Consider the following 54,898-nt stretch of genomic DNA (forward strand, 5'->3'; position numbering starts at 1 on the left):
TCTGGGCCGCTCGCACCGTATGCGAAGGCTTGTCAAGCCTCGCCGGGTGCGGATGGGCTGCGGTCGAAGCGTCCATATTTCCACCCTTCGACGCATCTAATTGATATTCAATATACTTCTCTACCCGCGTCGCCGCGAGGCGACGGGATGAGGGATCTGATGCAGCTTCACTATGCAAAAGAGCAGGCGCCCAAATAGTCTGAGACGCGGTCAAATATTACACGAAAAGCAAATATAGCGCCAGAGCATTCTGCATCGGCCGATGCCAGAAGCTCCCCGGCCCCGGTCGCCGAAGGGCTGCCGGCAAAGCCGCTTTCGGTTGACCGCCGGCGTCCCCTGCATGGTATCGGTTGCGAAGCCGCAATGAGACCGAGATTTCATGCTGCGCCGTTGCCTGCTTCTTCTGGCCGTCTGGTTCGTCGCCGGCTGCGCGGCGCAGACCGTGCCGCCGGCCGCCAAATCGTCGATCCGGAACGTCGCCGTGATCTCGCTGATCGGCGACACGGTGAGCTTCGAGAAGTTCGGCCTCACCATCTTCAACAACTCATACAAGGAGGCGGTGCTGGAGCTGGGGCTCGACCGGCTGGCGACGGAGGCGGTGCAGAGCGCGCTGCGCCGGCGCAATCCCGCGATCAGCCTTGTCGCCCTCGCCTACGACCGGGCAGCGTTGAACCCGGTCTACCTGCAGAAGACGGTCAATCTCGCCTTTGAGGACTATGTGGATCCGGCGAGGATCGCCGCGCCGCTGCGCCAGCTTACGGCGGGGACAGCGGTCGACACGCTGATCCTGATCACCCGCGCGCGGCTCCAGCACGCTCTCGATGCCCCCGGCACGCATGAAGGGCCGGGCGTGATGATGACCAGCGCGGCGGTGGGCCCGCCGATGCGCGTCCTGCCCTATGCCGTGCTGCGGATCTATGTGCTCGACGCCCGCAGCCTGCAGCCGATCGCGCAGCACACCGACGTCGCCAAGGAGACCCGCTACTACGAAGGCTCCATCTTCAACCTGCCGCCGCCGACCCCGATCACCAAGGAAGTCTCCGTGCCGCTCGCGCCGGCCGAGGAAGCTTTCGTGCGCGCGGAGCTGCAGCGCATCATCCCGGCGACGCTGGACGGCATGGTGGTCAGGATCGGATTGTAGAGGCTGCCGCACGGCATCTATCGCGGGGCACGGGGGCGCGGCGTAAGATGGCAGCCTGACCGTCATGAAGGAATCCAGCGTCCATACACCGACCCATGCCGGCACCGTGGTGTTCCGGAAGGCAGAGCATGGCCTGGAATTTCTGCTGGTCCGGCCCAAGCGCGGCGGCGCGGAATGGGTGCTGCCGAAAGGACATATCGAAGCGGGCGAAGGCCCGGAGCAGGCTGCGCTGCGCGAGACCGCGGAGGAGACCGGCTTCGCGGTCGCGCTGGTGACCGCTCTTGGCCGCGCGTGCTTCTCCGTGGGGGGCACGCAGGTGCGCGCCGATTTCTTCCTGGCCCGAGCGACCGGCGCGGCGACCGGCGAGGACGACCGCGCCAAGACATGGCTGCCGGTCGAAGCCGCGATCGCCACCGCCTCGCATCCCGAAAGCCGCGATCTGTTGCAACGGGCGGCGGCATGGCTCAACGCCGGGAGCCGCACCGGGTAAACCTGCTCCGGCGAGCGAGGGGGGAGCCGCGATGAACACGACCGCTCTCTATGTCGAGCCGCTCTTTATCGGTGCCTTGTTTCTGCTTGTGCTCGGCCTGCCGTTCGCACCCGAGGTGATCCAGCTGATGCCGAGGCCTGAGGCGACTCCGCCCTGGCTCGCCGTCGGCACCGTGCTGGCCGGCATCGCCTACTTCGCGGGCATCCTGTTCGACCGTTATCTGGATTCCTGCCTGGCACCGCTCGAAGGACATATCCGTCTGAGCTTTGCCCGCGGCACATTCGAGCGCTGGCAGAAGCGGAAGCGGTCCGGCTGGCGGGATCCGTTTCCCGAGGATGTTTTCCGCACCGCCGTGATGACCGGCAATGACAAGGCCGCCGAATTTCTCGACTACGTGCGAACCCGTCTGCGACTCATGCGGGCACTTGCCTTCGCCCTTCCCTTGATCGCCTTCGGCGGCGTGGTCGGCTGGCAACGTCTCGCGTGTCGGGAGCCAACTTGCTTTGTCGCCATCGACCCACCCGCCTGGTGCGCTGCCGCCTGGGTGCCCAGCGCCCTCGGCTGGGCCTGCTTCCTTGTTCCGGCTCTGCTGATCGTCCAGCTTCTTGCCCTGGAAGCATCGGGACGGTGGTCCCCGTTCTGCCGCGATGCCTGGAAACCGGCCGACACCCGTAAAGCGGCCGAGACGACAGCCTATTTCCAGATACGGGCGAAGGGCGCTGCCTGGAGGCGAAACTGCCGCTCGGCCCGAGACGTGCTGGTGCAGCCCTGCGTGCTGATCGCCATCGCCCTCTTCCTGCTGGCGTCAGCGTTCGCCTGTCAATCACCCTCACCCGCTTCCGATTGGCTGCTCGCCGGCGTGCTCGCCGGCAATGTACTGGCGATCGGTGCCGGCTGGGCGTGGTGGCGGATCACCTGCACCTTCCTGCGCTATCTCAAGCTGTACGGAGGCGGCCCCGATTGGGGTAAGGACGACATCGGGCCGCACCGATCGTGACGACGGCGCGCGCCCGGCTCATAATGCGCGGCGTGACAGACTGGGACCCGGCTGCATGCTGTTCATGGTGATCGAGCGCTTCCGCGACCGCGATGCCAAGGCGGTGTACCGCCGGTTCCGCGACCAGGGCCGCGGCGCGCCGGACGGGCTCAACTATGTCGGGAGCTGGATCGAGGCGAATTTCGACCGCTGCTTCCAGCTGATGGAATGCGACGACGCCCGCCTGCTGCAGCAATGGGTGGCGTTCTGGGGCGACCTCGTCGAATTCGAGATCGTGCCGGTGGTGCCCTCGGCCGAGACGCGCGAAACCATCGAGCCGCTGCTGTGAGGCCGCCATGCGTGTGACCTTGAGCTTCGACAACGGCCCGACGCCGGGCATCACCGAGCGCGTGCTCGACGAGCTGAAGGCGCGCGGCATCAAGGCGACGTTCTTCACCGTCGGCGCGCGCCTGCTCTCGGCCGAAGGCCAGGCGCTGGCCAGGCGCGCCAAGGCGGAAGGCCACCGCATAGGCAACCACACCTACAGCCACACCGTGCCGCTCGGCCGCTGCGTCTCCGGCGAAGCCGCGGTGAACGAGATCCGCATGACCGAGGCGCTGATCGGCGATCTCGCCGAGCCGGTGCCGCTGTTCCGCCCGTTCGGCGGCGGCGGCAACATTACGCCGGACCTGCTGCACCGCGACGCCGCCGGCCATCTGGCCGAGACGGGCTATAGCTGCGTGCTGTGGAACTCGATCCCGCGCGACTTCAACGATCCGCAAGGCTGGGTCGAGCGCGGCCTGGACCAGTGCCGGGGGCAGGACTGGACCTTGACCGTGCTGCACGATCTGCCGGTCGGCTGCGCCGACCGCCTGGGCGAGTTCCTCGACCGCCTGGGCGCCGAAGGCGCCGAGTTCGTGCAGGATTTCCCGCCGAATTGCCTGCCGCTGCAGCGCGGCAAGGCGCAGCCGATGTTTGCCGCTATCGTGCGCAACGGAGACCTGGGGGACAGGCCATGCCGCAGGCCCTGAGCGAAGCGCAGATCGCCGCGTTCCGCCGTGACGGCTATCTGATGGCGGAGGGCGCGGTCACACCTGGCGAGCTCGCCGCGCTGCGCGCCGAGATGGCAGCGTGGATCGCCGAGAGCGCGCGGCACGAAGCGAGCTTCGGCGCCGAGGACACCCTCGACGGCATGCCGCGCTTCGATGTCGAGCGCGGCCACAGCCGCGACGATCCGAGGCTGCGCCGGGTCAACAACCCCGCGGAGATCGGGCCGGCGCATAAGCAGGTCGCCTTCGCCAGCCGGATGTGCGCCATGGTGGTCGACCTGATCGGCCCGGACGTGAAGTTCCATCACGGCAAGATCAACATCAAGCTGCCGCGCACCGAGAGCCGCGTCGGCTATCACCAGGACTTCTCCTACACGCCGCATACCAACGACGACCTGGTGACCGCGCTGCTGCTGGTCGACGACATGACGGAGGCCAACGGCCCGCTGCGCGTGGTGCCGGGCTCGCATCGCGAGGGGCAGAATACGCTCTGGCATGACGGCAGCTTCACCGGCCAGGTGGCGGAGGAGGTGGTGCAGGCGGCCTCCAACCGGCTGGTCACCCTGACCGGCAAGGCCGGCAGCGTCTGCCTCATGCACACCTCGCTGCTGCACGGCTCGGAGCCGAACCGCTCCGGCGAGCGCCGCGCGCTCTATATCTCCGTCTATGCCGCGGCGGACGCCTTCATGCTGTCGCCCTCGCCGCTGCCGAACCGGTTCGAGAGCCGCGTGGTGGCGGGACAGCCGACCCGCCGCGCGCGCCTCACCGTCGGCGAAGTCGAGCTTCCCTCGCTTGCGCACAAGGGCAGCTTCTTCAACCTTGCCGGCCAGGGCACGAATCAGGGAGCCGGCGCCCGGCCGCCAAGCGACTGAGCCGCCATCCGGCGGCCTCGAAGGCCGGCCTCTTGCCCGACGGTCAGTAGTCGGCCAAGCGCTTCGGCTTGTTCCAGAAGCGATCGACGTCGAGGAAGCGTTTCCAGGCGGCGGCGAAGTTCGCGAGCTCGACGTGTTCGACCGCGGCGAACCAACCTTCCACCGCGCCCTCGGCGCGGGCGCGCCGCGTGCTGCGGCGTGACAGCCCGCCGAGCTTTTCCCATGCCTCGGCGACGCGGGTGCGGCCGACCGCGCCGTCGTTGATGGCGCCGAGGCAATCCTGCACCGCGGCCAGCGCCGCGATATAGCGCCGCACCTTCTTCTTGGCATAGAGCGAGCGGAAGAAATCGGCGGCATAACGCAGCTTCTTGGCGGCGATGCGGAGCTCGTGCAGCTCCTCGACCGTCATCGTCGCATGGCCGTTGCCGATGCGGCGCAGCTGCTTGTGCCGCTTGCGCAAGCTGCGGTCGGCATAGCTTTCCACGGGCGCGGCCCAGGGCGGCGCATTGCGCGTCGGGTCGATCCACGGCGTCAGCAGCCGGTCCTCGTCGTGATCCGCCCAGTCGCCCGAGAGCGTTTCCAGCAGCGTGAGCTTGAGCTCGGTATAGGCGGCGGAGAGCAGCATCTCGCGCAGGTGCCGATGGCCGTCGGCGCGCGCCGCATCGGCGATGCGGCGCAGCCGCTTCAGGCCGGGATCGTCGCTGACCCGCTGGCGCAGCGGGTCCAGCGTCTCGGTCAGCAGCACGTCCCATTCGCGCGCCGGCCCGAACGCGGCCATCGCGTCGCGCAGCTGCGGTTTCAGCCGCGCCACCATGTCCGGCGGCAGCGCGCGGCCGAACAGGCTGAGCGCCGAGCGCAGCCGGCGGATGCCGACGCGCAGCTGGTGCACGCCTTCGGGGTCGCGCCCGGCCAGCGCCGGCACCTCGTTCGCCGCCATCTGGGCGAAGCAGGAGGCGACGACGCGCTTGAACGCCTGCTCGATCGAGAGCTCGCTGTCGAGCTCGACCCAGCCCGCCTTCTGCGGGCGCGGCTCGCCGTCCAGCAGGGCGAAGCCGCGGGCCGATTTGGAGCGGTGCTCCACGCGGAGCGGCATCTCGGCCATCAGGGCGCGGACGAAGTCGAGCAGGCGCAGCGGGTCGCCGGATTTTAGCTCGAGCTCCACCTCGGCCACCGGGACCGAGCGGTCGCCGGCGGCGATGCGGCCGCGATCGACCGCCATCTCGATGCTGCTGCCGTCGATCGCCAACGCGAAGATCTTGCGGTTGATCGCCACCGAGAGTTGCGGTTCAAGCAAATCCGGCGAGATCTCGGCCTCGGCCAGCAGCGCCGGGACCGGCGAGGCATCGGCCGCGGCGAGGTCGGGCCGCTCGCCGGTCACCTCCGCCTCCCACTCGCCGCGCGACAGGGGATTGCCGTTGGCACCGGCTTCCGACTTGATCGTTTGCACGAGCCGCGCACCTTCGCGCCGCAGCCTCAGGGTCAGCCCCGCCTGGCGCAGATGCCCGTCCGGCGTGTCGAAATAAGTTGCGACCAGACGGCGGCGCCGGGGGCGCCCAACCGCGGCACGGCCGACGAGGTCGAGTGTCGCGAGCCTGCTGAGCGACTTTCCGTCGGTCAGCAGCTTGATTTCGGTCTCGATGCTCATCCCCGGGCGTGCGGCCTTCAGCTCCTCTCGAGCAGCGGCCATAGCACGGTCACCACGTTGTCATCTATCGCGCGCACCCGGAATTCGCGGCGGCGCGTAGTGGGGTAAACTGGACCGTCATTTGCGAGGGAACATGCGCATTGCGGTGATGGGGGCCGGCGCCGTCGGCTGCTATTTCGGGGCCTTTCTGCAGAGGGCCGGATACCAGGTGAGCTTTGTCGGCCGGGGCGCGCATCTCAGCGCCATGCGCGAGCGCGGGCTCACGCTGACCGGGCCGCGCGGCGACATCGCGCTCGAGCCCGTCGAGGCGAGCGACGACCCGCGCGCCGTTGCGCCGGCCGATATCGTGCTGCTGGCGGTGAAGCTCTACGACGCCGAAGCGGCCGCGGAAGCGCTGCGGCCGATGCTGAAGCCGGAGGGCATCTGCATCAGCCTGCTGAACGGCGTCGACGGGCCGGAGCGCATCGCGCCGATCCTCGGCCCCGCGCGCGTGATGGGCGGCGCCGCCTTCGTCTCCGCCGTGATCGCCGAGCCCGGCGTGGTCCGCTACACCTCGGCGATGTCGAGCATCGAGTTCGGGCCCTATCAGGGCGCGCCGTCGCCGCTCGCCGAGGCCTTCGTCGAAGCGGCAACGAAATCCGGCTTCGCCGCGCGGCTCGGCGACATGCGGGGCCTGCTCTGGCACAAGTTCGTCGGGCTTGCGACCAACGCGGCGCTGACCTCGATCATCCGCCTGCCCGCCGGCCATCTATACAGCGACGCCGATATCCGCAGCGTGTCGCAGGGCATGATGCGCGAGGTGATGGCGGTTGCCGCCGCTGCCGGCGTGTCGCTGCCCGACGATGTGTTCGATGTGCATGTGAAGCGGCTCGACAGCTTTCCGCCCAGCATGTACGCCTCGATGTATTTCGACCTGGCCAAGGGGCGGCGCATCGAGGCCGAGCATCTTTCCGGCTATGTGGTGCGCAAGGGCCGGGAGCTCGGCGTGCCGACGCCCTTGCACGGCTTCGCCTATGCCTGCCTCAAGCCCTATCTTCAGGGCATGCCGAAGGAGATCGCGTCATGAGCGCCGTGACCAGGCTCAGGAACGACAGCAAGCCCGCCGGCATGTCGGACAGCGAGTGGGAGGCGCGGCAGGAGCTCGCCTGCGCCTACCGGCTGTTCGACCATCTCGGCTGGCACGAGCTGATCTACAACCACATCTCGCTCCGCGTGCCGGAGGAGGACGGCCACTTCCTGATCAACCCGTTCGGGTTGATGTACCGCGAGGTCAAGGCCTCGAACCTGGTCAAGATCGACATCGCCGGCAACGTTATTGGTGACAGCCGTCACCCGGTGAACCCGGCCGGCTTCGTGGTGCATTCGGCGGTGCACGCCAACCGGCCGGACGCGCATTGCGTGATGCACACCCACACGACAGCGGGCATGGCCGTCGCCTGCCAGGAAGACGGCCTCCTGTTCAACAACTTCACCGCGGTCTTCTTCTACGGCCACCTCGCCTATCACGATTACGAGGGCATCACCTTGGAGACCGAGGAATGCGAGCGGCTGGCCGCCGATCTCGGCCCCCACAATGTGATGATCCTGCGCAATCACGGCCTGCTCGCCTGCGGGCCGACGGTGGCGCACGCCTTCACCCAGCTCTACATGCTGCAGCGTGCCTGCGAGGTGCAGATCGCCTCGCAGGCCGGCGGCGCCAGGCCGCGGCTGGTACCGGCGGAAATCGCCGCCAAGGCGGCGCGGCAGTCGCATGAGCAGCACATCAAGGGCGGCGACAGCGAGATGCTGTTCGCCGCCATGCGGCGCTGGATGCTGGACAAGGATCCGAGCTTCCTGGAGTGATCGCCGCCACATTGTGATCAACTTCGCCGTCGGCGTGACGGCGTTCACATCGCGCGGTGATCCAGGGCGCCATAGAAGCATCTCGAACTTGGATCGGGATGCGTTTCGATGATCTTCCATGCCTCCATCCCCGCCGACGACCCGGAACGCGTCGCCGGCGTGATCGCCGAACTCTGGTGCGGCCGCCATGTGCCGTTCCCGCCGTTTCCCGGCAGCTGGATGGCGCTCGCCTTCGATGCCCGCGGCAGCGAGATCGAGGTGACGCCGCGCCGCCTGCACCAGATTCCGGGCAACCTGGAGGTGGAGACGCGCGAAGTGGCGGAGGCGAGCCCCTATGGGGCGACGCATCTCGCCATCGCGAGCCCGCTGACGGCGGAGCAGATCCTGGAAATCGGCCGCCGCGAAGGGTGGCTGGTCCGCCAATGCCGCCGCGGCGAGCCGGGCGAGATGGGCTTCGACCTGATCGAGCTGTGGCTCGAGAACGCCTTCCTGGTCGAGGTGCTGACCCCCGAGATGCAGGGCCAATACCTTGATTTCATGACTGGAACGCCGGCCCGGCGGATGTTCGGCCTGGAACTGGCGGCTTAAGGCCCGGGCGGAGATTGACGGCGGCGGGAGCCGCCACTACATCGCTGGCCCATGGCCGATATTGAAACCGAGATCGGCCGGCGCCGGACGTTTGCGATCATCTCGCATCCCGACGCCGGCAAGACGACCTTGACCGAAAAGCTGCTGCTGTTCGGCGGCGCCATCCAGCTCGCCGGCGCGGTGAAGGCGCGCGGCGAGCGCCGGCGCGCCCGCTCCGACTGGATGGAGATCGAGAAGCAGCGCGGCATCTCGGTCACCGCCTCGGTGATGAGCTTCGAGAACGCGGGCATCGCCTACAACCTGCTGGATACGCCGGGCCACGAGGATTTCAGTGAGGACACCTACCGCACCCTGACCGCGGTGGAATCTGCCGTCATGGTGCTGGATGCCGCCAAGGGCATCGAGACGCAGACGCGCAAGCTGTTCGAGGTGTGCCGCCTGCGCGACCTGCCGATCATCACCTTCGTCAACAAGCTCGACCGCGAGGCGAAGGAGCCGTTCGCCCTGCTCGACGAGATCGAGAAGACGCTCGCGCTCGACGTGGCGCCGGCGACTTGGCCGATCGGCTCCGGCTCGGATTTCAAGGGCGTCTACGACCTGCTGCACGACCGGCTGTTCCTGTTCGAGACCGCTTTGCGCGACCGTCTCGGCCCGATGCTGCAGGTCGAAGGCCTCGCCGACCCGAAGCTCGACGAACATCTGCCGGCGCATCTGCTCGCCAAGCTGCGCGAGGAGGTCGAGCTGGTGCGGGCCGCCTGCAAACCGTTCGACCTCGAGAGCTACCGCGAGGGGCATCTCTCGCCGGTCTTCTTCGGCAGTGCGCTGCGCAATTTCGGCGTCGCCGAGCTGCTCGCGGCGATCGGCGAATATGCGCCCTCGCCCCGCCCGCAGCCGGCCGAGCCGCGCACCATCGATCCGATGGAGGAGAAGGTCGCCGGCTTTGTGTTCAAGGTCCAGGCCAATATGGACCCGAACCACCGCGACCGCATCGCCTTCTACCGCCTCTGCTCCGGCCGGTTCCGGCGCGGCATGAAGCTCTATCATCCACGCAGCCAGAAATGGATCACGGTGTCGAGCCCGATGCTGTTCCTGGCGCAGGACAGGAACGTCGCCGACGAGGCCTTTCCCGGCGACATCATCGGCATCCCGAATCACGGCCAGCTCCGCATCGGCGATGCGCTGACCGAGGGCGAGAAGCTGCGCTTCACCGGCATCCCGAGCTTCGCGCCGGAAGTGCTACGCCGGGCCCGGCTCGACGACCCGCTGCGCGCCAAGCAGCTGCGCAAGGCGCTGCTCGACCTCGGCGAGGAAGGCGTCAGCCAGGTGTTCCGGCCGCTCAACGGCTCGAACTGGATCGTCGGCGTGGTCGGGCCGCTGCAGTTCGACGTGCTGACCTCGCGCATCGGCGCCGAGTACAACGTGCAGGCCGGCTTCGAGGCGGCGCCCTACGAGACCGCGCGCTGGGTCAATGCGCCGGACAAGGCGACGCTCGACCGCTTCACCGAATCCCGCCGCAACGACCTGGCGGAAGACGGCGACGGCCGCCTCGTCTTCCTCGCCCGCAACAACTGGGAGCTCACCCGCACCCAGCAGGATTTCCCGGAGATCCGCTTCACCGCCACGCGCGAGTTCGCCGAGGCGCAGGCGGCCTGAACCTCAATCCGCCAACTCGCCGAGATAGGCGCGGCAGCGATCGTTCTGCGTCAGCGTCGCGAAGCTCGGCGCTGCGGCGACGCGGCCGTCGGCGACGAACAGGTAGCGGTCGCAGATCTCGCGCAGGAGATCGATGTGGTAGCGCGCGGTCGGGTGCAGGCAGACGAAGACCAGCCGGCCCTCAGCCCGCAGCCGGCGGAAGAAATCCAGCATGAAGCCGATATAGCCATCCTGGGTGTTGAATTGCGGCTCGTCGAACAGATGCACCATCGGATAGTCGCTCCCGGCCCGCTCCAGCAGGAAGGACGGCACGCGGCGGCGGAAGCGGCGCACCTGATAGGATTGGTGGTAGTGGATGGCGAGGCGGTCGCGCTCGTCGTAGCGCACCCGATGGATATCGCGGCCGAGGCAGAGCACGCGCCCGTCGCTTGGCTGGTTCGAGCCGGTCATCAGCTCGAACAGGGTGGTCTTGCCGGCGCCGTTCGGGCCCATCATGCCGATGATGGCGGGCTGGTCGAAGGCAAGGTCGGCCTCGATGCGGAAGGTGACGCGGCGCTTCGGCCAGCCCCGCGTATAGACCTTGCTGACGTTTTCGAGGGCGAGCAGCGCGGCGGCCATCGGCGTCAGGCCCCGAGCAGGTTGCGGCGGAGCTCGGCATCGCCAAGCAAGGTGGCCGCCGGGCCGTCCCAGGCGACGCGGCCACGGTCCAGCACATAGACGCGGTCGGCGACGGACAGCGCGGTCTCGGCATTCTGCTCGACGATCACCGCGGCGATGCCCTCCGCCTTCAGCCTCCGGATGGTGGCCAGCACATCCTGCACGATGCGGGGCGCCAGGCCCTGGCTCGGCTCGTCGAACAGCACCAGGCCCGGGCATCCAAGCAGGGCGCGGGCGATCGCCACCATCTGCATCTCGCCGCCCGACAGGTTCTCCGCCTCGCGGTCGAGCAGGTACTCGAGCGCCGAGAAGATGCAGAACATCTCCTTCAGCGACCAGGAACGGAAGCGGGTCTGCTTCATCGCGATCGACAGGTTGCGGGCCACCGTCAGGGTCGGGCAGATGCGGCGGTCGTCCGGCACCCAGCCGATGCCGGCCCGCGCGATCTCGTGCGTGGCGCGCCGCGTCACGTCGCGCCCCTCGAAGCGGATGGCGCCGCGGCGCGGCCGGGTCAGGCCGAGGATCGAACGCAGCATGGTGGTCTTGCCGGCACCGTTCGGCCCGAGCAGGGCGACCGCCTCGCCGGCGCCGACGGTGAGCGAGACGCCGAACAGCGCCTGCGTCTCGCCGTAGAAGGTGTCGATGCCGTCGACCTGCAGCATCACTTGAGGCGCCCCAGATTGGAGTTGCGGACCCAGGGATCGGCGCGCAGCGCGTCCGGCGTGCCGTGCCGAATCACCTGGCCCCAATGGATCACCGCGATGGTATCGGCGAGCCCGAACAGGAATTCCATGTCGTGCTCGATGGCGACGATGGTGACCTCGCCTTTCAACCGGCGCACCAGCTCGGCAAGGCGGCCGATCGCATCGGCGCCAAGGCCGGAGGTCGGCTCGTCCAGAAACAGCACCGCCGGATCGGCCGCGAGCGCCACGCCGATCTCCAGCGCCCGGCGATCGCCGTAAGGGAGCTGGCGCGCCGGGATGCCGCCCTTGGCCCCCAGGCCGACGCGGTCGAGCACCGCCGCCGCGCGGTCGCGCAAGCTGCGGTCGGCCATCACGTCGCGCGCCATGTTCATGCCGTGATCGCGCAAGCCCGGCAGCGCGACCAGCACGTTCTCCTCCGCGGTGAAATCGTTGAACAGGTTGAGCAGCTGGAACGACCGCGACACGCCCAGACGGGCGATCCGGTGCGGCGAGAGACCGGTGATGTCCTGCCCGCGGAACAGGACCTGGCCGCGGGTCGGCCGGTAGCGGCCGGTCAGCACATTGAAGCAGGTGGTCTTGCCGGCGCCGTTCGGGCCCATGATGCCGCTGAGCTGGCCCTCCGGGAATGCCAGGCTGACATTCTCCAGCACCACGCGGTCGCCGAACCGCATGTGCAGGCCCCGGGCCTCGAACAGCGCCGTGGCGTTCATCGCCGGAGCCAGGCCCAGCCGGCGGCGGGCGCGCGCGGCAGGCCGCGCCACTTGCGCAGGGCGTCCTGGCCGATGCCGGCGAGGCCTTCCGGCTTGAACATCACGACGGCCATGAACATCAGGCCGAACCACAGCAGCCAGGCCTCGGTATAGGCGCCGAGCAGGTCGCGGGCGACGAAGTAGAGCACGGTGCCGAGCACCGGGCCCCAGAAGCTGACGAAGCCGCCGCCGATCAGCACCATCAGCACGATGACGCCGGACCATTGCAGGTTCATCACCTGGACGAAGGCGCCGCCCTGGGCCATGGCGAACAGTGCGCCGGCGAAGCCGGCGACGGCGCAGGACAGGATGAAGGCGACCGCCTTGTAGAGCGCCACGCGATAGCCGAGGAAGGCCATGCGCGCCTCGTTCTGCTTGATCGCCTGCACCACCTTGCCGAACGGCGAATTGACCAGCCGCCAGAGCGCCACGACGCAGACGACGAAGCAGGCGAAGACGAACCAGTAGAAATCTGCATTGCCGCGGATCGGATAGTTCCAGAAACCGAGCTCGACCGGCAGCCGGGCGATGTTGAGCAGGCCGTCCTCGCCGTTGGTGACCGAGGTCCACTTGCTGGCGATGAAGAAGAACATCTGCCCGAAGGCGATGGTCATCAGCGCGAAGTAGATGCCGCGGCGATGCGATATGAAGGCGGCGACCACGGCGCCGAACACCGCTGCGGCGACCACGCCCGCCGCCAGGCAGAACCAGAGATTGGCCCAGAGCTCGAACTGCGCCAGGCCGCAGGCATAGGCGCCGATGCCGAAATAGGCGCCGTGGCCGAAGGACGGCAGGCCGGCATAGCCCATCAGCAGGTTGAAGCCGAGCGCGTAGATGCACCAGATCAGGATCTCGACACCGAGATAGCGGTAGAGGCCGATCTCGGTGATCCAGAACGGCAGGGTGCCGAAGATCGCAAAGGCGACCAGCATCGACGGCGTGACGAGACGCGCACCGTGCATCGTCATGCCTCGAGGATGCTTTTCTTGCCGAACAATCCGCGGCCGCGGAAGGTGACCACCAGGATCAGCAGGATGTACATCGAGATCAACGACCAGTCGGTGGCGAAGGCGCCGGTCAGGCCGACCACCATGCCGACCATCAACCCGGCCAGCACGGCGCCCCAGAAGCTGCCGACGCCGCCGAGCACGATGACGACGAAGGCAGGCACCACGGCATCGACGCCGACATGCGGCCGGATGCCCCAGATCGGCGCCATCACGATGCCGGCGATGGCGGCCAGCGCGGTGCCGAAGCCGAAGACGAGCGTGCGCAGCCTGGGCAGGTTGACGCCGAGCGCCCGCACCATCTCGCTGTCATGCGCGCCGGCCTTGATCAGCGCGCCGTAGCGCGTCTTCTCCAGGAACAGCCAGAGCAGGCCGATCATCAGGATCGAGAAGCCGGAGGCGAAGAACCGGTACTTGGAATAGATCAGCTCGCCGATGGCGACGCCGCCGGTGATCGCCGCCGGCACCGGCAGGAAGCGCTCGCTCGGCCCCCAGGCGAGACGGATCAGCTCCTCGATCACCAGCGCCGCGCCGAAGGTAAGCAGCAGGCCGTAGAGCGGGTCCTTGCCGTAGGTGCGGCGCAGGCAGATCTCGAGCCCCATGCCGACCACAGCCACGGCGAGCGGCGCCAGCACCAGCGCCAGCGCGTAGCGGAGCACATTCGGCAGCTGCAGGAACCAGCCGAGCAGCTCCGGCCGCGGCCCGCCCTCGCCCGCGAGCAGCGCCAGCGCCGCATAGGCGCCGAGCGCGAACAACGAGCCATGCGCGAGGTTGATCACCTCCATCACGCCGATGATCAGCATGAAGCCGAGCGCGATCAGCGCGAACAAAAGTCCGAGTGCAATGCCGTTGAGGAGATGCGGCAGGAGATAGCCGACGAGATCCATCCGACCGGCCCCTGCCGCGCCCCGCTCCCCCTCACATCTCGTAGGTCGGCGTCTTGTCGTAGGGCTGCAGCTTGCAGTTCGCCGCCTCGTTGGGATCCTTGGCCTTGTCGGGCTCGACCTGGCTCAGGATCTTGAAGTAGTCGGTCTTGTCGACCGGCTTGTCGTTGCCGCTGGCCAGATAGATCGTCTGCTGCACGTGGTGCGACACCGGGTCGATATAGGCGTCGAAATGCTGCATCCGGTCGCGTGCGGCCATCTTGTGGCCTTCCAGCGCCTTGATGACCTTGATGTTGTTGGTGCTGCCGGCGCGTTCGATGGCCTTGGCGAGCTCGTGCATCGCCATGTAGCCGTTGTAGAACACGTTGCCCGGCACATCGATGCGCGTCTCCGGCCAGCGCGCCTGGTAGCGCTTCACCAGGTCGGCGACGCCGGGCAGGTCGAGCTTGTGGTACCAGGTGGTGCCGAACACGCCGAACACCGATTCGACGCCGAGGCCGTAGACATCCGGCCAGTCGAGCTGGTTCTGCAGCCAGGCCGGCTGGCGGGCCAGCTTCATGTCGACCACCTGCTTCTGCATCACCTTGAGGTCGTCGCCGCCGACCGCCGCCGCCACCACGTCCGGCTTGATCTGCTGCACCTTGAGCAGGATCGGCGAGAAGTCGCGGGTGCCGACCGGCACCAGGATCTCGTCCGCCATTTCGGCGCCGAACTTGCTGGCGGTCTGGCGCGTCGCCTTCGAGGTGTTGTGGCCCCAGACGTAGTCGTTGGTGAGCAAGAGCCATTTCTTGCCGAAGGTGTTGACGACGTTCGCCGCATTGGCATTGGCGAAATTGGCGCCGGTGCCGTCCCACACGAACTTGACCCGCTGGCAGTCCTTGCCCGCCTCGGTCGGCGAGGAGGAATTGGTGTTGAAGTAGACGACGCCGTATTTCTGCGCGACCTGGCCGATCGCGTTGGCGACGCCCGACTGGATGGCGCCGACGATGAAGGCGACTTCGTTGCGGTTGATCATGCGCTCGGCGACGCGCGTCGCGGTCGCCGGCGTCGTCTCGGTATCGGCGGTGATGTAGCTGAGCTTGCGGCCGAGCACGCCGCCCTTGGCGTTGATCTCCTCGATCGCCATCACGGTGCCGCGCTGCTCGTCCTGGCCCGAATTGGCGAACTGTCCGCTCGCGTCATGGGTCAGGCCGATCAGGATCGGCTTGGCGGATTTCTGTGCCCAGACGCGGTTGTGGCGCCAGGGGCCGTTGAACAGGGTCACGCCGGCCGCGCCCGCGGCCAGCATCGAACGCCGAGAAATCGTGGTCATTGCTGCCTCCCCGTTGTTGCCTATCGCCGGCGCCCAAGCCGGCCGCGTCAGGGTGCGACGCTCACGGTCTCGAAATCGGCCGGCACCGTGATCTCGATGACGGTGTAGTCGTCGGAATATTCGAGCACGCGATGGCGGATGCGCGGCTCCTGGTACATGCAGGAGCCGGGTTCGAACCGGACTTCGCCGATGCCCTCGAAATGCACCCGCGCCCAGCCCTTCAGCACGTAGACCATCTGGAATTCGAGCGCGTGGTAGTGCAGATCGCCCGGCTTGTCGCAAGGCTTGGACGGCCGGATCACATGCGCGCGCAGGCGGCCGCCGGTGCGCTCGACCATGCCGAGATCGCGATACTCGAAGTATTCGCGCAGGCCCCCGTCCCAGAAGGCGTCGGCGGCGTGGCTGACATGGAACCGCCCGGTCTTGAATCCGGCAGGACTCCGCGCCCTGGCGATCGCCGCCGCAGGTCGAATTGCCGGGCGCTTGGCCGGCGATGCCTTGCGCGCCGCGCTCGCCTTGGCGTTGGTCCTGCTCCTGGCCTTCTTTGTCTTGACCGCCATTGTCTGCCTCCCCTGGCGACGACACGATGGTACCGGTACCATTTCGGTCTGGCAAGAGGCTATGTCGGGCCGAGGCTCACGGCGGCGCGGTGCTTTCGCGCTCGACGATTTCGTAGCCGAGATCCTGCACGAGCGTGCGCGGCCTGAGGCCGCCGGCCCGCTGCACGATCACCTCCGCAGCGCGTCTGCCGATCTCGTACTGGTTGATGCGGATCGAGGTGAGCGAGGGCACGATCTTGGCCGAGAGCGGCAGGTCGCCGAAGCCGGCGAGCGCGATCCGGCCCGGCACCGCCCATCCCTTCCGCTGGCAGGCGAAGATCGCGAGATGCGCCAGCATGTCGCTGGCGCAGAACACAGCGTCGGTCTCGGGATGCTGCTCGATCTGGCGGATGAACTCGTCGGTCGGGTCGTAGGCGGGATCGAAGCGGGAGGGCAGCGCCTCGAAGGTGGGCTTGAGCTTGTGCTGCGCCAGCGCTTCGCGGAACGCCACCTGACGCTCGCGCGCGCGCTCGTCGCCGACGATCGCCATGAATCCGAGCCGGCGATAGCCACGGCCGAGCAGGTGCCGCATCATGGCGACGGCGGCGGCGTAGTTGTCGAAGCCCACCGCGCAATCGACGATGTGGCCCGGCTGCAGGTCCCAGATCTGCACGACGGTGATGCCGGCACGCAGCAGGGCCTTGCGTATCCGCTCCTCCCGCACCGGGCCGGTGAGCACGATCGCCTCCGGCCGCCGGCCCAGCATTTCCAGCACCAATGCCGATTCGATCTTCGCCGAATAGCGGGTGTCGCCGATGATCAGGTGGTAGTCGGCCGCGCGAAGCGTATCCGCCAGCCCCTGGATCACCTGCGAGAACATCGGATTGCCGAGCGTCGGCACCAGGGCGGAGACGATCCGGCTGCGCTTGGACGATAGCGATGAGGCGACGAGGTCCGGCACATAGCCCAGCCGCTCGATGGCCTTCAGCACCCGCTCACGCGTCTCCGGCCTCACCTTGGTCGGCGTGTTGATCACGCGCGACACGGTCATCGGCGCCACGCCGGCGAGCTCGGCCACCTTGCGGACGCTCATCGCCAGCGCCTCTTATGCTTCACTGCGGCACACATATGGTACCGGTACCAAAAGGCGCAGCGCAAGCGGCGGCTATTCGTTGCCGCCGGAAAGCATCCGGTCGAACGGGCCGGTATAGCCGAACATGCCGACCTGGCCGCCGGTGTGGATGAAGAGGACGTTCTCGGCCCCCTTGAAGTGCCCCTTGCGCACCAGGTCGATCAGGCCGGCGGCCCCCTTGCCGGTATAGACCGGGTCGAGCACCAGGCCTTCGGCGCGGGCGAACAGCTTCATGGCCTCGTACATGCCGTCGGTCGGCACGCCATAGCCGGCGCCGACATAGTCGCTGTTCGCCGCCACCGCGTTCTTCGCCACGGCGCCCTTGAGGCCCATGAAATCGGCTGTCGCCTCGACCAGCTTGTAGACGTTCGCCTCCTGAGCCTCCTTCGGCGCGCGCACGCTGATGCCCAGGACTGGGATGCCGGTGCGCGCCGCCTCCAACCCGACGACCAATCCTGCCTGCGTCCCGGTCGAGCCGGTGGCATGCACGACATGGTCGAGCTTGAGCCCCATCGAATTGGCCTGGTCGAGCAGCTCCAGCGCACAGGCGACATAGCCGAGCGCGCCGACCGGATTGGAGCCGCCCCCCGGGATGATATAGGGCCGCTTGCCCTTGGCCTTCAGTGCCTCGGCACGTTTCGTCATCGCCGCGTTCATGTCGGTGCCGCCGGGAAACTCGGTCAGGCTGGCGCCGAACAGCCGGTCCATCAGCACGTTGCCGGAGGTGGTGTAGTCGCGGTCGGTCGAGCTAGTGCGATTCTCCAGCAGGATGTCGCAGGCGATTCCGAGCTTGGCCGCGATCGCCGCGGTCTGCCGCGCGTGGTTGGATTGCGTGGCACCCTGCGTGATGACGACGTCGGCCTTCTGCGCGACGGCATCGGCCATCAGGAACTCGAGCTTGCGCGTCTTGTTGCCGCCGGTGGCAAGGCCGGTGCAGTCGTCGCGCTTGACCCAGAGGCGCGGGCCGCCGAGCAGGCGCGAGAGATTGTCCATCGGCTCGATCGGCGTCGGCAGATGGGCGAAGCGAAGGCGCGGATAGCGGGCAAGATGCATCATCTAGGCGGCAGGCCTCGTCTGTGTTGGAAGCAAGAGCTCGTGCCGCGCATAGGCGACGGCGCGGCGGGCGAGAAGGTCGGTGGCGTCGAGCAGCGGCCGGCTCAGCGCGTTCGGCGCCAGGACCAGCGGCACCTCGGTGCAGCCGGCGACGATGGCTTCCGCGCCTTGCGCGATCAGCGCCTCGCCGACCTGGCGCATGCCCTCGGCCACCGCGGCGCCGGTATCGCCGGCCTTGATGCGATAGACGAGGTCCATGAACCGTGCGCGCAGATCGCCTTCCGGCACCAGGCAGCGGAGGCCGCGCGCCTTCAGCGCGGCCTGATAGAGCCCGGCATCGACGCAGCCGGCGGCGGCGATCACGCCGATCGCACCGGCGCCGCCGAAGCGGCGCGCCACCTCGTCGGCGGTCTCCTCGATCATGCTGACGAAGGGCACGGGGCAGGCGCTGCGGATCTCGCGCTCGAAGGCATGCGCGGTGTTGCAGGCCATGACGATGAAATCGGCGCCAGCGCGGGCAAGGCCGCGCGCCGCCTCGGCGAGCGCGGGCGCCGGCGACGGGCCCTTGCCGGCGATGGCGTCGTTGCGGTTCGGCACTTTCGGATTGTTGTCGATCAGGATGCGCAGATGCTCCTGGTCGGTCCGGGCCGGCGTCGCCTTGACCAGCTTGGCGAAGAAATCCACCGCGGCCTCGGGCCCGAGGCCGCCGATCACGCCGATCGTGAGGTCGCGTTCGGTCATCCCTCAATCACAGCCGAGCTTGTCGGCAAGCTCAAGGAAGCTTGCGGCGCCGATATCGATGCCGTCCGCCGGCGCGAGGTCGAAATTCTTGACGCCGCGGCCGAACTCGTCGGGCCGCGCGACGAAGGCGGTTTTCATGCCCTGGCGCTTCGCGGCCAGCAAGTCGTTATTGTGCGCCGCCACCATCATGCATTCGTCGGGCGGCAGGCCCAGCATGGCACAGGCCTCCGTATAGGCGGCCGGCGCCGGCTTGTAGTGCCGTACCACCTCGGCGCCCAGGATCGTGTCCCAGGGCAGGCCGGCGCGCTTCGCCATATTGACCATCAGCGCGACGTTGCCGTTCGACTGCGTGGCAATGATGAATTTCGACTTCAGGCGGGTCAGCCCGGCCACCGTGTCGGGCCAGGGATCCAGCCGGTGCCAGGCGCGGTTCAGCTCTTCGAGCTCGGGCCAGGCGACGCCTTCGATGCCGAATTGCTGCAGCACCTTCTCCAGATTCTCCCGGTGCAGCACGTCGAGCTTCACGAACGGCCGCCGCCCGCTGCGGATCTCTTCCATCGCCGGCTGATAGAGGCCGCGCCAGGCATCGGCGAAGGCCTCGCCGTCGATCGCAGAGCCACGCCTCGCCGCGAAGGCGCGCGCCTCGCGCGCGATGCTGCTGCGCCAATCGACCACGGTGCCGAACACGTCGAACAGCAGCGCCTTGACCTCGCCGCGATCCGCTGCCGCCATGGCTCCCTCCCCGCAAGCGCGAAGGGGGCCTCTCCGGCCCCCTTCGTTCACCGATCGAACGCGCCGATCAGAGATTCTTCAGCATGTGCTCGACGCTCGACACCTCGAAGGCGCCCGGCGCCTCGACGAAGAGCTGCTTCACCACGCCGTCGTCGATCAGCATGGCATAGCGCTGCGAGCGCTCGCCCATGCCGAACTTGGAGCCGTCCATCTGCAGGCCGACCTTCTTGGTGAAGTCGGCATTGCCGTCGGCCAGCATCACGACGTTGTCGCCGGCGCTCTGCTGCTTGCCCCAGGCATCCATCACGAAGGCATCGTTGACCGAGAGGCAGGCGATGGTGTCGACGCCCTTGGCCTTGAGCTCGCCGGCCTTCTGCACGAAGCCCGGCAGATGCTTGGCCGAGCAGGTCGGCGTGAAGGCGCCCGGCAGCGCGAACAGCACCGCCTTCTTGCCCTTGAAGAAATCCGGGGTCTTCACCTCGGTGATGCCGCTATCGGTCTTCAGGCGCAGCGAAGCTTCCGGGAGCTTGTCCCCTACCTTGATCGTCATCGTCTTCCCCTGAGTTTGCGGCCCCAGGCACCACGCCGGGCGGCCGGTTGAGCTTTCGTCGGGGCGGACGTTACCACCGGGGCCGGTTGGCGAAAACCCGTCACGGGAAGGGTACCGTCGCCCGCCGCTCGAAGGCGCGGCTGCCGTCTACGAATGTCAGGACCAGCTGGGAGGTTCCCGCCGCCAGGCCTTCGACCGGAATCTCGAACCGGACCTTGTGCCGGTCGGCGCCGAGCATGGCGACCGTCGTCCCGAAGCGGGCCTCGCGCGGCCCCTCGACGAACAGATCCGGCGCCGTCAGCGCTTCGGTACTCTCCGCCTCGACCGTGAGCTTGCCGTCCCGCAGGGCCACCTGGGTCAGGCGCCACGCCGCCTCGCCGCCGCGATCCGGCACCCGGGCGAGCGCGGCGCGGATGCGCTCGGCCGCCCCCGGCGCATGCCAGCCGGCCGGCGGCACTGCGAGCGTCAGCACGGCCTCGTCCGGAATGCAGATCTCGCGGCAGACCCCGTAGGCGACGCGCACGCGCAACATGGTGTTCGCCCGCGGATCGTCGAGCGCGAGTGCCGCCGGAAAGGTCACCTCGCCGCCATACCCGACCGTGTCCACGTTCCAGATACGCGCCCGCTTCGGCCGCGGCCAGCGGGTTTCGGCGGCGCGCAGGTTGGCGGAGCCTGACCAATCGATGGTGGTGGGGACGCCGGCTTCGCCGGGCGAGCGCCAATAGATCTTCCAGCCCGGGTCGAGGCGGAGCTCGACCGCCGCCCAGGGAACCCGTTCGCCCCCCCGCCCCAGCGCCGCCGCGCTGAGCCGCAGCGCGACATGCGGGCGCTGTTGCCAGTCCGCGGCGTCGCCGGCAACTGCCGGCCCGGCGCCGCCGGCCAGCCAGGCCGCCGCGCCAACCGCCGCGATCAGGTACGTCGAAGCCCGCATCCTGCCCACAATAGGGCGGTGACAATGAAGTCCGACTCACAATGTTGTTCTTGCACCGGGGCGCAGCTGACCATATCTCATAGCGCATGGTGGAGACGGAACAGCAGAGCGGCTATTTCGGCGGCCAGTTCCTGATCGCGATGCCGACCATGCCCGACCCGCGTTTCGAGCGGTCGGTGATCTATATGTTGTCCCATTCGGCGCAGAGCGCCATGGGCATCGTGGTGAACAAGCCGTTGCCGAATATCAGCTTCAAGGAGCTGGCCGGGCAGCTCGGCATCGAGAAGATCCGGCGCAAGGCGACCTTGCCGGTGCATTTCGGCGGCCCGGTGGAGCAGGGCCGCGGCTTCGTGCTGCATTCGACGGATTACGTCCGTGAAGCGACCATCAAGTTCGACGACACGCTGGCCTTGACCGCCACCATCGACGTGCTGAAGGCCATCGCCGAGGGCGACGGGCCGCAGCGCTGCATCCTGGCGCTCGGCTATGCCGGCTGGGCACCGGGCCAGCTCGATGCGGAGATCCAGCAGAACAGCTGGCTCACCTGCCCGCTGGACCGCGAGATCCTGTTCGACGGCGACGACGGCAACAAGTGGACGCGCGCCATCGGCAAGCTCGGCATCGATCCGAGCTTCCTCACCGGCCAGGCCGGACACGCCTGAATTTTAGGCGGCGAAGCTAGGCTTCCCCGGCGGGAAGCCACGTATAGCGCTTGGGGTCGAGCAGCACCTCCAGCGCGATGGTCCGCACCGTCACGCTCTGGTCCAGCGCCTGCAGCTCCACATGCGGATGCGGGTCGAGCGCACCTGCCTCGAAGACCCGCCGGATCACCCAGATGGGCCGTTTCGCCGTGGTGCTGATGTAGCGCTGGCCCGGCTCTACGATCGGTTTTCTTTTTGCCATTCTGCCGACTTGCGAACCCCGCCACGCACCGGTTTCCTTGCCCGCCGGCATTCTGTTGACCCTTGCCCGCGGACGGCGCGAGGATAGCGCAAGGTCGCCCAAAGAGCGAGGGGAGGAAATCATGGCCGTCAGGCTGTGCGTCGGCACGGTGGGCCAGTCCGCCTGGTTCAGCGAGGATGGCGGCGAAAGCTGGGAACGTCCCTATATCGAGTCCGGCCTCTACCTCGAGGCGCGAATCTGGGCGCTGTCCGATCACCCGGCCGAACCCGGCCGGCTGCTGGCCGGCACCGATCGCGGCCTCCATGCCTGGGATTGGGGCCGGCATCGCTGGACGCATCTCGCCTCGCCGCTGGACGATCTGCATGTCTGGACCCTGGCCCGGCATCCGCATGACCCGAAGGTGATCTATGCCGGCACGCACCCGGCCGGCGTGTTCCGTTCGCGCGATGGCGGTGCGAGCTGGCAGCGGCTGCCGACCGCCTTCGCCGAGCAATGCATCTTCGTCGGCCAGCCGCGGGTCACGCGGCTGCGCCTCGATCCCGACGATCCGGATGTGGTCTGGGCCGGCGTCGAGATCGACGGGCTGTGGCGCGGCAGCGCCGGCGGCACGCGCTGGGACAAGGTGAGCGAGGGCCTGATCTCGCAGGACGTGCACGATTTCGCCATCCTCAGCCGGGCCAACCGGCGGACCCTGTTCGTGACCACCAACAAGGGCTTCGCAGTCAGCGAGGACGAGGGCGCGAGCTGGCGCCAGCAGGTGCTGGATTCGCCCTGGCAGTACACCCGCGCGGTGGCGCCGCGGGCGGACGGGGCGCGCTGGTTCCTGACCAACGGCAACGGCCCGCCCGGCTCGACCGGCCGGCTGCTGGCCAGCGACAATCTCGGCGCCAGCTGGCGCGATGCCGGCCTGCCCGGCCGGCTCAACTCGACCCCCTGGTGCATTTCCACCAATCCTGCCGATCCGCAGCATATCTACGTCGCCAGCAATCTCGGCCAGCTCTACGAGAGCCGGGATGGCGGCGATCGATGGCGCAAGCTGGAGCGCGAGCTCGGCGAGGTGCGCGCCATGCTCTGGCAGGCCGCCTGACGAGACCTGTCGCCCCCCCCTTGTCATCGCGGCGTGGCTGGTGTCTACCGGGATCGAGGAGACCCGAATCGGTGTCGGCCGCAAGTTGGGGGGCGGATGGGGGTTGCAAGAGCGGGCGTCGTCGCCGCATTGGCGCTGACCCTTCCTTGCGCTGCCGCGGCGCAGGGCATCCAGCCCAATCCCGAGCGCGAACCGGCCCGCACCATCGAGACCCAGCGCGAGAGCGAGGCTGCGGCGCAAGCCGCCGCGCAGGCCGACGATCTCGGCCCGCCGGTCAGCTACGACCAGCTGCTGGCGGCGCCGGACGACGTGGCGCTCAACCTGCGCTATGTCGAACAGCAGCTGCGCGCCGGCAATGTGCGCGGCGCGCTGGCGGCCCTGGAGCGGGTGCTGGCGCTGCAGCCCGACAATGCCCGCGCCCGGCTGCTCTATGCGCTGGTGCTGCTCCGCCTCGACAACCTGGTCGAGGCCGAGCGCGAGCTGCTGGCCGTACGGCCGCTGCCGATGCCGGACAGCCTGCGCGCCGAGATCGACCGCTACCTCGCGCAGATCGAGCAGCGGCGCAAGGTGACGCGCTTTACGGCCAGCCTTTCGCTCGGCGGCCACTACGACACCAATCGCGACGCGGCGCCGGCCAGCGGCCGCATCCGCGCGGTCGGCATCAACAGCGACACATCGAAGGCCGAGGACGACTTCGGCATCCTCGGCATCGGCACCATCGAGGTGCATCACGATCTCGGCCTGCAGGCGAAGCACGACCTGTTCGGCCGCGTCTCCTTCCTGTGGGACGAGCAGATCCAGCTGCCGCAACAGGACCTGCAGGCGCTGTTCCTGGAAGCCGGCGGCACCTGGCGCGACCCCGACGTAACGCTGATCCCGAGCCTGACCTACAGCCGGCTCCGCCTCAACCGCGACGACTACCTGCAGGCGATCGGCGCCAAGCTCCGGGTCGAGCATCGGGTCGACGCGGCTGCCCAGGTCTTTGCCGAGGCGCATCTGCAGCAGCAGGATTTCGACTCGGTCAACAATACGGGCCGCAAGAGCGGCGCCGGCATCGAGACCGCACCGACCGCCTATCTGATGACCGGCCCGCGCTTCGATCTCGATGCCGGCCTTGTCTTCAACCTCGCACCCGAGCACCAGCTGACAGTCTCCGCCGGCTTCATCGCCAAGGGCGCGCGCGAGGCGCTCCATGCCTATGACGGCGGCAAGCTGCAGGCGACCCATCTCTGGCTGCTCGGCCAGGGCCAGTTCATGATCGGCTCGCTCAGCTTCGAGCGGCTGATCTACGACGATGTCGATCCGATCGTCGATCCGGAGATCAAGCGGCGCGACAATACCTGGCGCGCACGCATCACCTACGGCACGCCGCTCGCGGCCATCTTCGGCGACGGCCTGCCGGAAGGGCTCGGCGAACTGGTCTGGACGGCGACGGCGGAGCTCACGGTCGCCGACAGCACGCTGCCGAACTACACCTACCGCAACTTCCGCCTGCAATCGCTGCTCAGCAAGCGCTGGGAATTCTAGCTGCCGAGCCGGCCGATCGAGTAGAGGTCGATCGGGGTCGCCACCAAGTCGACAATCACCTTGGCGGCCACGGCCAACACCATCAGGCCGAGCAGGCCGCGCAGCTGCACCGCCTTCAGCCTGGCCCCCACGCCGGCGCCGAGCTGGGCGCCGATGACGCCCCCGATGGTGAGCAGCAGCGCCAGCGGTATGTCGACCGTCTGGTTCTCCATCGCGTGCAGGAAGGTGGTGTTGGCGGTAACGAACACGATGTGGAACAGCGAGGTGCCGATGGCGAGCAGGGTCGGCATGCCGAGCAGGAAGATCATCGCCGGCACCAGGATGAAGCCGCCGCCGATGCCCATGATGGCGACCAGCACGCCGACGAAGAGGCCGATCAGCAGCGGCAGCGCGACGCTGATATAGAGGCGGGACTTGCGGAACCGGATCTTCAGCGGCAGCCGGTGCAGCAGGTAGTGCTTGTGCAGCTTCTCCCGCTTCGGGTTGGCCCGGCGCGTGTTCAGGATGGTGCGGGTGCTCTCGGCCATCATCAGGCTGCCCATCGCGCCGAGCAGGATGGCGAAGGTGAGGCCGATGACGAGATCGATCTGGCCGACCCGGCGCAGCAGCGCGAACAGCCAGACGCCGATGATCGAGCCGACCAGGCCGCCGAGCGTCAGGATGGCGCCCATGGTCAGATCGACATTGTCGCGCCGGAAATGCGCCAGCATGCCGGAGAAGGACGAGGCCAGGATCTGCGGCGCCTGGGTCGAGACCGCGACCGCCGGCGGCACGCCGAAGAAGATCAGGGTCGGCGTCATCAGGAAGCCGCCGCCCACCCCGAACATGCCCGACAGAAACCCGACCACGAGGCCGAGTCCGAGCAGGATCAGTATGTTCACCGAGACTTCGGCGATCGGCAGGTAAAGCTGGAACATTCGACCATTTCCCGCCGCGCGCGGGGCTTTTCTTGCAACACACTCCGCCTGGGCCATGCTGTCAAGGCAAGCCTGCCTCAGGGGCGACGTGATCCAGATTCTTTGTTAACCGAACGTGGCGAGCGTGGCGGGCATACCGGACAGGCTTATGATTGCAGCGACCTTGAAAGCCGTTCTGAAAAGCATCGCCTTTGCGAGCGGCGCTCTGCCGCTCTGGCACCGGCAGGCCAATGCCGACCGCCTGACGGTGGTGATGTTCCATCGCGTGCTGCGCCGGGAGGATCCGCGCTGGCGCCTCGCCGATCCCGGCTACACGGTCTCCGACGTCACCTTCCGCGCCTGCCTGGACTTCTTCCGGCGCCATTACAGCGTGGTCGACAGCGCCGCGGTGCTGGCCGCCGCCCAGGGCGGCCCACCCCTGCCGCCCCGCCCGCTGCTGATCACCCTCGACGATGGCTGGGCGGACAATGCCTCCGCCGCGCTGCCGATCCTGCGCGAGGCGGGCCTGCCCTCGCTGATGTTCGCGGTCTCAGAAGGGATCGGCCGCCCGCACCCCTTCTGGTGGGAGGTGCTGACCTCGGCCCGGCTGATCGGCCGGCTCGGCGCCGCCGACATGGCAGCGCTCTGGCAGGGTGCCGGCGGCGGCGGCCCGCCGCCCCCACCCGATGCCAGAGGCATCCAGGCGCTGGTCGACCGGCTCTACCGCGTGGACGAGGCGGCCCGCGCCGCCCTGATCGAGCCCTATCGCCAGGCGGTCGCCGCGGCCGGCGAACAGCGCCAGACGGTGACGGCGGAGGAGCTCAAGGCCATGCCGGCCGGCGGCATGGCGATCGGCTCGCACGGTGCCTCGCACACCCCGCTCGACAGCCTGCCCGACCCCGAGGCCGACCTCGCCCTTTCGCGGCGGACCCTCGGCGACTGGCTGGGCGAGCCGCCGGCCACGTTCTCGTTCCCGAACGGACGCTATGACGCCAAGGCGCTGTCGGCGGCGCGCGACGTCGGCTTCAAGCTGATCTTCACCTCCGATGCCTGCCTCAGCCCGCTGACGGCCGGCCGGCCGGGCAGCGACCTGCTCGGCCGCATCTATATCGAGGAAAAGCTGATCACCGATGCAGCGGGGCGCTTCCGGCCCGAGCTGCTGGCGCTCTGGCTGTTCCGCCGCGAGGCACGCAGGCTGCACTAGCCACCGCTTTGCTTCCGGCGCCTGAGCTGCTCGCGATGGGCGATGTAGAGGCCGGAGGCGACGATGATGCCGGCGCCGATCCAGGTCCACAGATCCGGCAGATCGCCGAAGATGACGAAGCCGAGCGCGGCGGCCCAGAGCAGCTGGGTGTAGTTGAACGGCGCGATGATCGCGGCCGGCGCCCGGCTGAAGGCGATGGTCAGGAAGTAGTGGCCAAGCCCGGCCAGCGCGCCGAGGCCAACGAACATCGCCCATTGCCACCAGGCCGTCGGCATGACGAAGTCGAAGGGCAGGAACGGCGTCGCCGCCACCGTGCCGACGATGGTGGCGATGGTGGCCGAGGCCTCCGGCCGCTCCTGCGCGCCGTATTTGCGGGTGACCAGCTGGTAGAACGCGCTGCAGGTCGTCGAGCCGACGATATAGAGGGCATGCCAGTCGAATCCGGCCATGCCGGGGCGCACGATGATCAGCGCGCCGCCGAAGCCGACCAGCACCGCGATCCAGCGGCGCAGGCCCACCGCCTCGGCGAGCAGCGGCGCCGCCATGGCGGTGACGATGATCGGGCTCGATTGCGAGATCGCCGCCGCGGTCGGCAGCGGCAGATGCGCCAGCCCGCGGAAATACAGGAACGACGACATGAAGAGCAGGAAGCCGCGCAGGATCTGGCTCCACGGCCGCTCCACCTTGAAGATGCGGGTGCCGTGCCGCGGCATGAACACAATCAGCATGAAGAAGAAGGAGAAGACGTAGCGCGCCCAGACGATCTGGCTCGCCGCGAACCACTGGGTCAGGTACTTCGCCGAGGCGTTGAGAATCGAAAAGCACAGCACCGAGAGCAGCAGCAGCCCGATCGCCAGCAGGATGCGGTCGCCGGCCCGCGGGCCGGTGAGAGGTGTCACCATCGGGCGGACATGCCGGGCGCATCACGTCGCGTCATCGGACACTTTCTTGTTCTGAACTGATCAAGCAAAGCCCGGCGCGAGGGCGGCCAGCAGCGTCTCGTCCGGACCCACCGCCATGTCGCCTTCGCCGCGTAGCGCCTGGATGCAGACATGGTCGGCGCCGGCACGGAGATGCTCGTCGATCCGGGCGCGGATCGCGCCGGCATCGCCCCAGGCGACCAGCGCATCGACCAGCCGGTCCGACCCGCCGCCTTCGAGCTCGCCCAAGCCGAAGCCGAGGCCGAGCAGGTTGTTGCGGTAATTCTCCAGCGCCAGGTAGCGGGCGAGCGCGGCGCGCGCCGTCTTGCGCGCCGAAGCCGCGTCGGTCGCCAGGATCACCTTCTGCTCCGGATAGAGCAGCTTGCCCGGTCCGAGCGCCGCGCGCGCGCGCGCCGTGTGCGCCGGCGTCACCAGGAATGGATGCGCGCCATCCGCCTTCGCCGCGGCGAGCTCCAGCATCTTCGGCCCCAGCGCGGCGAGCACCGTCTTCGGCGGCTCCGCCGGCATCGGCGCGGCATAGCCGGCCTTGTCCATCGCCTCGAGATAGGCGCGCATGGTGGCGACCGGCTTGCCATAGGCATGGCCGCGCAGGCCCTCCACCATCGGCACATGGCTGACGCCGAGGCCGAGCAGGAAGCGCCCGCCGGATTGCTCGGCGAGGCCGAGCTGGGCCGCGCGCGTCGCCTGGGCGTCGCGGGCATAGATGTTGGCGATGCCAGTGGCGATGACGAGCCGCGTGGTCCGCGCCAGCAGGAAGCCCGCCATGGCGAGCGGGTTGCGCCCGCGCGCCTCCGGCATCCACCACGCCGCATAACCCCAGCCCTCCAGACGCTGGGCGAAGGCCGCCGCCTGTTCCGAGGTCATTCCATCCGTCGACTGCCAGACGCCAAGCTTGCCGAGCTTCATGCGCGCACCTCCTGGGTCGGGAATGTTAGAGCAAGCGCGCGGCGCCAGCGTCCCTTTCGCGTCAAACCAGCCCCCCGCGATATGCACATGAGAGCCAGATGGCCGGGATCATTTGCCATCTTTGCAATATTGCTGTGAAGGAGGCCTGCCTGTCGCGGCATCCCGGGCGCCGATTGGGCATTTCCGTCAGGGACCCCCTAAATGGAGGACGCGAATGGACTGGCACGCAATGCTGTTTCAGGGATGGGAGGGCATCATCCGCACGGTGCTGGTCGGCGTTCTGGCCTATGCCACGCTCGTGTTGTTCCTGCGCATCTCCGGCAAGCGGACCCTCGCCAAACTCAACGCCTTCGATCTGGTGGTGACGGTGGCGCTCGGCTCCACCCTGTCGGCGATCCTGCTGCAGGAATCTATCGCCTTGACCGAGGGAGCGACGGCGTTGGTCCTGCTGATCGCGATGCAGTTCCTCGTCACCTTCCTCTCCGTCCGCTCGCGAGCATTCGCCGGCGCTATACGGTCCGAGCCGGCTCTGCTCGCGCGCGGCGGCGCTTATTGCGATGGCGCGATGAAGCGCGAGCGCATCACGCGCGACGAGGCGCTGAGCGCGGTGCGGGCCGCCGGTGGGCATGGCGTCGAGAACGTCGAGACTATGATCCTGGAAAGCGATGGCACGATCAGCGTTTCGCTGGCGGGTTAGGCGCGCGCCTGAGGTACTATCCGCCCGGGAGACGCAGCGGAGGTACGCGTGGAATGACGCAATTGTCCGACCTGATCGAGAAGCGGTTTGGCGAGCGCCTGGCGGAGGTGCCGGCGCTGGAGCGCGGCACCGAGACCATCCGCGGCCTGCTCGACCATCGGGTGATCCGCCGGTTCAGCGACCGCGCGGTGGAGCCCGGGATGATCCGGCTGCTCTGCGCCGCCGCGCTGTCGTCGCCGACCAAGAGCGACCTGCAGCAGGGCGACATCCTGATCGTCGAGGACGCCGGCTTGCGCGGGCGGATGGCGGACCTGCTGCCGGACCAGCCCTGGATCAAGGGCGCGCCGGCGCTGCTGCTCTTCCTCGGCAACAACCGGCGGCAGCGCCAGATCGCCGAATGGCGGGCCACGCCCTTCCCCAACGACCACCTGGACGCCTTCTTCAACGCCGCGGTGGACGGCGCGATCGTGATGGCGACCTTCATCGCGGCGGCGGAGGCCGCGGGCCTCGGCTGCTGCCCGGTCAGCACCATCCGCAACCACGCGCAGACCGTGTCGGATTGGTGCGGGCTGCCGGCGCATGTATTTCCGGTGGCAGCGCTCGGCCTGGGCTGGCCGGCCGATCCCGGCCATATGAGCGCGCGCCTGCCGCTCGCGACACGTGTGCACACCAACCGCTTCGACGACACGCATGTGCGCGACGAGGTCGACGCCTATGACCGCCGCCGCCACGCCATCTTCCCCTACCGCCAGCAGCGCGACGAGGCACGGTTCGGCCGCGCCGATTTCTACGGCTGGTCGGAGGACAAGGCGCGGCAATATGCCAGCCCGGAACGGGCGGATTTCGGCGCCTATGTGAAGCGCCGGGGATTCAGGCTGGAATAGCGCCCGGCATCAATGGGCGCGGTCCGGCGCGGCCGTCACCTGGACGCGGGCCGGGAGGCGAGTTTCGACGGCATGCGGGCGACGAGGCGGGTGCGCTCCCAGACCTCGATGGTGCGGGCCGGCTCGCCGCGCGCCCTCGCCTGCTCGGCGGCATCCTGGTCGTTGTTGGCGGTGATCTTGATGCTGAAGGCCTGCGCCCCGACCGGGAAGATATGCGCGATGTAGTCCGGCATGCGATTGCCCATGGTTGACAAGTGCAGGCGAGAGCATGCTCGGCTCTCTGCCACGGGCGCCCGGATGCATCTGCTCGTGATCGGGCCACCATGCGCCTTTCGGCCGCGCAAGTCGACCGCCAAGTCGCCGGCCCCGTCAGCGCCGCGGCCGGCCCGGCCCAGCCCCGACGACGCGCTGGTTCAGGCCGCCGTTCAGCATCTCGTGGCCCCAGCGCATGATCTGGATCAGCGCCGGCTCCAAGGCCTGTCCCGCCTCGGTCAGGTGGTATTCGAAGCGCGGCGGGCGGTCCTGGTATTGCGCGCGGCGGACCAGGCCCCATTCGGCGAGGCGGCGCAGGCGGTCGGCCAGGATGTTGGTCGGGATGCGCTCGGCACTGTCCTGCAGGGCCTGGAAAGTGTGCCTGCCGTGCCACATCAGGTCGCGGACGATCAGCAGGGTCCATTTGTCGCCCAGCACGTCGAGCGTGCGCGCGATCGAGCATTTCGATCGGAATTCGTGACCCGCCGGACGCAGGGTTCGTGCCATCGCCGCCGCTCCCGCCTCGCCTGTCCCCCCGACAGATAGCATAGTCACTTGCATTTTTAAAGTCGTATGCCAGTATGTCACTTGCATTCCGCAAGTCACTGTCGCGTACCGGAGCCTCGCCGATGAACAAGCTTCTCCTGGCCAATTTCGCCGCCGCCGCGGCGGCGCTCAGCGCCGGCGCCTCGGTGGTGGCGACCCGAATCGCGGTCGGCGAGATCGATCCGGTGACCTTGTCGCTCATGCGCTACGTCATCGCCGGCGCATGCCTCGCGCCGGTGCTCTACCTCACCTGGCCGAAGGAACGGCTGCCGCCCGCGGAGGTGGCCAAGATCGCGGCGCTCGGCGCGCTGTTCTTCGCCTTCTTCCCCTGGGCGTTCAGCGCGGCGCTGCAATACACCACCACCCCGCGCGGCGCGGTCGGGCTCGCCACCATCCCGATCCAGACCCTGATCATCGCCGCGATGTTCGGGCGCGAACTGCTGACGCGCTGGAAGATCGCCTCGGTCGCGCTCGCCTTCGCCGGCATCGCCATCGTGTTCGGTCCGGCGGCTGAGGCCGGCGCCGGGCCCGACATGCTGCTCGGCGACGGGCTGATGCTGCTCGGCGCCTGCAGTGCGGCAATCTATTCGGTGTTCGGCCGCGGCGTGCTCGGGCGGCACGGCGCGCTGTTCGTCACCGCGCTCGGCATGCTGTTCGGCGTCGTGGCGCTGTTGCCGCTTTCGCTCGCGAATGGCGGGCCCGACGCGCTGCCCACGTTCAGCCGCGAGGCCTGGCTTGCGATCCTGTTCCTCGGCACCTTCGGCGGCGCCATCCAGTTCTCGCTCTTCATGTGGGCGCTGCGCTGGCTCGCGCCGACCCGCACGGTGATCTACCTGACCTTGAACCCGCTGACCGCCATGCTGCTGGGCGGCCTGATGCTGGGCGAAGCGGTCACGCTCGCGCTCGCCGCCGGGCTCGCCTGCGTCATCGCCGGCATCCTGGTCGCCAACCTGCCGCGCGAGCGACGCGAACTGGCGCCCGCAGCGACAGTCGTCCGGGAAAGCGCCTGAAGCCGGCCGAAGGGCAGTTCAGGACACATTCCGCGTGACTCGCTCGCCGAGAGCCGCGACCAGCTGATCGAGCGCCGCCATGAAAGCGTCGCCGGAGGATGAAAGCTCCGAACCGCCTGCAGAGACCTCCGAACCAGATTCGGCAATGCCATCTTCGGGAAGCTCGACCCAGAACGTGCTGCCCTGTCCCTCTTCACTGATGAAATCGATCCGCCCCGCCATCATTTCGATCAGCTGCTTGGAAATAGCGAGCCCGATGCCGGTGCCTTCGGTTCCACTCTGTTCCGCGCCGAGCCGGTTGAAGGGTTCAAAGACCTCGCGTCGGCGGCCGGGCGCAATCCCCGACCCGGTATCCGTAACGGAGATACGAACCCAGCCATCCTCCGCGACACGAGCCCGGATCATCACCGAACCGCCTCGGCGATTGTATTTGATCGCATTGGTGCCGAGATTTATCAGCACTTGCAGAAGCCGGGCGCGATCTGCCCGTACGGCCGGGCAGAGGGGCAAAGGTGTGGTCTCGATTCGCACACCGCACTCGTGTGCCATTGGGCCGAGCATCACGGCAAGCGACTCGATCAGACCGGCAACCTCCACCCGACCGATCGATACCGTAAGCTTGCCAGCTTCGATCTTGGCGAGATCGAGCACGTCGTTGATCAAACCAAGCAGCTGGTTGCCGCCGCGCAGAATGTATTCGAGATACTCGCGCTGCCGCGCCGTGAGAGGCTCCCGGTTCCCCTCCAAGAGGAGCTGGCCGAAGCCGATCACCGCATTGAGCGGTGTGCGCAGCTCGTGGCTCATGCTGGCAAGGAACTGGGACTTGGCCCGGTTTGCCGCCTCTGCTGCCGCTGCGGCGCGCTCAGCCTGGGCCTCAGCCTCCTTTCGCTTCGTGATGTCGCGGGCCACGACCATGTAGGAGGCCGGCTTGCCTTCGGGATCGAGCAGAAGCGTCCACGACGATTCATGCCAGACAAAAGCGCCGTCCTTCCGACGGGCCCGGAATGCGCAGGTCATGCGCTCCGCCCCAGGTCGCAGCGCACGTACTGCCTCGGCCACCCGGTCGGCATCGTCCGGATGGATCAGGCCGACCGCCGACTTCCCGATCATCTCGACAGCTTCGAATCCCAACATCCTGCGACAGGACGGCGAGACGTAGCGCCAGACCCGGTTCAGGTCGGCATGCACGATCATGTCGTTCGCATTTTCGGCGAGCATGCGATAGCGCGCCTCGCTCTCCGCCAGCTCGCGAGTGCGCACTTGAACCCGTTGCTCGAGCGAACCGAGCAGAGCCTCGCGCTCTTCGGCACGACGGCGGAGCAATGTGGCAGCCGCTTGCATCTCTTCGGCGACGCGTTGCACTTCCCCGATGGCGAATTCCCGCTTCGCCAGTGGCCTGCCTTCCCCGAGGGAAGTTGCCATAACGGCCAGGGTGCCGATCGGCTCCGCGATCCGGCGGCCATAGAACACTGCGGCACTCGCCCCGGCTGCCAGCAGCAGCACACCACCGGCCCCGAGCCATTGCAGCGAACGGATGAGCGCAGCATTCAGCACCGCCGTGTCGACGGCGACGACCGTGGTCCAGCCGGAGACGGCGGAGCGGGCAAACGCGCCGTGGACCGGAATGCCTTCCTTGGTCACCGATTCTGCCACGCCTTCTTCCGCGGCGCGGATCACTTGGAGATACTCCGGGGTGGCCGATTGCCCGACGAAGGCCTCCGACAGACGATTGCGCGCCAGAATGATGCCGTTGCGGTCAACGACCGCGGCAAGCCAGCCCTGCGGCATCCGCTGGTCGCGCAGAATACGTGAGATGCGATCGGCATCGAGCCCGACCGCCAATACTTGCGCCACCCGACCCTCTTCGAAGATCGGCACGTAAAGCCCGATCACGGGCCGACGGGTAGCGCCGCCGAATACCAGATCGGAGACGATGGGAGCGCCGGTTTTCACGACCTCGCGCACCGGCCGCGGATCGGTGTCGGGGAGATCGCTTCCGTAGGGCAGGAACGTGTTGAGAATCTGCCGCCCCGCGACATCAATCACCAGAACACGGCGTTCCGGATCGTCGCCGAGCAAGGTCTTGGCGCGGCGATGGAAAGTCTCCCAATCACGATTCGCCAGCGCGGCCGAGCCGCTGAGCGCAACCGCGAGTGTCTGTTGCGTCGCGAGTTCGCGGTCGATCCCGACCGAGAGCGCGCGAGCGGTCGCAAGTGTCTGCAGCTGATGACCAGCGCGCTCCGCTTCCGCATACCGAGCCATCATGAATGCTGCGAAGGCAAGCACCGGCAGAATTGCCGCCGTCACCAGCACGACAAGCCGCCAAGCGATGGTGCGGGGCAGTTGCATCGTTAAACTCTGGGCCGGGTTCCCTGTCGGCGGTTTGACTTAGCTCAACATTGTTGTCGGCACCGCTGTCATCCCCATGCTTGGCCTGCCATGCCGCGCAGATCGGATATGGCGGCCCGGAGTCTCCGCGAAGCGGAGTGAGTCCCTATGAATTTCAACCACTGGGAAAGGGCGGGAACAGCGCGTGCGTTAAGTCTGAAAATTCATGACCTCGGCGAAGTAGCGCCGCAGCTCTTCCGTCGACAGCCGCGCGCCGCAGAGCGCCACGTGGCCGTCCGGACGCAGCAGGTAGAAGCACGGCGGCGGCATCCCGGCGCGCGCCAGCGCCGAACGGTTCGCTTCGGTCTCCGGCACGGCGTGCACCGCGAGCAGGTCGCCGAGGCCGAGCGCATCGGCCTCCGGCGCCGGCTGGCCGAAGGCGAGCAGGTGGAAGCGCAGATCGTCGAGCCGGCGGAAGCTGTCCTCCGCCGCTCCGTTCGCGGCGAAGGCGAGCGTGAGCCAGGGGAAGCGGTCGCCGGCCTGTGGCGCAGCCTTCGGCAGGCCAGGCAGACCGCGCGACAACGGTCCCTTGCGATAGTTGATGCCGGTCTGCGACACCGTGCGGAAGGCAAAGCGCTGGATCGCCGGCCGCCGCATGGCGAAGGCGGCGAGCCGCGCCAGCACCTTTGTGCGCAGCAGGCCGGCGATCCAGCTGTCGGAGACGACGAGGCGGAAGGCGCGGTCGGTGGTGGCGAGCAGGCGGCGCGCCACCGGCGAGCGCTCCGCCTCGTAGCTGTCGAGCAATGCCGGATCGGCGCGGCCCTGTACCACCAGCGCCAGCTTCCAGGCGAGGTTGTAGGCGTCCTGCAGGCCCGTGTTCATGCCCTGGGCGCCGACCGGGCTGTGGATATGCGCGGCATCGCCGGCCAGGAAGCAGCGGCGGTCGCGGAACCGCGCGGCGGCGCGGTGATGGATGCGATAGGTCGAGAACCAGGTGCAGTCCTGGAAGGAGAGGTCGGAACCTGCCTCGCCACGCAGCGAGGGAACCACGGCGTCGAAGCCGATCCCGTCGCGGCCGCGCAGATCCTCGGGGAGGATGCCGACGATGCGCCAGTGATTCGCGCCTCGCATCGGGAACAGCAGGTGGAAGCCGTCGCGCCAGAGATAGACGTTGACCTCGTCCGGCACCATGCTGCCCGTCGCCGTCACGTCGGCGACGAAGAAGATGTGCTCGTAGGGCGCGCCGGGAAATCCGATGCCGGAGAGCTCGCGCACCGCGCTGTGCGCGCCGTCGCAGCCGGCGACCCAGGCGGCCTCGACCGTCCGGCGGCTGCCGTCCGGCTGCTGCAACGTCACCACCACCGCATCCTCTTGCTGGGCGAGGCCGACCAGCTCGGTGTTCCACCGCACCGCCCCGCCGATTTCCCGCAGGCGGTCGCCCATGATGCGCTCGTTGTCGTCCTGGCCGAGCACCAGGATGAAGGGATAGGGCGTGAGCGCACGCCCCGCCTCACCGATCGGCACCCGGGCCATGCGGCGACCCTGGGCCCAGATATCGGCACCACCGCCGGGCTTGCCGAGGGCGAGGGCGCGCTCGGCGATGCCGAGCTGGGCGTAGATCTCGAGCGTGCGCGCCTGCACGCCGAGCGCCCTGGTTTCACGCGCCGGGCCGGCATGGCGGTCGACCAGGAGCACTCGCACCCCGCGCCGCACCAGCTGATTGGCCAGCATCAGGCCGGTCGGGCCGGCCCCTACGATCAGGACGTCAGCGTCCATGCCGCACGGCCGGCCAAGGCCGCCGGCGCATCACGCGGCCCTGCTCCCGACCGGGAAGCCGAGGCCTGCCAGCGCCTTCTTGAGTTCGTCGCTGCCATAGGGCTTGCTGACGAAGCCGATGGCGACGGTATCGCCGATCCGGCGCCGGAGCTCGCCGGGATCAGAGCCGCTCGCCACCAGGATCGGCAGCCGCACGTTCATGGCGCGCAGCTCGCGCACCAGCGCATCGCCCTTCATGTCGGGCAGGCCGAAGTCGACGATGGCGCCGTCGATGCGGGCACCCCGCCGACGCAGCGCGTTGAGCGCGTCGGTGCCGGTCGCCGCCGTCTCGACCTCGTAGCCGAGCTCCTTCAAGGTTTCGGCGGTGTCGATGGCGATCATCGGTTCGTCCTCGACCAGCAGCAGGCAGGGCGGCCGATCCAGCGTCTCGGCCACCTCGGCGAGTCTCGTTTCAAGCTCGGCCCGGGTGAAGGGCTTGGCGAGCAATGCCAGGCCGGGATCGAGCCGGCCGCCATGCACGATGGCGTTCTTGGCATAGCCCGTGGTGTACAGCACCTTGAGGCCGGGATGGCGGCGCAGCGCCTCGTCGGCCAGCTGGCGGCCGTTCATGCCGCCCGGCAGGCCGACATCGGTGAACAGCAGCTCGATGTCCGGCCGGCGGTCGAGCAGAGCGAGAGCGGTCGCCGCCTCCGGCGCCTCCTCCACCGCATGGCCGATCTCGCGCAGCAACCCGGTCGTGTGGGCGCGCACCGCCGCATCATCCTCCACTACCAGGATCGCCAGCTTACGGCCCGCCCTGGCCGGCGGTGCCGGCTCCGTCGCCACCTCGTCGCCCACGGCTTCCGCCATCACGCGCGGCAGATAGAGACGCACAGTGGTTCCCTCGTCCGGCTCGCTGTAGATCTTCACGTGCCCGCCGGACTGCTTGACGAAGCCATAGACCTGGGCAAGGCCGAGCCCGGTGCCGCGGCCGAGCGGCTTGGTGGTGAAAAACGGCTCGAACACGCGGGCCATGATCTCCGGCGTCATGCCCGTGCCGGTATCGGTGACCGAGAGCGCGACATACTGGCCGGGCGCCGCCTCGGCATTGGCGGCGGCGTACTTCTCGTCGAGATAGGCATTGGCGGTCTCGATGGTGAGCTTGCCGCCCTCCGGCATGGCGTCGCGCGCGTTCACCGCCAGGTTGATGATCGCGATCTCGAGCTGGTTCGGATCGATCTGCGCACGCCACAGCCCAGCCGCGCGCACCACCTCGACCGCGACCGTTTCGCCGAGCGTGCGCTCCAGCACTTCCGACATCCGCACGACCAGGCGGTTGACGTCGACCGGCCGCGGTTCCAGCGCCTGTTGGCGCGAGAAGGCGAGCAGGCTGCGCGTCAGCGCCGCGGCGCGCTCCGCGCCCTGGCGGGCGTTGTCGACATGGCGGATCAGTTCTTCCGGTTCGACGCTGGGTTCGCCGAGCTTGCGCCGCAATCGTTCCAGGCTGCCGAGCATGACCGTCAGCAGGTTGTTGAAATCGTGCGCGACGCCGCCGGTCAGCTGGCCGATCGCCTCCATCTTCTGCGACTGGCGCAGCTGCTCCTCGGCGCGGCGGCGATCGGCGAGATCGCGCAGCGACAGGAACATCAGCAAGCCGGCAAGCGCGACGGCAGCGAAGCCGCCCAGGCCGACCACCAGGATGGAACGGGACCACGGCTGGTCGATCAGGCCGGCGGCGATGGCGATATGGGTCGACCAGCCGCTGGTCGGCGATGTCCAGTAGGCCGTGTAGTTCTTGAAGCCTTCAAAGGTGACGCCGGGATAGATGCCGCTCGGACCCGCGGCGATGGCATCGCGCACATAGCTGGTCGCCGGCGTGCCGACCGTCTCCTCGTAACGCAGGCTGCGGGCGATGAAGAGCCCGCGCCGGTCAACCACGGCGGCGACGCTGCGCGGCGGCAAGCGCTGGAGCATCGCCGCCTGGTAGAATTGCGGCGCCAGCGCCAGGGTGAGCACATGGGTGATCGCGCCGCCGCGCAGGACCGGCACATGCAACGAGATGAACGGCCGCCCATCGACCTGCACGATGCCGCCGATCCAGGGCAGCTTCGGCTCGCCTGCCGGCAGCGCCCAGCGCTGGCGGGGCGGCGGGCCCTCGGGCGCGGTGCCGTAAGGCACGCGGGTATCGAAGATCACGCGGTCCTCGGCGAAATCCCACAGCACCGCCGCGTGCCAATGATCGGTCGCGTCGACCACGGCAAGGACGCGCGCATACAGGCCCGCCCAATCGGCCGCGCCGAAGAAATGCGCGGTGCCCAGCACGCGCAGCGCGCTGATATCGGCGGCGATGACGGTGTCCAGATGGGTGGTGATCTGCTCCGCCCGATCGAGCATGGCCTGCTCGACGGCGCGCCGGTCGTCACGCAGCAGATAGAACACTTGCACCGCCAGGAAGGCGACGATCGGCAACATGATCGCGGCGGCCAGACTGACATAGGTCCGGCGGAACAGCACCATTTCCCCACCCCTCGAGCCGCGGCGACCAAAGTCGGCCGTCCGGTCATCCGCGTCCCGTTCTTATAGCCATTCCTGCCGCCGATGGGGAAACCGGCATGCGCGGGGCGCGGCGGCCGCGAGGTTTGCCGACATGCGGGATCCAGGCCGGCCGGGGGCCGCGCCGCGGCGGCGGAAAGATCGCGGCGCGATCAGGCGGCTGCCGACCGGCCCGGCGGATGCGCCGCCGCGCTTTCCTGCGGCAGCCAGACGGCAATCTCGGCCCCGCCGAGCGCGGCCCGGCCGATCTCCACCCGGCCGCCATGCAGCTCGACCAGGGATTTCACGATGGCGAGACCGAGTCCGGTCCCGGTCGTCGAGCTCGCCACGTCGCGGCCGCGCATGAAGGGCTGCACCACCCTGGGGACCTCCTCCGGCGGGATGCCCGGGCCGCTATCGGCCACGACGATGCGCACGCCGCCATCGACCGCCGCGCCGGATACCTCGATGCGCCCGCCCTCCGGCGTGTAGCGCACGGCGTTGCCAAGAAGATTGTCGAGCATGCGCCGGAGCGCCTTGCGGTCGGCCGGCACCGCCATGCCGAAAGGCGCTGGCGGCAAGGCGATATGAATCCGCTTGCGCGTCGCCGGAAGCTCGGCGGCACGCACGGCATCGCCGACCAGATTGTCGAGCGCTACCGGCTCGATCTTGAGCACGGTCCGGCCCGCCTCGATACGGGCGAGATCGAGCAGGTCGTCGATCAGTTCGAGCAGCAGCTCGCCGCTGCGGTGGATATAGGTGGCATACTCGGCGTAGCGCGCGTCGCCCAGCGGGCCGTACATGCCGGACCGCAGCAGCTCCGAGAAGCCGAGCACGGCGTTCAGCGGGGTCCTGAGGTCATGGCTCATCTGCGCCAGGAACTCGGATTTGGCGCGGTCGGCCGCCTCGGCACGGGCGCGGGCCGCCTCGACCTCGCGGGTGCGCTCGGCCACCCGCGCCTCGAGTCGGGCCTGGACCGCGCGCAGCTCGGTCTCGAGCGCGCCGCGGCGGGCGATCTCGGCGGCGAGCTCGCGGTTCAGCGCTTCGAGCTCGCCCGTCGAGGGCAGCCGGTAGGCCTTGGGGATGACCCGCCAGATCACGATGCCGGCAGCGATCGATACGGCCGCCGTTACCGCCTTGGCGGCACCGTGCAGGCCGAAGACCGGCAGCCACAGCGCCGCCACGGCGAGGAGATGCGTCAGGCCGGTCCACAGCATGAAGCCGCTGACCAGCAGATAGACCGCGGGGAAGCGCAGGCCGTCGCGCCGGCGCACGAAGCAGAAGATGCAGATGGCGGTGGTGAAGCAGGCGATCGCGATGACCAGATCGCCGGCCAGATGCAACGCCGGAAGTCCGGATTGCCAGGACAGGCCGGACGGCCATGCCAGGCTGTTGCCTTGCGGCATCAGTCTCGCCCCGCGGGTCTCACTGAACCGATCCGGCAGCCCCGCTGCGTCCGGATCGGCACCTCACCCCCGCGGCCGATTGCGGTGGAAAATGCTTACCAAGTGGTTAAGGGCCTTACATGGCGCCGGCGCCGGCGAGCACGAAATCGGAACACGAACCGCGCCGTCGCGGGACGACATTTGGCACTTCACTGACGGCGCCGATGCGTGTTGGATGCGGGTACGGGAGGCACTTGCTCTACGATCGGATGGATACAGGACTCATAGAATTCGTTCGCACATGTATCCGGTCCGTCTGGGCTCTGGAGCTGCTGTTCTTCGTGCGATCGCAGGCCGACCAGTCCTGGAGCATCGAGCGTCTGGTGCGGGAACAGCGGAGCAGCGAGCGTGCCGTGCGGGACGCGCTCGAAGCCTTCGTCCGCGCCGGCCTCGTGCAGCAGGTCGACGACGCGTTCGTCTATCGGCCCGCGACGCCCGAGATCGAGAACCTGGTCACCCGGCTGGCCGATACGTATGCGGAGCGGCCGACTGCCGTCATCCGGATGATCGTGGCCGCACCCGAGGATCGACTGCAGGCCTTCCTCGACGCCTTCCGATTGAAAAGGGACTAGGGCGATGGCGCAATTCCAGGCTCTTGTGCTCGTCCTGTGCGTGCTGACCAGCACGGCCTGCGCCGCTCTTCTGTTCCGCCACTATGCGAAGGTGCGAACGCGGCTGCTGTTGTGGAGCGCATGCTGCTTTGCGCTGCTCACCGCCAACAATCTGTTCGTTCTCGCCGATGTCGTGCTGTTTCCGGAGTTCTATCTCATGCCTTTCCGGCAGGTGTCGTCGCTCGCCGCGGTCATCGTGCTGCTCTGCGGCTTCATCTGGGAAACCAACTAGAGGCGCCGCGATGTCAGACTTCGTCTCCGGCATGGTGACCATGGGGTTCGTGATCGGCGGCGTGTTCTTCCTGCGCTTCTGGGTCAAGACCAAGGACAGCCTGTTCGGCGTCTTTGCCGTGGCGTTCTGGCTGCTGGCGCTGAACCAAGGCCTCCCGCTCCTCTACGGCACGCAGCGCGAAGAGCAGAGCTGGATCTACCTCCTGCGCGTCGCCGCTTTCAGCCTGATCATCCTGTCAATCGTGCAGAAGAATCTGCGACGCGGCTGACGGCGGACGGCTGGCCATTGCCGACACGACAGCGTGGGTCGCCGGCATGACGGCGGCGATGCATTTTCGCAGCAGGTCGGGCTCGATCGGCTTCTGCAGCGCCGGCGCGCCGCGATAGTCCGGCGGAATGCTCTCCGAGCCGTAGCCGGTCAGCAGCAGATAGGGAATGCCGCGATCGCGCAGCGCATCGGCGACGCCGAAGATCAGCCGCCCACCCAGATTGACGTCGAGCAGCGCCAGGTCGAATTCCGCCCCCTTGGCGGCCGCCAATGCCGAATCGAAGTCGCCGAGCGGACCCACGACGGTATGGCCCATCTTGACGACGGCCTCCTCGATCATCAGGGCGATCAGGCTCTCGTCCTCCACCAGAAGGACGCGAAGCCGGCGCTGCGAGGCGGCCGGATCAGCCGGCGCTTCGCCCGGCGCGGCCGTCCGCTCCATCGCATGCTCGACCGTCTGCCATGTCGCCGGGACGACGATCCGGCAGACCAGTCCCTGCGGCTGCCAGTCGAGCTGCACATTTCCCTTCAAGGTACCCTCGATCGTCGCGCGGATCAGGCGGCTGCCGAAGCCTGACGCCGTCGGGCGCCTGACCGCATGATGGCCGCGCTCGACCCAGGCGATCGCCAGCGACTGCCCGTCGACCTGCCAGCTCAGCCGCAGCTGGCCACCCGGCCGCGACAGCGACCCGTACTTCGCGGCATTGGTCAGCAGCTCGTGCACCACCAGGGCCAGCGCCTGGCTGACCGAAGGCGGGAGGAACAGCGGCGGGCCCGCCACCGACACCTCGTGCGCCTCGCCCATATAGGGCAGCAGCTCGTCCTCCACGACACGGCGCAGGTCGGCACCTCGCCAATGGGATTCCGAAATGAGGGTATGCACGCGGGCCAGCGCCTGGATCCGGCCGTTCACCAGCTCGGTGAAGGAATCGATATCGGCGCCGCGCGACAGGTGCACGATCGACTGCGCCACCGCGAGAGCGTTGCGCGCGCGGTGATCGACCTCGCGGGCCAGCAGAAGCTGGCGCTCCTCGGCCAGCTTGCGGTCGGTGATGTCGACGGTGACGCCGCTGACATGCACGGGCTCGCCGCCGGCGGAACCGGTGGTGGCGGCCGCCGCCATGCACCATCTGACTTGCCCATCCGGCAGCACGATCCTGAGCTCCAGCGGACAGATCTGGCCTTCCGCAAGAACGGCGGCCATCGCGGCCTGCCAGCGCCCGCGATCCTCGGGGTGCACGTTGCGGCCCATATTCTCCGGCGTCGGCTGGAAGCTGGCCGGATCCTCGCCATAGATGCGGTATTGGCCCTCGTCCCAGCGGCAGGTGCCCTGGCTCAGATCCCAGTCCCATGAGCCCATGCCGCCGGCCATCAGAGACAGGGTGCGCCGCTTTTCGCTCTGGACCAGCTGCGCGTGGTTGGCCGCAAGCTCCGCGGTTCGCTCCTCCACGCGCTTTTCCAGCTCGCGGTTCAGCCGCTCGAGCTCGCGTGTCGTCCGGTAGAGATCGACGAAGACTTTCACCTTCGCCCGCAGGACGGCCGGCACGACCGGCACCGGGACATAATCGACCCCGCCGGTCTCGTAGCCGCGCAGCGTATCGACCTCGGTCACCTGGATGGCGGAGATGAAGATGATGGCGGTCTTGGTGAAACGGGGGTGCTCGCGGATCATCTTGGCGAGCTCGAAGCCGTCCAGATCCGGCATGCAGACATCGACCAGCACGACGGCGATCTCGTGCTGCAGCAGCAGACCGAGCGCCGCGCGCGCGGAATTGGCCCTGAGCAGGTTCTCGCCGAGATCCTGCAGGATGACCTCGTAGCTCAGGAGCTTCGCCGGCAGATCGTCGACGAGCAGTATGTTCACCTTTTCATCGGCCGCCATGTTGCGCCTCACCGATGCAGCCAGACTCTCAACGCCGACAGCAGCTGTTCCGTATTGACCGGCTTCGCCAGATACTCCGACGCACCCGCCTCCAGGCATTTCTCGCGATCGCCCTTCATCGCCTTCGCGGTGAGCGCGATGATCGGCAGCCGGCGGAAACCGGGCTTCGACCGGATCGCCTGCATGGTCTGGTAGCCGTCCATCTCCGGCATCATGATGTCCATCAGCACGATCGCGATCTCCGGCGTCGTCTCGAGGATGCGGATCGCCTCCTTTCCGGTCGTCGCCGTAAGCACGCGCATGCCGCGCCGCTCGAGCACGCTGCTGAGCGCGAAGATGTTGCGCGCATCGTCGTCCACCAGCAGCGCCGGCCGGCCGACCAGGTCCTCGTCGGATTCGTGCAGCCGCGCCAGCAGCCTCTGCTTCTCCGGCGGCAGGTCGGCCACCACGCGGTGCAGGAACAGCGCCGTCTCGTCGAGCAGGCGTTCGGGCGATTCCACGCCCTTGACGACGATGCTCCGGGCCATCGTGTGCAGCCTCGCATCCTCCTCGGCGGAGAGCTCGCGCCCGGTGAACACGACGATCGGGATCTCGGCCAGCCGCGGATCGGCATTGATGCGGTCCAGCACATCGAATCCCGACATGTCCGGCAGCCTGAGGTCGAGCACGACGCAGTCGTAGCTTCGCGCCTCCAAGGCGGCGAGCGCGTCCTGCCCGCTCGTCGCGCCGTCGATCTCGATATCGTCGTGCCCGAGCAGCGCGGCGATGCCGAGCCGCTCGGAATCGTTGTCCTCGACGACCAGCAGGCGCTTGCGTCGCGGCGCCGCGAACTCGCGAATGCGGGCAAGGGCGCCTTCAAGGCCCTCGCGGCTCGCCGGCTTGGTGATGAAGGAGAAAGCGCCGCGGGCGAGACCGTGCTGGCGATCCTCGTCCAAGGTGACGATCTGCACCGGAATGTGCCGCGTCGCCGTATTCTGCTTCAGCTGGCCCAGCACGTTCCAGCCCAGCATGTCGGGCAGGAAGATGTCGAGCGACACCGCGGTCGGCTGGTAGCGCGTGGCCAGTTCCAGCGCCTGCTCGCCGCGCAACGCCACCAGCACCTTGAACCCCTCGTCGCGGGCCAGATCGGCCATCAGCCGGGCATAGTGCGGATCGTCCTCCACGATCAGCAGGACGCTGTCGCCGGCCAGGATCTGATAGCGATCGTCCTCGACCTCGAATTCCGGCATTTCGGCTTCCGCCGGGGCGCGCCGTGCCGGCAGGCGGAAGGAGACCGCCGGGAGCGCCTCGCCCGGCAGGTTCGAGGCCGGGCCGACATAGCGCAGCGGCAGGTAGAGCGTGAACGTGCTGCCGGAACCGGGCTCGCTGCGCAGCTGGATCTCGCCTCCGAGGAGATTGGCGAGCTCGCGGCTGATCGCGAGGCCGAGGCCGGTGCCGCCGTACTTGCGACTGGTGCCGGCATCGGCCTGCTGGAACGCCTCGAAGATGATCTTCTGCTTCTCGGCGGGGATGCCGATGCCGGTATCGGAAACCTCGAAGCTGACGACCCGGTCGGCACCGCCGAGGACCGGGTGCTCGGCGCCCCATCCGCCCGTCGCCAGCGAGACCGACAGATTGACGCCGCCATCCTCGGTGAACTTGAAGGCGTTCGAGAGCAGGTTCTTCAGCACCTGCTGCAGGCGTTTCGAATCGGTCAGCATGCTGCGGTCCAGCGCCGGATCGACCCGAACCGCGAAGGACAGGCGCCGGTTCTCCGCCTCGTGCCGGAACGGCCGCGCGACGGTGTCGACCAGGCTCGCGAAATCGATGTCCTGCGCGTCGACCGTGACCGTGCCGGATTCGATCTTGGACAGGTCGAGAATGTCGCTGATCAGGTTCAGGAGGTCGGTGCCCGCGCCGTGGATGGTGCGAGCGAACTCCACCTGGCGTCCGCTCAGGTTCCCGTCCGGGTTCTCGCTCAGCTGCTGGCCGAGAATCAGGATGCTGTTCAGCGGCGTGCGCAGCTCGTGGCTCATATTGGCCAGGAACTCGGACTTGTACTTCGAGGTCAGGGCAAGCTCGGCCGCCTTCTCCTCCACCGCGCGCCGGGCCTGCTCGATCTCGCGGTTCTTGCGCTCCACCTCGACATTCTGTTCGGCCAGCTCGCGCGCCTTCTGCTCCAGCTGCTCGTTGGTCTGCTGCAGCTCGGCCTGGCGGGTCTGCAGCTCGGCGGCCAGCTGCTGCGACTGGGTGAGCAGGCCCTCGGTCTGCATCGTCGCCTCGATGCTGTTCAGCACGATGCCGATCGAGGCGGTCAGCTGGTCGAGGAAAGTCTGCTGCAGCTCGGTGAACTGGCCGAGCGAGGCGAGCTCGATCACCGCCTTGACATGCCCCTCGAACAGGATCGGCAGCACGATGATGCTGGCGGGAACCGCCAGGAAGATCCCCGATGTGATCGGCGTGGCGTTGACCGGCACCTGGCTGATCAGCATGCGGCGCCGGTCCTCGGCGCATTGCCCGATCAGCCCCTCGCCCATCCTGAGGCGCGGCGGATGCGCCGGCACGCCATCGGCATAGGTGGCGAGCAGCTTCAAGCTCTGCGTGTCGTCGGGCTCGCGCTGATAGATCACGCCCTGATGCGCATTGACCAGCGGCGTCAGCTCCGACAGCACGAGCCGGCCGACCGTGGTCAGGTCGCGCTGCCCCTGCAGCATGTTGGTGAACCGCGCCAGGTTGGTCTTCAGCCAGTCCTGCTCCGTGTTGCGATCGGTCGTCAGGCGCAGGTTGCCGATCATCGTGTTGATGTTGTCCTTCAGCTCCGCAACCTCGCCGCGGGCTTCGACCTGGATCGACCGCGTCAGATCGCCCTTGGTCACCGCGGTCGCCACCTCGGCGATGGCGCGCACCTGGGTGGTCAGGTTGGCCGCCAGCAGGTTCACGTTGCCGGTCAGGTCCTTCCAGGTGCCGGCGGCGCCCGGCACGTTGGCCTGGCCGCCGAGCCGGCCCTCGACGCCGACCTCGCGCGCGACCGAGCTCACCTGGTCGGCGAAGGTGGCGAGCGTGCCGGTCATGTCGTTGATGGTATCGGCCAGCGCCGCCACCTCGCCCTTCGACATCACGGTCAGCTTCTGGTTCAGCTCGCCGTTCGCCACCGCGGTGACCACCTTGACGATGCCGCGCACCTGCTCGGTCAGGTTCGCCGCCATGACGTTGACCGTGTCGGTCAGGTCCTTCCAGGTGCCGGCGACGCCCGGCACCGCCGCCTGGCCGCCGAGCTTGCCCTCGGTGCCCACCTCGCGCGCCACGCGCGTCACTTCCGAGGCGAAGGCGTTCAGCTGGTCCACCATCGTGTTGATGGTGTTCTTCAGCTCCAGGATCTCGCCCTTCACGTCGACGGTGATCTTGCGCGACAGGTCGCCGCGCGCCACCGCCGTCGTCACCTCGGCGATATTGCGCACCTGGGTGGTCAGGTTGGCGGCCAGCAGGTTGACGTTGTCGGTCAGGTCCTTCCAGGTGCCGCCGACGCCGGGCACCACTGCCTGGCCGCCGAGCCGCCCGTCGGTGCCGACCTCGCGCGCCACGCGCGTCACCTCGGCGGCGAAGGAGCGCAGCTGCTCGACCATGGTGTTCAGCGTGTCCTTGAGCAGCAGGATCTCGCCGCGCACGTCGACGGTGATCTTCTTGGACAGGTCGCCGCCGGCGATGGCGGTGGCGACTTCGGCGATGTTGCGGACCTGCGCCGTCAGGTTCGAGGCCATGAAGTTGACGTTGTCGGTCAGGTCCTTCCAGGTGCCGGCGACGCCCGGCACCGCCGCCTGGCCGCCGAGCTTGCCCTCGGTGCCCACCTCGCGCGCGACGCGCGTCACCTCGCCGGCGAAGGCGTTGAGCTGGTCCACCATGGTGTTGATGGTGTCCTTCAGCTCCAGGATCTCGCCCCGCACGTCGACCGTGATCTTGCGCGACAGGTCGCCGCCGGCGATGGCGGTCGCCACCTCGGCGATGTTGCGCACCTGCGCCGTCAGGTTCGACGCCATGGAGTTGACGCTGTCGGTCAGATCCTTCCAGGTGCCGGCGACGCCCGGCACCGCCGCCTGGCCGCCGAGCCGGCCCTCGGTGCCGACTTCGCGCGCCACGCGCGTCACCTCGCCGGCGAAGCGGTTCAGCTGATCGACCATGGTGTTCAGGGTCTCTTTCAGCTGCAGGATCTCGCCCCGCACGTCGACGGTGATCTTGCGCGACAGGTCGCCGCCGGCGATCGCCGTCGCCACCTCCGCAATGTTGCGCACCTGCGCCGTCAGGTTGCCGGCCATCGAATTGACCGAATCCGTCAGATCCTTCCAGGTGCCGGCGACACCCGGCACCTGCGCCTGGCCGCCCAGCTTGCCGTCGGTGCCGACCTCGCGCGCCACGCGTGTCACCTCGGCGGCGAAGGCGTTCAGCTGATCGACCATCGTGTTGATGGTCTCCTTCAGCTGCAGGATCTCGCCCGACACGTTGACGGTGATCTTCTTCGAGAGGTCGCCCTCCGCCACGGCGGTGGCGACTTCGGCGATGTTGCGCACCTGGGCCGTCAGGTTGCCGGCCATCGAGTTGACCGAATCCGTCAGGTCCTTCCAGGTGCCGGCGACACCGCGCACCACCGCCTGGCCGCCGAGCTTGCCTTCGGTGCCGACCTCGCGCGCCACGCGCGTCACCTCGGAGGCGAAGGCATTCAGCTGGTCGACCGTGGTATTGATGGTCTCCTTCAGCTGCAGGATCTCGCCGCGCACATCGACCGTGATCTTCTTGGAGAGATCGCCGCCGGCGATGGCGGTCGACACCTCGGCGATGTTGCGGACCTGCGCCGTCAGGTTGCCGGCCATCGAGTTGACGCTGTCTGTCAGATCCTTCCAGGTGCCGGCGACGCCGAGCACATTGGCCTGGCCGCCGAGCCGGCCCTCGGTGCCGACCTCGCGCGCCACGCGCGTCACCTCGGAGGCGAAGGCGTTCAGCTGGTCGACCATCGTGTTGATGGTCTCCTTCAGCTGCAGGATCTCGCCCGAGACGTTGACGGTGATCTTCTTGGAGAGATCGCCCTGGGCGATCGCGGTCGACACCTCGGCGATGTTGCGCACCTGCGCCGTCAGGTTGGACGCCATGAAGTTGACGTTGTCGGTCAGATCCTTCCAGGTGCCGGCCACGCCCGGCACCACGGCCTGGCCGCCGAGCCGTCCCTCGGTGCCAACCTCGCGCGCCACGCGCGTCACCTCGCCGGCGAAGGCGTTGAGCTGGTCCACCATGGTGTTGATGGTGTCCTTCAGCTCCAGGATCTCGCCCCGCACATCGACGGTGATCTTGCGCGACAGATCGCCGCGCGCCACCGCGGTCGTCACCTGGGCGATGTTGCGGACCTGATCGGTCAGGTTGCCGCACATCGCGTTCACCGAATCGGTCAGGTCCTTCCAGGTGCCGGCCACGCCCGGCACGATGGCCTGGCCGCCGAGCTTGCCGTCGGTGCCGACCTCGCGCGCCACGCGCGTCACTTCCGAGGCGAAGGAGCGCAGCTGATCGACCATCGTGTTGATGGCTTCTTTCAGCTGCAGGATCTCGCCGCGCACGTCGACGGTGATCTTCTTGGAGAGGTCGCCGTTGGCGACCGCGATGGTCACCTCGGCGATGTTGCGGACCTGCGCCGTCAGGTTGGACGCCATCGAGTTGACGCTCTCGGTCAGGTCCTTCCAGACGCCGGTCACCTCGCGCACTTGCGCCTGGCCGCCGAGCTTGCCGTCGGTGCCGACCTCGCGCGCCACGCGCGTCACCTCGGAGGTGAACACGCTGAGCTGCTTGATCATCGTATTGACGATGGTGGCGGCGCGCAGGAACTCGCCCTGCAGGGGCCGGCCGTCCACCTCCTGGCGCACCGTCTGCAGCAGGTCGCCCTGCGCCACGGCGGCGATCACGCGGGTCACCTCGCTGGTCGGCCAGAGCAGGTCGTCGATCAGGTTATTGACCGAATCCTCCATCTCGCTCCAGGCGCCGGCCGTGTTGCCGAACTTGACCCGGTGGCGCGTCTTGCCTTCGCGTCCGACCACCTGGCCGGCCCGGGCGAGCTGCTGCGCCATGCGCTGGTTGGCGGCGACGATGCCGTTGAAGGTATCGGCGATCTTGCCGATGACGCCGATCCGGTCGCTCGGCAGCCGGACCGAGAAATCACCCACGCGGACCGCCTGCATGGCGGTCAGCAGATCGTGGAGCTCGGGGAGATCCGATCGCCCCTCCTCGCCCTCGATGTGCTGGCGCACCGGACGGAGTGGTGTCTCGAGCGATTGCATCGTTGCCCCCGTGCCTCAGCGGTGGGCACGCAAGGCCCCGTCTCGCGCAACCGTCGAGGGGCGTTTTGGTTCCCGCAATTCGGAAATTTTCTGCGGAGGGGCCAGAAATGTGCCCGGGCGCAGAATGTCGCTGGGCGGGGCTGGGCATTGCAAGGAGCGGGAAAACTGGTCGGAGCGGCGGGATTTGAACCCACGACCCCTTGTCCCCCAGACAAGTGCGCTACCAGACTGCGCTACGCTCCGAACCGACGGGTTATAGACGCGCGCCCCGGCGGGCGCAATGAAACCCAGCCCGTCCCGCTGCCTCGCCTCAATCCTTGTCGGGGGTTTCCTCGCCGGCCCGCGCCAGCAGGCCGCGGGCGATTTCGAGCTCGCTGAGCAGTTCGTCCAGCGCCCGGCGGGTCACCCGGTCGATCCGCGGCGTCGGCCGCTCGGCCTCGACCTCGGGCTCCGGCGGCGCCTCCGCCGGCGCAACCCCGCGGATCGCCTTGCGGGCGCCGCGGATGGTGAAGCCCTGGCCGTGCAGCAAGGTCTTGATGCGGCGCAGCAGCTCGACGTCCCGGGGCCGGTAATACCGCCGGCCGCCGGCCCGCTTGACCGGGCGCAGCTCCGGAAACTTGGTTTCCCAGAAGCGCAGGACATGCGCCGGCAGGTCGAGTTCGGCCGAAACCTCGGCAATGGTCCGAAGCGCATCCGCCGCCTTGGCCGGCGGGTGTTCCGCCGGCTCGGCCGCCGCCGCGATGCTGTGGCCTTCCCTCACGCGCCTCCGCCGCCGCTGCCGCCGTTGATGCGATCCTTGAGCACATGCGAGGCCCGGAACACCAGCACCCGACGGGGCTGGATCGGCACCTCCTGCCCGGTCTTGGGATTGCGCCCGACCCGGCCGCCCTTGGAGCGGACCTGGAACGAACCGAAGGAGGAGATCTTCACCATCTCGCCCTTGCACAGCGTGTCGGCGATCTCGGCCAGCACCAGCTCGACCAGCTCGGCGGAATCGTTCCGCGACAGGCCGACCTGCTGGTAGATCGATTCGCTCAGCTGCGCACGGGTCAATGTCCGCCCCGTCATCGCACTCCCCTCCTCCCGCGAATATGAGACGCTAGAGCGGGAAATCGAAAAGGTCAATTCGACCCGGGGGTTGGACGCGGCGGTTAATCCGCCGTCACGGACGGGTCACCAGCGGACCAGCGCGCTGCCCCATGTGAAGCCGCCGCCCATGGCCTCGAGCAGCAGAAGCTGCCCCGGCTTGATGCGGCCGTCGGCGGCGCCGGCAGCAAGCGCCAGCGGCACGGAGGCGGCGGAGGTATTGCCGTGCTTGTCGACGGTGACGATCACCTTCTCCGGCGCGAGGCCGAGCTTTCTCGCCGTGGCATCGAGGATGCGCTTGTTCGCCTGATGCGGCACCAGCCAGTCGACATCCTTCGCCGTCAATCCGTTGGCGTGCAGCGCTTCGTCGACCACGGCGGCGAGATTGACCACGGCATGACGGAACACTTCCTTGCCGGCCATGCGGAGGAAGCCGGACGTGCCCGTGCTCGAAGGGCCGCCATCGACATAGAGCAGATCGTGCTGGCGGCCGTCGGCATGCAGATGCGTCGACAGCACGCCGCGGTCGCGATTGGTGCCGCGCGCCTCCTCGGCGCGCAACACCACGGCGCCGGCGCCATCGCCGAACAGCACGCAGGTGCCGCGGTCGTTCCAGTCGAGAATGCGCGAGAAGGTCTCGGCGCCGATCACCAGCGCGGTCTTGAACTGGCCGGCCTTCAGGAAATTGTCGGCGACCGCGAGCGCGTAGATGAAGCCGGTGCAGACCGCCTGGATGTCGAAGGCGGCGCCGCGGCGGATGCCGAGCTGGGATTGCACCTTGGCGGCGGTCGCCGGGAAGGTCAGGTCGGGCGTCGCGGTGGCGAGCACGATCAGATCGACTTCCTCCGCCGCGATGCGCGCATCGGCCAGCGCGCGCTCGGCGGCGATGCGGGCGAGATCCGACGTCAGCTCGCCTTCCGCCGCGATGTGGCGCTCGCGGATGCCGGTGCGCTCGACGATCCAGGCATCGCTGGTATCGACCTTCTGCGCCAGCTCCTCGTTGGTCAGCGTACGGGCCGGCAGATAGGCGCCGCAGCCGGCGACAACGGAACGGATCATGTGACGGCAACCGCGGGCTGGGTGGGGCTGAGCAGATGGGCGGGGAAGCAGCGGATGTCCTCGGCGATGCGCTCGACCATCTGGCTGCGCGCCATGTCGACCGCGACATCGATGGCGGCGGCGAAGCCGATCGCATCGGTGCCGCCGTGGCTCTTCACCGTGATGCCGTTGAGGCCGAGGAACACGCCGCCATTGTACTGACGGGGATCGAGCCGGTCGCGCAGCGCGCGCAGCGCCGGCAGCGCCAGCAGGGCGCCGAGCCGGGTGGTCCACGAGCGCCTCAGCGCCAACGACATGTAGCCGGTGACCAGCTTCGCGGTGCCTTCCGCCGTCTTCAGCGCGATATTGCCGGTGAAGCCATCGGTAACGACCACATCGACCGTGCCGGCGCCGATATCGTCGCCTTCGACGAAGCCGTGGAAGGTGAAGGGCAGGTCCTCGCTGCTGCGCAGCCGCTCCGCCGCCTGGCGCACGTCGTCGTGGCCCTTCATCTCCTCGCTGCCGACATTGAGCAGGCCCACGGTCGGCTTGAGCCGGCCGAGCAGGGCACGGGCGAACTGCGCGCCCATGACGGCGAACTCCACCAGGTTGCGGGCGTCGCATTCGACATTGGCGCCCAGATCGAGCATCACGCTTTCGCCGCGCCGGGTCGGCAGCAGCGAAGCGAGGGCCGGGCGGTCGATGCCCGGCAGGGTGCGCAGGCCGAACTTGGCGAGCGCCATCAGCGCGCCGGTATTGCCGGCCGAGACGACCCCGACGGCCTGGCCTTCCTTCACCGCCTCAATGGCGAGCCCCATGCTGGACCCGCGGCCCTTGCGCAGTGCCTGGCTGGGCTTGTCGTCGCCGCGCACGACGACATCGGTATGCCGGATTTCCGAGGCGCCTTTCAGCCGGCCGGTGGCATCCACCAGCGGCTTGAGCTTCGCCTGGTCGCCGAAGATCAGGAAGCGGACCTGGGGATGACGTTCCAGGATGGCATCCGCACCGGCCACGACAGCATTCGGGGCGTTGTCGCCGCCCATGCCGTCGAGCGCGATCCAGAGGCCGCCGGTCACGCTTCAGCCCGGCCGGAACTCAGGGTCAGACCGGGTTCGCCGGTTCGACCACCTCGCGGCCGTCGTAATGGCCGCAGGCCGGGCAGACGTGATGCGGGCGCTTCACCTCGCCGCAATTCTTGCACTCGTTGAGCTGCGTGTTGGTCAGCGCGTGGTGCGACCGGCGCATATCGCGGCGGGAGCTGGAAACACGCTTCTTGGGTACGGCCATCGTCGTTCTCTCGATGCTGCGGCCGCAACGCGGCCTTGGCTGAACCAGATCCTAACGTCGCCCCTTCAATCCGCCGAGCGCGGCGAAAGGGTTCTCCTGCATCTCCGTTTCGTCCGCCGGCGGCACGAACTCCACCCCGGGCTTGCGGGGATAGGGATCGATCGCCAGCGCCAACTGCTCCACCACCGCCTCGCCCACATCGATCCGCCCGCCTTCGATCGGCTCCGGCGGGTCGGCGACATCGAGATCCAACTCGATCTCCGCCGCAGCTTCCGCCTCCGCCGCCGGCCCATAGGCCAGCTCGAAGGTATCGCCCAGCTCCGACACCACCGGATCGAGCGTCACCACGCAATCCTGCACCACCTCCGCGGTCCAGGTCGCGGTCAGCGCGATGCCGGCACCGCGGGGCTGCAACGCGAGATCGGCATGCAGCCGGCGCAACTCGCCCAACCCCAGGCGACGCGCCAGTCGCTCGCGCTCAGCGGGATCGGCCTCGATCGCCAGCGACAGCCCCGACGGCCCGATCCTGGAAACCTCGACCGGCCGGCCAAATTCCGGATGCGGCGGGCTCGAGCCCATAGGGTCCTCCAGCCGGACCGCGGCCCGGCAAAATGGACGGCGGAACATAGTGACGCGGCAGGGACCGGTCAACGTCCTTCGGGCCTTGCGAGAGGCAAGCCCGCAGGTCCCGATTTGCCTGCCGCTTCAGGGCTTTGCCGCCGCCTTGGCCCGCCGGCTGCCCGGGATCCGCTTGCCGGCGATCGCCTTGATGACGCCGCGCAAGGTGCGCACGTCCTGCTCCAGCAGGGCGCCGCGTTGCAGCGAGTTGCGGATGTTATGCAGGATCGCGGCCCGCTTCTCCTTGATGTTGTCGAAGAAACCGGCCTCGTCGAGCTCGGTTTCGAGGTGCTCGAACAGGCCGATCAGCTCGCCTCGGTTGGCCGGCCGGGTGCGGCCCGTATCGAAGCGCTCCCGCGCCGGCTCCGCTTCGCCGGCCATGGCGTATTCATAGGCGAGCAGCAGCACCGCCTGGGCCAGATTGAGCGAATAGAAACGCGGATTGGTCGGGATGGTGACGATGGTATGGGCGAGCACCACGTCGTCGCGCTCGAGCCCCACGCGCTCGCCGCCGAACATGAGGCCGACCCGCTCTCCCGCGGCGACGAAGCGGCGCGCCTCGATGGCGGCTTGCCGCGGCGTCGCCACCGGCTTCAGCATCTCGCGATGCCGCGCGGTGGTGGCGTAGAGCCGGGTCAGGTCGGCGACCGCCGCCGCCGTCGAGTCGAAGACTTGCGCCCCGTCCAGCACCTGGTCGGCGCCGGAGCCGAGCGCCTTGGCGCGCTTGTTCGGCCAGGGCTGGTGCGGCTTCACCAGGCGGAGCTCGGTAATGCCGAAATTGAGCATGGCGCGCGCCGCCGCGCCGATATTCTCGCCCATCTGCGGCTCGACCAGCACCACGACCAGCACGCCGACTTCGTTCGTCGTCATGGCCTGGAATGTAGCGGCTGCTGCGCCGGCCTCAACGAGGATTGCCGGGCGGATGCCGGCTCAGCTGCATTTCGAATAGCCGCAGGCAAGGCAGGTGGCGCAGCCCTCCTGGCGAATCAGCGCCGGCTGGGCGCATTTGGGACAGAAGGCGGCACCGGGCGGCGGGCCGTCCCCTTCCTCGGCGCCGACGGCCAGCGGCAGCCGCTGCTGCAGCGGGTCGCCGAGGCGGCCTTCGACCGGACCGGCGATGAAGCCGATTTCGATCATGTGGCGCTCGATCACCTCGCCGATCGCGGCGAGCAGCGAGGGCACGTAGCGGCCCTTGACCCATTGGCCGCCGCGCGGGTCGAACACGGCCTTCAGCTCTTCGACCACGAAGGCGACGTCGCCGCCGCGGCGGAACACGGCGGAGATCATCCGCGTCAGCGCCACCGTCCAGGCGTAATGCTCCATGTTCTTCGAGTTGATGAACACCTCGAAGGGCCGGCGGCGGCCGTCCTGGATCACGTCGTTGACGGTGATGTAGATGGCATGGGCGCTTTCCGGCCAGGTGACCT

At 68.4% G+C, this 54,898-nt stretch carries 54 protein-coding genes and 1 tRNA gene (1 of these 55 cut by a window edge); 20 read left to right on the forward strand and 35 right to left on the reverse strand.

What is annotated here, in order from left to right; all coding sequences use genetic code 11:
- Positions 1 to 379 precede the first annotated feature (379 nt).
- The 6 genes from DT074_RS17595 to DT074_RS17620 all read left to right on the forward strand — a co-directional run bounded on the left by DT074_RS17595 (position 380) and on the right by DT074_RS17620 (position 4,528).
- Entirely contained in the window at positions 380 to 1,141 is a 762-nt protein-coding gene (locus tag DT074_RS17595; protein ID WP_119421170.1) for a hypothetical protein, read from the forward strand.
- A gap of 64 nt (positions 1,142 to 1,205) precedes the next feature.
- Positions 1,206 to 1,631: an NUDIX hydrolase gene (locus tag DT074_RS17600; RefSeq protein ID WP_119421171.1), complete on the forward strand. Its 426-nt coding sequence runs from the start codon at positions 1,206 to 1,208 to the stop codon at positions 1,629 to 1,631.
- 31 nt (positions 1,632 to 1,662) lie between these two features.
- A complete protein-coding gene (locus DT074_RS17605; RefSeq protein ID WP_119421172.1) occupies positions 1,663 to 2,628 on the forward strand; it encodes a hypothetical protein in 966 nt (321 codons plus the stop codon).
- Positions 2,629 to 2,683: 55 nt separating this feature from the next.
- Positions 2,684 to 2,956, forward strand: a complete 273-nt coding sequence (locus DT074_RS17610; RefSeq protein ID WP_119421173.1) for a DUF3303 domain-containing protein — start codon at positions 2,684 to 2,686, stop codon at positions 2,954 to 2,956.
- A 7-nt stretch (positions 2,957 to 2,963) separates the two neighbouring features.
- Positions 2,964 to 3,638: a polysaccharide deacetylase family protein gene (locus tag DT074_RS17615; protein WP_119421174.1), complete on the forward strand. Its 675-nt coding sequence runs from the start codon at positions 2,964 to 2,966 to the stop codon at positions 3,636 to 3,638.
- A complete protein-coding gene (locus DT074_RS17620) occupies positions 3,623 to 4,528 on the forward strand; it encodes a phytanoyl-CoA dioxygenase family protein (protein WP_119421175.1) in 906 nt (301 codons plus the stop codon). The genes DT074_RS17615 and DT074_RS17620 overlap by 16 nt, the downstream gene beginning before the upstream one ends.
- A gap of 43 nt (positions 4,529 to 4,571) precedes the next feature.
- Here the strand turns inward: DT074_RS17620 and DT074_RS17625 are convergent, their stop codons facing one another.
- Positions 4,572 to 6,173: a CYTH and CHAD domain-containing protein gene (locus DT074_RS17625; protein WP_162914977.1), complete on the reverse strand. Its 1,602-nt coding sequence runs from the start codon at positions 6,171 to 6,173 to the stop codon at positions 4,572 to 4,574.
- A 133-nt stretch (positions 6,174 to 6,306) separates the two neighbouring features.
- On the opposite strand from DT074_RS17625, the gene DT074_RS17630 reads away from it, so the two are divergent.
- The 4 genes from DT074_RS17630 to DT074_RS17645 all read left to right on the forward strand — a co-directional run bounded on the left by DT074_RS17630 (position 6,307) and on the right by DT074_RS17645 (position 10,256).
- The gene (locus DT074_RS17630) at positions 6,307 to 7,239 is read left to right on the forward strand and encodes a ketopantoate reductase family protein (RefSeq protein ID WP_119421177.1); all 933 of its coding nucleotides are present in this window, start codon (positions 6,307 to 6,309) and stop codon (positions 7,237 to 7,239) included.
- Complete coding sequence (locus DT074_RS17635) at positions 7,236 to 8,015, forward strand: class II aldolase/adducin family protein (RefSeq protein ID WP_119421178.1); 780 nt, start codon at positions 7,236 to 7,238, stop codon at positions 8,013 to 8,015. The genes DT074_RS17630 and DT074_RS17635 overlap by 4 nt, the downstream gene beginning before the upstream one ends.
- A 108-nt stretch (positions 8,016 to 8,123) precedes the next feature.
- Complete coding sequence (locus DT074_RS17640; protein ID WP_119421179.1) at positions 8,124 to 8,603, forward strand: hypothetical protein; 480 nt, start codon at positions 8,124 to 8,126, stop codon at positions 8,601 to 8,603.
- Between the two features lie 51 nt (positions 8,604 to 8,654).
- A complete protein-coding gene (locus DT074_RS17645) occupies positions 8,655 to 10,256 on the forward strand; it encodes a peptide chain release factor 3 (RefSeq protein WP_119421180.1) in 1,602 nt (533 codons plus the stop codon).
- A 3-nt stretch (positions 10,257 to 10,259) separates the two neighbouring features.
- Here the strand turns inward: DT074_RS17645 and DT074_RS17650 are convergent, their stop codons facing one another.
- The 13 genes from DT074_RS17650 to DT074_RS17710 all read right to left on the reverse strand — a co-directional run bounded on the left by DT074_RS17650 (position 10,260) and on the right by DT074_RS17710 (position 21,247).
- A complete protein-coding gene (locus DT074_RS17650; RefSeq protein WP_119421181.1) occupies positions 10,260 to 10,874 on the reverse strand; it encodes an ATP-binding cassette domain-containing protein in 615 nt (204 codons plus the stop codon).
- 5 nt (positions 10,875 to 10,879) lie between these two features.
- The gene (locus DT074_RS17655; protein WP_119421182.1) at positions 10,880 to 11,578 is read right to left on the reverse strand and encodes an ABC transporter ATP-binding protein; all 699 of its coding nucleotides are present in this window, start codon (positions 11,576 to 11,578) and stop codon (positions 10,880 to 10,882) included.
- On the reverse strand, positions 11,575 to 12,327 hold the full coding sequence (locus tag DT074_RS17660; protein ID WP_119421228.1) for an ABC transporter ATP-binding protein: 753 nt from the start codon (positions 12,325 to 12,327) through the stop codon (positions 11,575 to 11,577). Before DT074_RS17660 ends, DT074_RS17655 begins: the two co-directional genes overlap by 4 nt.
- Positions 12,324 to 13,334: a branched-chain amino acid ABC transporter permease gene (locus DT074_RS17665; protein WP_119421183.1), complete on the reverse strand. Its 1,011-nt coding sequence runs from the start codon at positions 13,332 to 13,334 to the stop codon at positions 12,324 to 12,326. Before DT074_RS17665 ends, DT074_RS17660 begins: the two co-directional genes overlap by 4 nt.
- Entirely contained in the window at positions 13,331 to 14,260 is a 930-nt protein-coding gene (locus DT074_RS17670) for a branched-chain amino acid ABC transporter permease (RefSeq protein WP_119421184.1), read from the reverse strand. Before DT074_RS17670 ends, DT074_RS17665 begins: the two co-directional genes overlap by 4 nt.
- 31 nt (positions 14,261 to 14,291) lie before the next feature.
- Positions 14,292 to 15,569 (reverse strand): ABC transporter substrate-binding protein, encoded by a 1,278-nt coding sequence (locus tag DT074_RS17675; RefSeq protein WP_368744746.1) that lies wholly within the window; start codon positions 15,567 to 15,569, stop codon positions 14,292 to 14,294.
- A gap of 47 nt (positions 15,570 to 15,616) precedes the next feature.
- On the reverse strand, positions 15,617 to 16,129 hold the full coding sequence (locus DT074_RS17680; protein ID WP_368744747.1) for a cupin domain-containing protein: 513 nt from the start codon (positions 16,127 to 16,129) through the stop codon (positions 15,617 to 15,619).
- A 76-nt stretch (positions 16,130 to 16,205) separates the two neighbouring features.
- Positions 16,206 to 17,201, reverse strand: coding sequence for a LacI family DNA-binding transcriptional regulator (locus DT074_RS17685; protein ID WP_119421187.1), 996 nt, complete (start codon positions 17,199 to 17,201; stop codon positions 16,206 to 16,208).
- A gap of 72 nt (positions 17,202 to 17,273) precedes the next feature.
- Complete coding sequence (cuyA, locus tag DT074_RS17690) at positions 17,274 to 18,293, reverse strand: D-cysteate sulfo-lyase (protein WP_119421229.1); 1,020 nt, start codon at positions 18,291 to 18,293, stop codon at positions 17,274 to 17,276.
- A 3-nt stretch (positions 18,294 to 18,296) separates the two neighbouring features.
- Positions 18,297 to 19,034, reverse strand: coding sequence for a cysteate racemase (cuyB, locus tag DT074_RS17695; protein WP_119421188.1), 738 nt, complete (start codon positions 19,032 to 19,034; stop codon positions 18,297 to 18,299).
- Positions 19,035 to 19,037: 3 nt separating this feature from the next.
- Positions 19,038 to 19,766: a haloacid dehalogenase type II gene (locus DT074_RS17700; RefSeq protein WP_119421189.1), complete on the reverse strand. Its 729-nt coding sequence runs from the start codon at positions 19,764 to 19,766 to the stop codon at positions 19,038 to 19,040.
- 67 nt (positions 19,767 to 19,833) lie between these two features.
- A complete protein-coding gene (locus DT074_RS17705) occupies positions 19,834 to 20,316 on the reverse strand; it encodes a peroxiredoxin (RefSeq protein WP_119421190.1) in 483 nt (160 codons plus the stop codon).
- A gap of 100 nt (positions 20,317 to 20,416) precedes the next feature.
- Positions 20,417 to 21,247, reverse strand: coding sequence for a protein-disulfide reductase DsbD domain-containing protein (locus DT074_RS17710; protein WP_119421191.1), 831 nt, complete (start codon positions 21,245 to 21,247; stop codon positions 20,417 to 20,419).
- 86 nt (positions 21,248 to 21,333) lie between these two features.
- Here DT074_RS17710 and DT074_RS17715 point away from each other — a divergent pair, with 86 nt between their 5' ends.
- The gene (locus DT074_RS17715) at positions 21,334 to 21,909 is read left to right on the forward strand and encodes a YqgE/AlgH family protein (RefSeq protein ID WP_119421192.1); all 576 of its coding nucleotides are present in this window, start codon (positions 21,334 to 21,336) and stop codon (positions 21,907 to 21,909) included.
- A 16-nt stretch (positions 21,910 to 21,925) separates the two neighbouring features.
- Here DT074_RS17715 and DT074_RS17720 read toward each other — a convergent pair whose 3' ends face one another.
- Positions 21,926 to 22,150, reverse strand: a complete 225-nt coding sequence (locus tag DT074_RS17720) for a hypothetical protein (protein WP_119421193.1) — start codon at positions 22,148 to 22,150, stop codon at positions 21,926 to 21,928.
- A 121-nt stretch (positions 22,151 to 22,271) separates the two neighbouring features.
- On the opposite strand from DT074_RS17720, the gene DT074_RS17725 reads away from it, so the two are divergent.
- Together DT074_RS17725 and DT074_RS17730 are read left to right on the forward strand one after the other, a co-directional pair.
- The gene (locus DT074_RS17725) at positions 22,272 to 23,237 is read left to right on the forward strand and encodes a WD40/YVTN/BNR-like repeat-containing protein (protein WP_119421194.1); all 966 of its coding nucleotides are present in this window, start codon (positions 22,272 to 22,274) and stop codon (positions 23,235 to 23,237) included.
- A gap of 96 nt (positions 23,238 to 23,333) precedes the next feature.
- Complete coding sequence (locus tag DT074_RS17730; protein WP_119421195.1) at positions 23,334 to 24,764, forward strand: tetratricopeptide repeat protein; 1,431 nt, start codon at positions 23,334 to 23,336, stop codon at positions 24,762 to 24,764.
- Here DT074_RS17730 and DT074_RS17735 read toward each other — a convergent pair.
- On the reverse strand, positions 24,761 to 25,681 hold the full coding sequence (locus DT074_RS17735; protein ID WP_119421196.1) for a sulfite exporter TauE/SafE family protein: 921 nt from the start codon (positions 25,679 to 25,681) through the stop codon (positions 24,761 to 24,763). The genes DT074_RS17730 and DT074_RS17735 overlap by 4 nt on opposite strands.
- 148 nt (positions 25,682 to 25,829) lie before the next feature.
- On the opposite strand from DT074_RS17735, the gene DT074_RS17740 reads away from it, so the two are divergent.
- Positions 25,830 to 26,864, forward strand: coding sequence for a polysaccharide deacetylase family protein (locus tag DT074_RS17740; RefSeq protein ID WP_119421197.1), 1,035 nt, complete (start codon positions 25,830 to 25,832; stop codon positions 26,862 to 26,864).
- Here the strand turns inward: DT074_RS17740 and DT074_RS17745 are convergent.
- Together DT074_RS17745 and DT074_RS17750 are read right to left on the reverse strand one after the other, a co-directional pair.
- Entirely contained in the window at positions 26,861 to 27,766 is a 906-nt protein-coding gene (locus DT074_RS17745) for a DMT family transporter (RefSeq protein ID WP_119421198.1), read from the reverse strand. The two genes, DT074_RS17740 and DT074_RS17745, sit on opposite strands and share 4 nt — an antisense overlap.
- Positions 27,767 to 27,826: 60 nt before the next feature.
- Positions 27,827 to 28,711, reverse strand: coding sequence for a TIGR03620 family F420-dependent LLM class oxidoreductase (locus DT074_RS17750; RefSeq protein WP_119421199.1), 885 nt, complete (start codon positions 28,709 to 28,711; stop codon positions 27,827 to 27,829).
- A gap of 214 nt (positions 28,712 to 28,925) precedes the next feature.
- Here DT074_RS17750 and DT074_RS17755 point away from each other — a divergent pair, with 214 nt between their 5' ends.
- The gene (locus tag DT074_RS17755) at positions 28,926 to 29,408 is read left to right on the forward strand and encodes a DUF421 domain-containing protein (RefSeq protein WP_119421200.1); all 483 of its coding nucleotides are present in this window, start codon (positions 28,926 to 28,928) and stop codon (positions 29,406 to 29,408) included.
- 53 nt (positions 29,409 to 29,461) lie between these two features.
- Positions 29,462 to 30,292, forward strand: coding sequence for a nitroreductase family protein (locus tag DT074_RS17760; protein WP_119421201.1), 831 nt, complete (start codon positions 29,462 to 29,464; stop codon positions 30,290 to 30,292).
- A 35-nt stretch (positions 30,293 to 30,327) separates the two neighbouring features.
- On the opposite strand, the gene DT074_RS17765 is transcribed toward DT074_RS17760, so the two are convergent.
- Positions 30,328 to 30,525, reverse strand: coding sequence for a hypothetical protein (locus tag DT074_RS17765; protein ID WP_162914978.1), 198 nt, complete (start codon positions 30,523 to 30,525; stop codon positions 30,328 to 30,330).
- A gap of 136 nt (positions 30,526 to 30,661) precedes the next feature.
- The gene (locus tag DT074_RS17770) at positions 30,662 to 31,051 is read right to left on the reverse strand and encodes a winged helix-turn-helix transcriptional regulator (protein ID WP_119421203.1); all 390 of its coding nucleotides are present in this window, start codon (positions 31,049 to 31,051) and stop codon (positions 30,662 to 30,664) included.
- Between the two features lie 122 nt (positions 31,052 to 31,173).
- Here DT074_RS17770 and DT074_RS17775 point away from each other — a divergent pair, with 122 nt between their 5' ends.
- A complete protein-coding gene (locus DT074_RS17775; RefSeq protein WP_162914979.1) occupies positions 31,174 to 32,100 on the forward strand; it encodes a DMT family transporter in 927 nt (308 codons plus the stop codon).
- Positions 32,101 to 32,118: 18 nt separating this feature from the next.
- On the opposite strand, the gene DT074_RS17780 is transcribed toward DT074_RS17775, so the two are convergent.
- The 4 genes from DT074_RS17780 to DT074_RS17795 all read right to left on the reverse strand — a co-directional run bounded on the left by DT074_RS17780 (position 32,119) and on the right by DT074_RS17795 (position 40,121).
- On the reverse strand, positions 32,119 to 34,449 hold the full coding sequence (locus tag DT074_RS17780) for a sensor histidine kinase (RefSeq protein WP_119421205.1): 2,331 nt from the start codon (positions 34,447 to 34,449) through the stop codon (positions 32,119 to 32,121).
- A 189-nt stretch (positions 34,450 to 34,638) separates the two neighbouring features.
- Positions 34,639 to 36,204, reverse strand: coding sequence for an FAD-dependent oxidoreductase (locus tag DT074_RS17785; RefSeq protein WP_119421206.1), 1,566 nt, complete (start codon positions 36,202 to 36,204; stop codon positions 34,639 to 34,641).
- Between the two features lie 30 nt (positions 36,205 to 36,234).
- Entirely contained in the window at positions 36,235 to 38,700 is a 2,466-nt protein-coding gene (locus DT074_RS17790; RefSeq protein WP_119421207.1) for a response regulator, read from the reverse strand.
- A gap of 188 nt (positions 38,701 to 38,888) precedes the next feature.
- Positions 38,889 to 40,121, reverse strand: a complete 1,233-nt coding sequence (locus DT074_RS17795; RefSeq protein WP_119421208.1) for a sensor histidine kinase — start codon at positions 40,119 to 40,121, stop codon at positions 38,889 to 38,891.
- Positions 40,122 to 40,354: 233 nt separating this feature from the next.
- Here DT074_RS17795 and DT074_RS17800 point away from each other — a divergent pair, with 233 nt between their 5' ends.
- From DT074_RS17800 to DT074_RS17810, 3 genes are read left to right on the forward strand one after another with little or no spacing between them, the layout of a single operon-like run.
- Positions 40,355 to 40,732 carry a hypothetical protein gene (locus tag DT074_RS17800; RefSeq protein WP_162914980.1) on the forward strand — a complete coding sequence of 126 codons (378 nt, stop codon included), beginning with the start codon at positions 40,355 to 40,357 and terminating at the stop codon, positions 40,730 to 40,732.
- Positions 40,733 to 40,736: 4 nt separating this feature from the next.
- Positions 40,737 to 41,003: a DUF5985 family protein gene (locus DT074_RS17805; RefSeq protein WP_119421210.1), complete on the forward strand. Its 267-nt coding sequence runs from the start codon at positions 40,737 to 40,739 to the stop codon at positions 41,001 to 41,003.
- 10 nt (positions 41,004 to 41,013) lie between these two features.
- Positions 41,014 to 41,271, forward strand: coding sequence for a DUF5985 family protein (locus DT074_RS17810; RefSeq protein ID WP_119421211.1), 258 nt, complete (start codon positions 41,014 to 41,016; stop codon positions 41,269 to 41,271).
- Here DT074_RS17810 and DT074_RS17815 read toward each other — a convergent pair.
- From DT074_RS17815 to DT074_RS17865, 11 genes are all read right to left on the reverse strand, one after another.
- Positions 41,239 to 43,152, reverse strand: a complete 1,914-nt coding sequence (locus DT074_RS17815) for a response regulator (protein ID WP_119421212.1) — start codon at positions 43,150 to 43,152, stop codon at positions 41,239 to 41,241. The genes DT074_RS17810 and DT074_RS17815 overlap by 33 nt on opposite strands.
- 8 nt (positions 43,153 to 43,160) lie before the next feature.
- A complete protein-coding gene (locus tag DT074_RS17820) occupies positions 43,161 to 49,343 on the reverse strand; it encodes a HAMP domain-containing protein (protein WP_438503694.1) in 6,183 nt (2,060 codons plus the stop codon).
- A gap of 265 nt (positions 49,344 to 49,608) precedes the next feature.
- A tRNA-Pro gene (locus DT074_RS17825) sits at positions 49,609 to 49,685 on the reverse strand.
- A gap of 67 nt (positions 49,686 to 49,752) precedes the next feature.
- Positions 49,753 to 50,202: a MerR family transcriptional regulator gene (locus DT074_RS17830; RefSeq protein ID WP_368744749.1), complete on the reverse strand. Its 450-nt coding sequence runs from the start codon at positions 50,200 to 50,202 to the stop codon at positions 49,753 to 49,755.
- The gene (locus DT074_RS17835; protein ID WP_119421214.1) at positions 50,199 to 50,510 is read right to left on the reverse strand and encodes an integration host factor subunit alpha; all 312 of its coding nucleotides are present in this window, start codon (positions 50,508 to 50,510) and stop codon (positions 50,199 to 50,201) included. The genes DT074_RS17830 and DT074_RS17835 overlap by 4 nt, the downstream gene beginning before the upstream one ends.
- Positions 50,511 to 50,615: 105 nt before the next feature.
- Entirely contained in the window at positions 50,616 to 51,587 is a 972-nt protein-coding gene (locus DT074_RS17840; protein WP_119421215.1) for a beta-ketoacyl-ACP synthase III, read from the reverse strand.
- Positions 51,584 to 52,642, reverse strand: a complete 1,059-nt coding sequence (gene plsX / locus DT074_RS17845) for a phosphate acyltransferase PlsX (RefSeq protein WP_119421216.1) — start codon at positions 52,640 to 52,642, stop codon at positions 51,584 to 51,586. The genes DT074_RS17840 and plsX overlap by 4 nt, the downstream gene beginning before the upstream one ends.
- A 25-nt stretch (positions 52,643 to 52,667) precedes the next feature.
- Entirely contained in the window at positions 52,668 to 52,853 is a 186-nt protein-coding gene (rpmF, locus tag DT074_RS17850) for a 50S ribosomal protein L32 (RefSeq protein WP_119421217.1), read from the reverse strand.
- A gap of 51 nt (positions 52,854 to 52,904) precedes the next feature.
- Complete coding sequence (locus DT074_RS17855) at positions 52,905 to 53,432, reverse strand: YceD family protein (protein WP_162914981.1); 528 nt, start codon at positions 53,430 to 53,432, stop codon at positions 52,905 to 52,907.
- Positions 53,433 to 53,558: 126 nt separating this feature from the next.
- Positions 53,559 to 54,341, reverse strand: coding sequence for an RNA methyltransferase (locus DT074_RS17860; protein WP_119421219.1), 783 nt, complete (start codon positions 54,339 to 54,341; stop codon positions 53,559 to 53,561).
- 60 nt (positions 54,342 to 54,401) lie between these two features.
- Positions 54,402 to 54,898 carry the end of an adenosylcobalamin-dependent ribonucleoside-diphosphate reductase gene (locus DT074_RS17865; RefSeq protein ID WP_119421220.1) on the reverse strand. Its footprint extends 1,801 nt past the window's final position, so 497 of the gene's 2,298 nt are visible here — the last part of the coding sequence; its start codon lies off the right edge, out of view; it ends in the stop codon at positions 54,402 to 54,404.

Origin of the sequence: Desertibaculum subflavum (assembly GCA_003576705.1) — a bacterium.
In the GTDB taxonomy this organism is placed as follows: Bacteria; Pseudomonadota; Alphaproteobacteria; order Ferrovibrionales; family Ferrovibrionaceae; genus Desertibaculum; species Desertibaculum subflavum.

Excerpts from the sequence above, each read along its gene's own strand:
- DT074_RS17595 (WP_119421170.1), top strand. The coding sequence starts at position 380 with ATGCTGCGCCGTTGCCTGCTTCTTCTGGCCGTCTGGTTCGTCGCCGGC.
- DT074_RS17600 (WP_119421171.1), top strand. The coding sequence starts at position 1,206 with ATGAAGGAATCCAGCGTCCATACACCGACCCATGCCGGCACCGTGGTG.
- DT074_RS17605 (WP_119421172.1), top strand. The coding sequence starts at position 1,663 with ATGAACACGACCGCTCTCTATGTCGAGCCGCTCTTTATCGGTGCCTTG.
- DT074_RS17610 (WP_119421173.1), top strand. The coding sequence starts at position 2,684 with ATGCTGTTCATGGTGATCGAGCGCTTCCGCGACCGCGATGCCAAGGCG.
- DT074_RS17615 (WP_119421174.1), top strand. The coding sequence starts at position 2,964 with ATGCGTGTGACCTTGAGCTTCGACAACGGCCCGACGCCGGGCATCACC.
- DT074_RS17620 (WP_119421175.1), top strand. The coding sequence starts at position 3,623 with ATGCCGCAGGCCCTGAGCGAAGCGCAGATCGCCGCGTTCCGCCGTGAC.
- DT074_RS17625 (WP_162914977.1), bottom strand. The coding sequence starts at position 6,173 with ATGAGCATCGAGACCGAAATCAAGCTGCTGACCGACGGAAAGTCGCTC.
- DT074_RS17630 (WP_119421177.1), top strand. The coding sequence starts at position 6,307 with ATGCGCATTGCGGTGATGGGGGCCGGCGCCGTCGGCTGCTATTTCGGG.
- DT074_RS17635 (WP_119421178.1), top strand. The coding sequence starts at position 7,236 with ATGAGCGCCGTGACCAGGCTCAGGAACGACAGCAAGCCCGCCGGCATG.
- DT074_RS17640 (WP_119421179.1), top strand. The coding sequence starts at position 8,124 with ATGATCTTCCATGCCTCCATCCCCGCCGACGACCCGGAACGCGTCGCC.
- DT074_RS17645 (WP_119421180.1), top strand. The coding sequence starts at position 8,655 with ATGGCCGATATTGAAACCGAGATCGGCCGGCGCCGGACGTTTGCGATC.
- DT074_RS17650 (WP_119421181.1), bottom strand. The coding sequence starts at position 10,874 with ATGGCCGCCGCGCTGCTCGCCCTCGAAAACGTCAGCAAGGTCTATACG.
- DT074_RS17660 (WP_119421228.1), bottom strand. The coding sequence starts at position 12,327 with ATGAACGCCACGGCGCTGTTCGAGGCCCGGGGCCTGCACATGCGGTTC.
- DT074_RS17665 (WP_119421183.1), bottom strand. The coding sequence starts at position 13,334 with ATGACGATGCACGGTGCGCGTCTCGTCACGCCGTCGATGCTGGTCGCC.
- DT074_RS17670 (WP_119421184.1), bottom strand. The coding sequence starts at position 14,260 with ATGGATCTCGTCGGCTATCTCCTGCCGCATCTCCTCAACGGCATTGCA.
- DT074_RS17675 (WP_368744746.1), bottom strand. The coding sequence starts at position 15,569 with ATGACCACGATTTCTCGGCGTTCGATGCTGGCCGCGGGCGCGGCCGGC.
- DT074_RS17680 (WP_368744747.1), bottom strand. The coding sequence starts at position 16,129 with ATGGCGGTCAAGACAAAGAAGGCCAGGAGCAGGACCAACGCCAAGGCG.
- DT074_RS17685 (WP_119421187.1), bottom strand. The coding sequence starts at position 17,201 with ATGAGCGTCCGCAAGGTGGCCGAGCTCGCCGGCGTGGCGCCGATGACC.
- cuyA (WP_119421229.1), bottom strand. The coding sequence starts at position 18,293 with ATGCATCTTGCCCGCTATCCGCGCCTTCGCTTCGCCCATCTGCCGACG.
- cuyB (WP_119421188.1), bottom strand. The coding sequence starts at position 19,034 with ATGACCGAACGCGACCTCACGATCGGCGTGATCGGCGGCCTCGGGCCC.
- DT074_RS17700 (WP_119421189.1), bottom strand. The coding sequence starts at position 19,766 with ATGGCGGCAGCGGATCGCGGCGAGGTCAAGGCGCTGCTGTTCGACGTG.
- DT074_RS17705 (WP_119421190.1), bottom strand. The coding sequence starts at position 20,316 with ATGACGATCAAGGTAGGGGACAAGCTCCCGGAAGCTTCGCTGCGCCTG.
- DT074_RS17710 (WP_119421191.1), bottom strand. The coding sequence starts at position 21,247 with ATGCGGGCTTCGACGTACCTGATCGCGGCGGTTGGCGCGGCGGCCTGG.
- DT074_RS17715 (WP_119421192.1), top strand. The coding sequence starts at position 21,334 with ATGGTGGAGACGGAACAGCAGAGCGGCTATTTCGGCGGCCAGTTCCTG.
- DT074_RS17720 (WP_119421193.1), bottom strand. The coding sequence starts at position 22,150 with ATGGCAAAAAGAAAACCGATCGTAGAGCCGGGCCAGCGCTACATCAGC.
- DT074_RS17725 (WP_119421194.1), top strand. The coding sequence starts at position 22,272 with ATGGCCGTCAGGCTGTGCGTCGGCACGGTGGGCCAGTCCGCCTGGTTC.
- DT074_RS17730 (WP_119421195.1), top strand. The coding sequence starts at position 23,334 with ATGGGGGTTGCAAGAGCGGGCGTCGTCGCCGCATTGGCGCTGACCCTT.
- DT074_RS17735 (WP_119421196.1), bottom strand. The coding sequence starts at position 25,681 with ATGTTCCAGCTTTACCTGCCGATCGCCGAAGTCTCGGTGAACATACTG.
- DT074_RS17740 (WP_119421197.1), top strand. The coding sequence starts at position 25,830 with ATGATTGCAGCGACCTTGAAAGCCGTTCTGAAAAGCATCGCCTTTGCG.
- DT074_RS17745 (WP_119421198.1), bottom strand. The coding sequence starts at position 27,766 with ATGGTGACACCTCTCACCGGCCCGCGGGCCGGCGACCGCATCCTGCTG.
- DT074_RS17750 (WP_119421199.1), bottom strand. The coding sequence starts at position 28,711 with ATGAAGCTCGGCAAGCTTGGCGTCTGGCAGTCGACGGATGGAATGACC.
- DT074_RS17755 (WP_119421200.1), top strand. The coding sequence starts at position 28,926 with ATGGACTGGCACGCAATGCTGTTTCAGGGATGGGAGGGCATCATCCGC.
- DT074_RS17760 (WP_119421201.1), top strand. The coding sequence starts at position 29,462 with ATGACGCAATTGTCCGACCTGATCGAGAAGCGGTTTGGCGAGCGCCTG.
- DT074_RS17765 (WP_162914978.1), bottom strand. The coding sequence starts at position 30,525 with ATGCCGGACTACATCGCGCATATCTTCCCGGTCGGGGCGCAGGCCTTC.
- DT074_RS17770 (WP_119421203.1), bottom strand. The coding sequence starts at position 31,051 with ATGGCACGAACCCTGCGTCCGGCGGGTCACGAATTCCGATCGAAATGC.
- DT074_RS17775 (WP_162914979.1), top strand. The coding sequence starts at position 31,174 with ATGAACAAGCTTCTCCTGGCCAATTTCGCCGCCGCCGCGGCGGCGCTC.
- DT074_RS17780 (WP_119421205.1), bottom strand. The coding sequence starts at position 34,449 with ATGCAACTGCCCCGCACCATCGCTTGGCGGCTTGTCGTGCTGGTGACG.
- DT074_RS17785 (WP_119421206.1), bottom strand. The coding sequence starts at position 36,204 with ATGGACGCTGACGTCCTGATCGTAGGGGCCGGCCCGACCGGCCTGATG.
- DT074_RS17790 (WP_119421207.1), bottom strand. The coding sequence starts at position 38,700 with ATGGTGCTGTTCCGCCGGACCTATGTCAGTCTGGCCGCCGCGATCATG.
- DT074_RS17795 (WP_119421208.1), bottom strand. The coding sequence starts at position 40,121 with ATGCCGCAAGGCAACAGCCTGGCATGGCCGTCCGGCCTGTCCTGGCAA.
- DT074_RS17805 (WP_119421210.1), top strand. The coding sequence starts at position 40,737 with ATGGCGCAATTCCAGGCTCTTGTGCTCGTCCTGTGCGTGCTGACCAGC.
- DT074_RS17810 (WP_119421211.1), top strand. The coding sequence starts at position 41,014 with ATGTCAGACTTCGTCTCCGGCATGGTGACCATGGGGTTCGTGATCGGC.
- DT074_RS17815 (WP_119421212.1), bottom strand. The coding sequence starts at position 43,152 with ATGGCGGCCGATGAAAAGGTGAACATACTGCTCGTCGACGATCTGCCG.
- DT074_RS17820 (WP_438503694.1), bottom strand. The coding sequence starts at position 49,343 with ATGCAGGCGGTCCGCGTGGGTGATTTCTCGGTCCGGCTGCCGAGCGAC.
- DT074_RS17835 (WP_119421214.1), bottom strand. The coding sequence starts at position 50,510 with ATGACGGGGCGGACATTGACCCGTGCGCAGCTGAGCGAATCGATCTAC.
- DT074_RS17840 (WP_119421215.1), bottom strand. The coding sequence starts at position 51,587 with ATGATCCGTTCCGTTGTCGCCGGCTGCGGCGCCTATCTGCCGGCCCGT.
- rpmF (WP_119421217.1), bottom strand. The coding sequence starts at position 52,853 with ATGGCCGTACCCAAGAAGCGTGTTTCCAGCTCCCGCCGCGATATGCGC.
- DT074_RS17855 (WP_162914981.1), bottom strand. The coding sequence starts at position 53,432 with ATGGGCTCGAGCCCGCCGCATCCGGAATTTGGCCGGCCGGTCGAGGTT.
- DT074_RS17860 (WP_119421219.1), bottom strand. The coding sequence starts at position 54,341 with ATGACGACGAACGAAGTCGGCGTGCTGGTCGTGGTGCTGGTCGAGCCG.